Source organism: Streptococcus sp. 116-D4, from assembly GCF_009731465.1.
Lineage (GTDB): Bacteria > Bacillota > Bacilli > Lactobacillales > Streptococcaceae > Streptococcus > Streptococcus pseudopneumoniae_E.
On record NZ_AP021887.1, the window covers coordinates 468,357 to 525,786 of the forward strand.

The following is a 57,430-nucleotide window of genomic DNA, read 5'->3' on the forward strand; positions in this document are numbered from 1 at the left end:
GTTCCTCTGTAATTGTATCCAGAGGTGTAGTAGGAGCGACACCAGCGTTGTTTACCACAACGTTCAAATCTCCGAAATGATCAACAACTTTTTGGAAAGCTGCAGCAACTTCTGCTTGTTTAGACACATCAGCTACAACAGCAAAAGCTTTATCTGCTGACAATTCAGCAACTGCTTTCTCAGCTGTTTCAGCATTGTAGTCCAAAATTCCAACCTTAAAACCATCTTGAACCAAGCGTTTTGCGATTGCAAAACCGATCCCTTGACCTGCACCTGTGACAATAGCAACTTTAGACATATGATTCCTCCTCGGTATCCACGATACCATTCAAACGTTCATCAAAGAACAGCAAAGTTGTAAAAAATAGTTCAAATTAGGGAATAAATAATTTGTTAGAACTATATTGACATTATATACCTTTGGAAAAAATGTTTCAAATAAACACTACCGTTTTTATAGAATTTTATCCTGAAAATTTCCAATCAATTTTCTTGAAACCCTTTCCCTCTTTTGATAGACTGGTACCTAGTTTTTGAAAAAAGGAGAAAAAAATGAAAAAATTTGTTGCTGAATTAATCGGTACTTTTATGCTTGTGTTCATCGGAACAGGTGCTGTTGTTTTTGGAAATGGTGTTGAAGGACTTGGAAACCTTGGGATTGCTCTTGCCTTTGGTTTAGCCATCGTGGTTGCTGCCTACTCAATCGGAACTGTTTCAGGTGCTCACTTGAACCCAGCTGTTTCGATCGCTATGTTTGTAAACAAACGTTTGTCATCTTCAGAACTTGTAAACTACATCCTTGGACAAGTAGTTGGAGCTTTCTTAGCATTAGCTTCTGTATTCTTTCTCTTGGCTAACTCAGGTATGGCAACTGCTAGTCTTGTTGAAAATGCCTTGGCAAACGGTGTCACTGTATCTGGTGGTTTCTTGTTTGAAACAATCGCAACATTCTTGTTTGTCTTGGTTATCATGACTGTAACTTCAGCAAGCAAGGGCAATGGCGCAATTGCTAGCTTGGTAATCGGTTTGTCATTGATGGCGATGATTCTAGCTGGCTTGAACATCACTGGACTTTCAGTAAATCCAGCTCGTAGCTTGGCTCCTGCTGTATTGGTAGGTGGCGCAGCTCTTCAACAAGTTTGGATTTTCATCCTTGCACCAATCGTTGGTGGAGTTCTTGCAGCTCTAGTTACCAAAAACTTCCTTGGAACAGAAGAATAATTGAAACTTAAAAAGCCTTGCTCCTCAGCTTGAGGAACAGGGCTTTTTCGTATGATTCTCTTCGAAAATTTCTTTAAACCACGTCAGTTTCCATCTGCAATCTCAAAACCATGTTTTGAGCTGCCTTCGTCAGTCTTATCCACAACTTTAAAGCAGTGCTTTGAGCAGCCTGCGGCTAGTTTCCTAGTTTGCTTTTTGATTTTCATTGAGTATGAGTTTAACGGTTGTCAATTTTCTCTGGATAGAGGTCATGTTGGAAGAGGCGTTGTTCTGCCAAGCCTTCATACTTAGTTCCTGGCTTACCGTAGTTGTAGTAAGGGTCGATTGAAATGCCACCGCGAGGTGTAAATTTTCCCCAGACTTCTAAATAGCGAGGGTCTAGCAAGTTGACCAAGTCTTTCCCGATGGTGTTGATACAGTTTTCGTGGAAATCTCCGTGGTTTCGGTAGCTAAAGAGGTAGAGTTTGAGGGATTTTGACTCGACACAGAGCTTGTCAGGAATGTAGGAAATATAAATGGTCGCAAAGTCTGGCTGAGCAGTGATTGGGCAAAGCGAGGTAAATTCAGGACAGTTAAATTTGATAAAATAGTCATTTTCCACATGACGATTGTCAAAGGATTCGAGGACTTCTGGTTGATAGTCAAAAATGTAGTTGGTTTCTTTGTTGCCTAGCAGGCTGAGGTTTTTCATTTCTTCTTGTTGTGACATGATTTTTTCTTTCTAATCTTAAACACCACGTTGGTTATCGTAGAGGAGGGTATGGAGTTGAGGAAGGACGCGGACATTGCCCCAGCTATCGTCAGTAGCGACACGTTCCCAGAGTTCTTTGAGCCGGTCTAGTTGGTCTTGGACAATATTACCTGTGGCCTTGGGCTCAGGGTTTCCAGCAGATAAGAAGAGGACATCGGGTTGGTAGCGTTCTTGAATGCCTTTGGCAAAGGCCAAATCAGCATCATCAAAGACAGGGATTTTAAAGGTGACTTGGTCTGGATCCAGTTGGGAAACGATGAAATCCAAGGTCTCAAAGTTGACTTCCATCTTGGATGAAGGAGGTTTGGGGCTTAGAGTGACTTGGTCGATATCTTTTAACCAATTTTGCCAGCGAGAACCTTGAGTCTCGACAGCAAGGGTGACACCGCGTTCCTTGAGCTTGGTGACCAATTCGGCCATGTTGGCTGCTAGGATAGCAGGATTACCCCCAGATAGGGTGACATAGTCGTAGCTCCCTAATTTATCCAAGGCAGCAATGACTTCGTCAGCAGTCATACGAGTTGGCTTTTCAGAGCCATCCCAAGTAAAGGCGGAGTCGCACCAGTCGCAGTGGTAGTCACAACCAGCAGTGCGGACAAACATGGTTTTCTGACCAATTGCACGACCTTCACCTTGAAAGGTTGGGCCAAAAATTTCTAGAACTGGTAGTTTGAGGACACGTTCCCTAGTCATCTAACCACTCCCGTCTAAACTCTGCAAAGGCAGTAGGAGTTTCATAGAGGCGAACATATTCCAAACGGAGACCGCGCTCGTCTGGCAACTCTTGGCTCATGGTTTGGAAAATCCAGTAAACCATATTTTCAGCAGTCGTATTCATGTAGGGCAGGGTTTCATTGAGATAGCGATGATCCAAGTGGGGCTCTAAGTAGTCCTTGTAGATAGTTTTGATGTCTCCGAAATCGTAGGTCATACCACGCTCATCTAAAAATCCACTAACAGCGATTTGCAGATGATAGGTGTGACCGTGTAGGGATTTGCATTTTCCTTCATAGTGAAAGAGGTGGTGGGCAGCATCGAAGGTAAACTCTTTTGATACCAAGGTTCTGTGAGGATTGTAAACGAGAGACTCCCCAGTTTCCTGTTTGATTTCTTTGGGTGCAAAAAACATTAGTCCTCTCCTTTCTGTGAGAGATAAACATCTAGACCATGCTGACGTAGGTGGCAGGCTGGGCAATCTCCACAGCCACTTCCGATAATTCCGTTGTAGCAGGTCAAGGTCTTTTCACGAACATAGTCAAAGGCACCGAGTTGGTCAGCTAATTCCCAAGTTTCAGCTTTGTCTAGCCACATGAGAGGTGTTTGGATAACAAAGTCGTAATCCATAGCAAGGTTGAGGGTGACATTGAGGGATTTGACAAAGACATCTCGACAATCGGGGTAGCCTGAGAAGTCTGTCTCGCAGACACCTGTTACGATATCTTTAATACCTCGTTGCTTAGCAAGAACTGCCGCAAAGGATAGAAAGAGGTGGTTGCGACCGTCAACAAAGGTATTGGGAACCTCTCCCTCTTTTTGCTCAATCTCTAGATCAGAGGTCAGGGCATTTTCAGTGATTTGCCCCAGCAGAGACATATCTAGGATATGATGACGAATCCCCTGTTCCTTAGCGATTTCTCTAGCGACTTGAATTTCGAGATGATGACGTTGGCCGTAGGCAAAGGTAACGGCTTCAACAGTTTCATAGTGTTCTTTAGCCCAAAAGAGGCAGGTTGTAGAATCTTGACCGCCACTAAAGACGACCAAGGCTGATTGACGTTTCATAGTACTCCTTCCAAAATGGGAAATGTTCAGAGCACGCAAAAAGCTCCCTTGAGGGAGCTAAAAAATACCAAGTAGAGGTTTTTTTTAGCGATGGCATGTCCCAAACATCGTAATATTCTACATACAGTCTAGCATATTTTTTGAAAAATGGCAAAGGACAAGAAAAAAGAGACCAAAGCAAGTACTTGGTCTCTCAGTTGATTAGCTCAATTCAGCAACGATGGCCTTGATTTGTTCTGCTGTGTGAACACCAGCAACTTGTTTCACAACTTGGCCGTCTTTTTTGAAGAGAAGAGTTGGGATAGACATGATTCCAAAAGCACGAGCTGTGTTTGGATTTTCATCCACGTCCATTTTAACGATTTTCAAAACATCTTCTGAAAGCTCTTCAGACAATTTGTCCAAGATTGGACCTTGCATACGACATGGACCACACCAAGTTGCCCAGAAGTCTACCAAGACCAAACCGTCTTTTGTTTCTTGTTCGAATGTTGCATCTGTAATTGCTTTTGCCATAGTATTTCTCCTTTTTTAGTTATATTGGCTTAAATCTTGTTTCTTGAGATAGAAGAAGATATCTCCATAAGTCCCATGGTAGTCCAAATCATGACCATTATAAGTTAATTTTTGGACAGGGTAGTAGTCTGCGACGCCGATGAGGCAAGCTTGTTGTGAACGATCAAAGTCTTCATAAGAATCGAAGGTTATAGTTCTTTCGTTCTTGCTAGCATCTAGATAGGTAATTTCAATCATTTTTAAAACTCCTTTGTTTAATGATGACTTTATTTTACTCCTTGTAAAGGAGATTGTCAAGAAAAATGATTGCGCACGCAACTTTTTTCTAAAGTCATCTTAAACCCAGAAATCCAAACCAGTTTCCAAGCTTTCTTCGACAGCTTTTTGTAGAGAGGCCAGTGTCTTTTGCCCATCGCTTGTCAGGCAGATAAAGCTAGAGCGTCGATCTTGATCACAACACCTACGACTAAGTAGACCGCAATTTTTAGCTTCCAAGCGAGCCACCATCCGAGAAACAGCGCTCGGGCTCAGATGAAGTTTATCTGGCAGGTCAATCTGGCGTAGAGATTTTTCTTGGGCCAAGTCTAGATAGTAGAGCAGGTAGAACTCTTTCAAGGTCAGACTTTGCTCGCTCTGTTGGGCAATAGTCTCTTCCAAGAGACTTTCAATTTCTTTCTGACGTCGATTGAAGTCAAACCATTTTTCCAAATAGGTCATAGTATCTCCTTTCTTTTTATAGTTGTAAATAAAAGAAGGTCCATTCATGGACAGTCTCTGTATTACAAGATGATTGCGCATGCAATTATTATACTACTTTTCAAGAATGCTGGCAAGAAGGATGCTGAAATCTTTTACCCTAAATCATTCCTGTTTCCACTAGTCTTTAACTGTCTGTATCCCATTTCGTCTCTAATTTTCATTAACTCTTTTGTATTTCCTTGAAATTTTCTGAAAAAAGAGTAAACTGGTATGCAAGAAGTCTATTTCGTGGAGTTTAGGATGAAATTATATGTTCAATTAATGATTCTCTTTGTGATTTCTCTAATCGGAGAGGGAATTTCCAGTTTCTTTCATTTGCCCATCCCCGGCAGTATTATCGGTTTGATTATTCTCTTTCTCGCCCTACAATTCAAGTGGCTGAGAACCAGGCATGTCAACATGGTGGGGAATTTCTTGCTGGCCAATATGACCATTCTCTTTTTGCCACCAGCAGTGGGAATTATGGAAAAGTTTGATGTGATTGCTCCCTATCTTTTGCCCATTGTTTTGATTGTCTTTTTTGCAGCAGTGATTAATATCATCTTGATTGCGCTTGTGGTTCAATTTATCAAAAAACGCTATGAAGGTGACTACGAAGAAAGAGGTATCAAATGAGCGAATTTGTTTCCAATCCCCTATTTGGGCTTGCCCTGTCTATTCTAGCCTATCTAGTCGGAATGCTGATTTACAGACGTTTTCCCCATCCATTGACAACGCCCTTGCTTTTGTCAGCCATCTTTATTATCATTTTTCTAAAGGTGACGGGGATATCTTACCAAGATTATTACCAAGGTGGGGTTTATCTGAACAACTTGATTGTCCCATCGACCGTTGCTCTAGGGATTCCGCTTTATAAGAGTTTTCACTTGATGAAGCACCATGCTCGGAGTATTCTCTTTGGTAGTCTCTTAGCAGTAATTGTCAATACCTCTTTCACGGCCCTTGTAGCAAAGATTTTTGGCATGGACTTTTTCCTAGCCATTTCTCTCTTTCCTAAGTCAGTGACAACCGCTATGGCAGTGGGAATCACAGAAAAATTGCAAGGTCTGACGACCGTGACCTTGGTCGTTGTAGTGGCGACTGGGATTTTAACCAGTGTCATCGGCCCAACCCTTTTGAAGTGGTTGAAAATTGATGACCCAGTAGCGGTTGGACTAGCCCTTGGAGGAACAGGCCACGCTGTCGGAACAGGCACAGCCTTCCGATACGGTTCTGTAGCAGGAGCCATGGGGGGCTTGGCTATCGGTGTTACCGGTATTCTCTATGTCTTTGTCAGCCCTATCGTAGCCAGTTTGATATTGAGTTAAATCAAAACCCAGCTGTTTAGCTGGGTATTTTTTATTGCAAATTAACCTTGTTTCTCAAAATATAGTAGGTTCCGAGGTAAAAGATAGCTATGAAAATGAGTTCTTCCACAATGGATATACCTGCTCCCATATAGAAATCACCATTAAATCCTGCAAGTGAATTGACATAGAAGTTAGTACTGGTATTGAAGAAAACTCCAATAAATCCAATGACGATTTGGATACCAATGTAGGCTACAATTGACAGTGCGGTACGGTATTCGTTGAAAAGCTGTCCGATGGAGATGGCCAAGTAAATGCAGAGGATTCCTGAGATTGTACTAAGCAGGAAGGATAAGACAGTAAGACCAAAGCCGGTAAAATGTTCTCCAACAAATGATAGAAGAGTAGAAAGTTGAACTTCATTAGAATTTGTTGACAATAACATAATGTAGATACATAGGAGTAAGACAGCAGTGCTAATCACAGACCAGATAAAGGCACCGATTAGTTTGGCTGTGATGATATGGTGTTCGGAAACTGGCAAGGTCAAAGTCAGATAACCTTGACGGTCATAGATACTACCCTTGAAGCGACGGATAATCAAAATCAAGGTTGAAATCCCAAGTGTAATCATCAAGCCACCAAAGACTGTAGCTAGAAAAAATAGCATAGCAGATTGACTTTCTTGGTAAGGTAGATTTTTAAAGGATTGTGTCTGTATTCCGATAAGGGCAGAAAGTGCCAACACAGCACCATAGAGGGCTAAATACCATTTGTTAACATTTTTAAATTCATAACGAACTAAATTCCAAAACATAAATAATCTCCTTTGCTTAGGCCTTAAATTCCTGACGGAAGAGTTGGTCGATGGATTCACCTGACTCATAGCGAATATCATCTACATTTCCTTGACGGACGACTTTTCCATCCTTGAGGAAGACAATCTCATCCAAGATTGGTTCAATGTCTGAAATCAAGTGGGTTGAAATCAAGACAGTCGAAGTTGGCGAGTAGTTGTTGATGATGGTGTTCAAGATATAGTCACGAGCTGCGGGGTCTACCCCCCCGATTGGTTCATCAAGCACATATAGACGAGCATCGCGACTCATAACCAAAATCAGTTGTACCTTTTCTTTGTTCCCTTTTGAGAGTTTTTTGAAACGGCTATTTTCATCAATACCAAGGTCATGAAGAAGACTTTGAGCACGTTCCAGATTAAAATCTTGGTAGAAGGTCTTGAAATAAGTGAGAGCTTCCTTGATCTTCATCTGTTCGTTTAGATAGGTCGTATCAGGTAGATAAGAAACAATTGCTTTAGTTGCTGGGCTTGGTTCCATACCATTGATAAGGATACGGCCTGTCTCTGGTTGCAAGAGGCCATTGATTAGTTTAATCAAGGTTGTTTTTCCTGAACCGTTTGGTCCAAGGAGACCAACAATTTTTCCAGCTGGGATGTCAAGAGAAACATTTTCCAAGGCTGGTGTTGCTCCATAAGATTTGGATACATTTTCAAATGCTAGTAATGACATAGGCTTAAACTCCTTTAATATAATCGCCGACTACGCCTGGTAGTTCTTCTTTTTCATAGCCAAAATGGGTCATGGAGGAAACGAAGTGTTCCAGTTCTTCTTCTGATAATTGTTTGCGCGATTGGGCGATCAGTTCCCTATCCTCAGTTACAAACCGTCCAGTTGTTCGCTTGCTGTAGACAAATCCTTCTCGTTCAAGGTCTGACAAGGCTCTTTGGATGGTGTTGGGATTGACGCCGGCCTCGCTAGCTAGCTCTCTCACGGTTGGAAGTTGTTGATTGGGTTCCAGTGTGTGGGAAACAATCTGAAGCTTGATTTTCTCCATAATCTGCAAATAAATGGGTTTATTGTTATCAAATGTCCAAGACATCACGATCTCCTTTCTATTTACCTTTGTGTTGATCAAATAATACAACAAAACAAAAAACTTGTCAAGCAAAAAGAAGAATTGTTTTGGGAATCGTTTAAAAAATGGTATAATGAAAAGAAAACGATAAGGAGGGAAAGGATGCGTTGTCCAAAATGTGGGGCTACCAAGTCAAGTGTTATCGATAGTCGCCAAGCAGAAGAAGGGAACACCATTCGTAGAAGACGTGAGTGCGATGAATGCCAGCACCGTTTTACAACCTACGAACGGGTAGAAGAACGAACCTTAGTGGTTGTTAAAAAAGATGGCACACGGGAACAGTTCTCCAGAGATAAAATCTTTAATGGAATTATCCGCTCAGCTCAGAAACGTCCTGTGTCAAGTGATGAAATCAACATGGTAGTCAATCGTATCGAACAGAAACTCCGTGGTCGAAATGAAAATGAAATTCAAAGTGAGGATATTGGTTCACTCGTCATGGAGGAATTGGCTGAATTGGATGAGATTACCTATGTACGTTTTGCCAGTGTCTATCGTAGTTTTAAGGATGTCAGTGAGTTAGAGAGCTTGCTCCAACAAATCACCCAGTCCTCTAAAAAGAAAAAGGAAAGATAAATGAAGCCGATTGACCGTTTTTCTTATCTAAAGAATAATCGGGTGTCGCAAGATACCTCATCTCTGGTACAGTGCTACCTCCCGATTATCGGTCAGGAGGCACTGAGCCTTTATCTTTATACGATTAGTTTTTGGGATAATGGTAGAAAGGAATATCTTTTTTCAAGCATTCTTAACCATCTCAACTTTGGGATGGATAGACTGATAAAATCCCTGAAAATCCTATCTGCTTTTAATCTCTTAACCCTCTATCAAAATGGGGATACCTATCAGCTAGCCCTCCATGCTCCTCTTTCAAGTCAGGATTTCTTGGAACATCCTGTTTATCGTAGACTCTTGGAGAAAAAAATTGGTGATGCAGCTGTGGAGGATTTGGGAGTTGAAAGTGCTGATGGTCAAGAAATACCTGTCTCACTTAATCAAGTCTTTCCAGACTTGGCAGAACTGGGAAGTCAAGAAGACCATAGTCTCAAGAAGAAAGTGGCCAACGATTTTGACTTGGACCATTTTCGTCAGCTTATGGCTCGAGATGGGCTTCGCTTTGCGGATGAGCAATCCGATGTCTTAAACATCTTTGCCATTGCCGAGGAGAAGAAATGGACTTGGTTTGAAACCTATCAATTGGCCAAGTCAACAGCTGTTTCCCAGGTTATTTCAACCAGACGCATGCGGGAAAAAATTGCTCAAAAACCTGTTTCCTCTGACTTTAGTCCTAAGGAAGCAACCATTATCAAGGAAGCCAAAAGTAAAACGGCCTTGCAGTTCTTGGCAGAAATCAAGCAAACACGTAAGGGGACCATTACCCAAACAGAAAGAGAACTTTTGCAACAGATGGCTGGCTTGGGCTTGCTGGATGAAGTCATCAATGTTATCTTGCTCCTGACCTTTAATAAGGTGGATTCGGCCAATATCAATGAAAAATACGCCATGAAGGTAGCCAATGACTACGCCTATCAAAAGATTCATTCGGCAGAAGAGGCAGTTCTTCGGATCCGTGAGCGAGGGCAGAAAGCAAAAACACAAAAACAGAATCAGATTGCCCCAGCAAAAACCAATGTTCCTAAATGGAGTAATCCTGAATATAAAAATACGTCATCCGCTGAGGAATTAGAAGAAATGGAACGCCAAACCCTAGAATTATTAGCAAAATTAGATAACGGAGGTGATTAGATGGAAAGTGTCGGAGATGTACTCAAACGTCAACCAAGTCGTTTTCACTATCAAGATTTGGTCCAGAAAATCATGAAGGATCCTGATGTTGCGGCCTTTATCCAGCAAGAATCCCTCAAACAGGACGAGTTGAGCCGTAGTATTTCCAAGTTTAACCAATACATCACTGAGAGAGATAAATTCCTCCGAGGAGATACAGATTATATTGCCAAAGGCTACAAGCCTATACTAGTCATGAACCATGGCTATGCGGATGTTTCTTATGAAGAAACTCCTGAACTAATCGCAGCTGAAAAAGAAGCAGCTATCAAGAAACGTCTCAACTTAATTAATTTTCCATCTAGTCTGAAAAATGTTAGTTTTTTAGATGTTTATCGTGATGATGTTCAGCGTTTAACTGTTCTAAAAAGAATGATAGAATTTGTTAACGATTACCCCAATAATTTGAAAGGTCTTTACTTGTATGGAGACTTTGGTGTGGGTAAAAGTTTCATGGTAGCTGCCCTAGCCCATGATTTGTCAGAAAAACGTGGTGTTTCATCAACGCTCCTCCACTATCCGAGCTTTGTCATCGATGTCAAAAATGCCATTGGTGATGGCAATGTTAAGACCTTGGTGGATGAAATTAAGCTTGCTGAAGTCCTGATTTTGGATGATATTGGTGCCGAGCAATCAACAGCTTGGGTGCGTGATGAAATCCTGCAAGTCATTCTTCAATATCGAATGCAGGAAAATTTACCGACCTTTTTCACCTCCAACTTCAACTTTGAAGATTTGGAGAAGCATTTCGCTAAAGGGAAACATGGAAATGACGAAACCTGGGAAGCCAGACGCGTCATGGAACGCATCCGTTATTTGGCTGAGGAGACTCGTTTAGAAGGAGTAAACCGTCGATGACAGAAACTATTAAACTGATGAAGGCTCACACTTCAGTGCGCAGATTTAAAGAGCAAGAGATTCCTCAAGAGGACTTGAATGAGATCTTGACAGCTGCCCAGATGGCGTCGTCTTGGAAGATTTTTCAATCTTACTCTGTGATTGTGGTACGAAGTCAAGAAAAGAAGGAAGCCTTATTTGAGCTAGTGCCTCAGGAAGCTATTCGCCAGTCTGCAGCCTTTCTGCTCTTTGTTGGTGACCTAAACCGTGCAGAAAAAGGGGCCCGTCTCCATACGGATATTTTTCAACCTCAAGGGGTGGAAGGACTTCTCATTACTTCAGTAGATGCTGCGCTTGCTGGGCAAAATACCTTGCTTGCGGCAGAAAGCCTAGGTTATGGCGGAGTGATTATCGGTTTGGTGCGTTACAAGTCTGTTGAGTTAGCAGAATTATTTAAGCTTCCTGACTATACCTATCCAGTCTTTGGGATGGCACTCGGTGTGCCAAATCAACAGCATGATGTGAAACCAAGACTGCCACTAGAGAATGTTGTCTTTGAGGAAGAATATCAAGAACAGTCAACTGAGGCTATTGAAGCCTATGACCGTGTACAGACTGAATATGCAGGTGCGCGTGCGACTACCACTTGGAGTCAACGTTTGGCAGAGCAATTCGGCAATCCAGAACCAAGCTCGACTCGAGAAAATCTTGAGCAGAAGAAGTTATTGTAGAAAGTGAGAAAACATGGCCTTACCAACTGTTGCCATTGTGGGACGTCCCAATGTTGGGAAATCAACCCTATTTAACCGTATCGCGGGAGAACGCATCTCAATCGTAGAAGATATTGAAGGTGTAACGCGAGATCGTATCTATGCCACAGGTGAGTGGCTCAATCGTTCTTTTAGTATGATTGATACTGGGGGAATCGATGATGTCGATGCACCTTTCATGGAACAAATCAAACACCAGGCAGAAATTGCCATGGAAGAAGCAGATGTTATCGTCTTTGTCGTGTCTGGAAAAGAAGGAATTACAGATGCAGATGAATACGTTGCCCGTAAGCTTTATAAGACCCACAAACCAGTTATCCTCGCAGTTAACAAGGTGGACAACCCTGAGATGCGAAATGATATCTATGATTTCTATGCTCTTGGTTTGGGTGAACCATTGCCTATCTCATCTGTCCATGGTATCGGTACAGGGGATGTACTAGATGCTATCGTAGAAAATCTTCCAAATGAATATGAAGAAGAAAACCCAGATGTGATTAAGTTTAGTTTGATTGGCCGTCCAAACGTTGGAAAATCCAGTTTGATCAATGCTATTTTGGGAGAAGACCGTGTCATTGCAAGTCCCGTTGCTGGAACAACGCGTGACGCCATTGATACCCATTTTACAGATACAGATGGTCAAGAGTTTACCATGATTGATACGGCTGGTATGCGTAAGTCTGGTAAGGTTTATGAAAATACTGAGAAATACTCTGTCATGCGTGCTATGCGTGCTATTGACCGCTCAGATGTGGTCTTAATGGTCATCAATGCGGAAGAAGGCATCCGTGAATACGATAAGCGTATCGCAGGATTTGCCCATGAAGCTGGTAAAGGGATGATTATCGTGGTCAACAAGTGGGATACGCTTGAAAAAGACAACCACACTATGAAAAACTGGGAGGAAGATATCCGTGAGCAGTTCCAATACCTGCCTTACGCACCGATTATCTTTGTATCAGCTTTGACCAAGCAACGCCTCCACAAACTTCCTGAGATGATCAAGCAAATCAGTGAAAGTCAGAATACACGTATTCCATCAGCTGTCTTGAACGATGTCATCATGGATGCCATTGCCATCAACCCAACACCGACAGACAAAGGAAAACGTCTTAAGATTTTCTATGCGACCCAAGTGGCAACCAAACCACCAACCTTTGTCATCTTTGTAAACGAAGAAGAACTCATGCACTTTTCTTACCTGCGTTTCTTGGAAAACCAAATCCGCAAGGCCTTTGTCTTTGAAGGAACACCGATCCATCTCATCGCAAGAAAACGCAAATAAAAAAGTAGAATCTGGAATGACATTTCCAGATTTTTTTGATAGAATAAAGTTGAAGAAAAGGCTATCAAAAGGAGGTATCGATAATGGAACATTTGTTTAAATCCTTGCTTATATTTCCCGTTTTTTACTTTTTCAGCTGGATTGAAAAGGCCAATAGAGATAGTAAATTTTTCCCAATTTTTTTCTATTTTTACTGGATTTATATCACCCTCTATGCTCTTTTTAGCCTTGCTTTGACAGTTTTTTCAGTTCTGTTTTTCAATATCGTCTTGAGAAATGTGGCAGATATCAAGGTTTGGGGCAGTTGGTTATTATTACTACTTATTGCTTTTGCCAGTGACTGGTTAGATTATATCTTTTTCAAAAAAATGTTTCGCTTGAGACGGGAACTCGGGAAGTCAAAAGGTGGAAGGCATTGATTTATATGGTTTTTATTGATAGGAGGTAGCTTATGGCACATCTAAAATCATTTATTACACGCTATTCTAAGGTCTATATTGGTTTAGTTCTGTTGATCTGGATTGCTTTCTTCTTTCTTCCTTGGGGCAGTCCGATTCTGGGGGGAAAGATTGACCTCTTCAGCATACAGAAAGTCTTGCTAGTTTTTGGTATTCTGTCTATTTTGATGGCCTTGCTGTCCAAGAAAGTCAGTCTCTTTGTTTTTGGATTGATCTGCTGTCTTTCTCTTTGGATTAATCTATTTATCCTATTTGCAATTTTGCCGATTTTTGGCAATTAAAGCATCATAAAAGTCAGAGAGGTTAGCTTGGAAACTAGCCTCTTTTTCCTTTTCAAAATGGGGATTCTTCCTTGAAAATAATCAGTAATTGTGCTAAAATTAAAAGAACATTCTAAAATATTCGGAATTTAAAGTAAGGAAAAACATGGCTAATATTTTAAAAACAATTATCGAAAATGATAAAGGAGAAATCCGTCGTCTGGAAAAGATGGCTGACAAGGTTTTCAAATACGAAGACCAAATGGCTGCTTTGACTGACGACCAACTAAAAGCAAAAACAGTTGAATTTAAAGAACGTTATCAAAATGGAGAATCACTAGATTCATTGCTATATGAAGCATTTGCGGTTGTCCGTGAGGGTGCCAAACGTGTTCTAGGTCTCTTCCCATATAAGGTTCAGGTCATGGGGGGAATCGTTCTTCACCATGGTGACGTGCCAGAGATGCGTACAGGGGAAGGGAAAACCTTGACTGCGACCATGCCGGTATACCTCAATGCCCTTTCAGGTAAAGGGGTTCACGTAGTTACGGTCAATGAATACCTGTCAGAACGTGACGCGACTGAGATGGGTGAATTGTACTCTTGGCTTGGCTTGTCAGTAGGGATCAACTTGGCTGCCAAATCTCCAATGGAGAAAAAAGAAGCCTATGAGTGTGATATTACTTACTCAACCAACTCAGAAATCGGATTTGACTACCTTCGTGACAACATGGTCGTTCGTGCTGAAAACATGGTACAACGTCCGCTTAACTATGCCTTGGTCGATGAGGTTGACTCTATCTTGATTGACGAGGCTCGTACACCTTTGATTGTATCAGGTGCTAATGCAGTTGAAACCAGTCAGCTCTACCACATGGCAGACCATTATGTAAAGTCTTTAGACAAAGACGATTACATCATCGATGTGCAGTCTAAGACCATTGGTTTGTCTGATTCAGGGATTGATAAGGCGGAAAGCTACTTCAAGCTTAATAATCTCTATGACATCGAAAATGTGGCTTTGACTCACTTTATCGATAATGCCCTTCGTGCCAACTACATCATGCTTCTCGATATTGACTATGTGGTGAGCGAAGAGCAAGAAATCTTGATTGTCGACCAATTTACAGGTCGTACCATGGAAGGTCGTCGTTATTCTGATGGCTTGCACCAAGCTATTGAAGCTAAAGAAGGTGTGCCAATTCAGGATGAAACCAAGACATCTGCCTCAATCACTTACCAAAACCTTTTCCGTATGTACAAGAAATTGTCTGGTATGACGGGTACAGGTAAGACTGAAGAAGAAGAATTCCGTGAAATTTACAACATTCGTGTTATTCCAATCCCAACAAACCGTCCTGTTCAGCGTATTGACCATCCAGACTTACTTTTTGCTAGCATTGAAGCTAAGTTTAAGGCAGTTGTCGAAGATGTTAAGGCTCGTTACCAAAAAGGTCAGCCAGTCTTGGTTGGTACAGTAGCGGTTGAAACCAGTGACTATATTTCTAAGAAATTGGTAGCCGCAGGAGTTCCTCACGAGGTCTTGAATGCCAAGAACCACTACAAAGAAGCCCAAATCATCATGAACGCTGGTCAACGTGGTGCCGTTACTATCGCAACCAACATGGCCGGTCGTGGTACCGACATCAAGCTTGGTGAAGGGGTTCGTGAACTTGGTGGACTTTGTGTCATTGGTACAGAACGCCATGAAAGCCGTCGTATCGATAACCAGCTTCGTGGTCGTTCAGGTCGTCAAGGGGATCCAGGTGAGTCACAATTCTACCTATCTCTTGAAGATGATTTGATGAAACGTTTTGGTTCTGAACGCTTGAAGGGAATCTTTGAACGTCTCAACATGTCTGAAGAGGCGATTGAGTCTCGCATGTTGACACGTCAGGTTGAGGCGGCACAAAAACGTGTCGAAGGAAATAACTATGATACCCGTAAACAAGTCCTTCAATATGATGATGTCATGCGTGAACAACGTGAGATTATCTATGCTCAACGTTACGATGTCATCACTGCAGACCGTGACTTGGCACCTGAAATTCAGGCTATGATCAAACGCACGATTGAACGTGTCGTTGATGGTCATGCGCGTGCTAAACAAGATGAAAAACTTGAAGCAATTTTGAACTTTGCTAAGTACAACTTGCTTCCAGAAGATTCTATTGCGATTGAAGATTTATCTGGCTTGTCTGATAAGGCCATAAAGGAAGAACTCTTCCAACGTGCCTTGCAAGTTTACGATAGTCAGGTTTCAAAACTACGCGATGAAGAAGCAGTTAAAGAATTCCAAAAAGTCTTGATTCTACGAGTGGTAGATAACAAGTGGACAGATCATATCGATGCTCTCGATCAATTGCGTAACGCGGTTGGACTACGTGGCTATGCTCAGAACAACCCTGTTGTTGAGTATCAGGCAGAAGGCTTCCGTATGTTTAATGACATGATTGGTTCGATTGAGTTTGATGTGACACGCTTGATGATGAAAGCACAAATTCATGAACAAGAAAGACCACAAGCAGAACACCATATCAGTACAACAGCGACTCGCAATATCGCTGCCAACCAAGCAAATATATCTGAAAAACTGGATTTGAGCCAGGTTGGACGGAATGAACTTTGCCCATGTGGTTCTGGTAAGAAGTTTAAAAACTGTCACGGTAAAAGACAATAAAATGAGATAGTTTAGAGGCGGATACCTTGTGAAAAGTAAATTTTTACTTGGTATCCGTTTGCTTTATAAGGAGATGAGTTATGGTATTTACAGCAAAAAGTCCTAAAATTAATATTGAAGAAGTTCGTGCCTTATCAAAATTAGAAGGCCAAGCTTTGGAGAGAAAATCACAGCGCGATCAAGAGCTAGAAGCCATTATACGTGGAGAAGACCAGAGAATTCTCTTGGTAATCGGGCCATGCTCATCTGACAATGAAGAAGCTGTCCTTGAATACGCTAAGCGTTTAGCGACTCTGCAAGAAGAAGTTGCAGAGCGTATCTTTATGGTTATGCGTGTTTATACTGCCAAACCTCGTACCAACGGAGATGGGTATAAAGGCTTGATTCACCAGCCTAACGCGACAGAAGCGCCTAGCCTCATCAACGGCATCAAAGCCGTGCGCCATCTGCATTATCGTGTCATCACGGAAACAGGTATGACGACAGCTGATGAAATGCTTTATCCTGAAAATCTGCCGCTTGTAGATGATTTGATTTCTTACATGGCGGTTGGTGCCCGTTCAGTTGAAGACCAGCAACACCGCTTTGTAGCAAGTGGAGCAGATTTCGCGACTGGTTTTAAAAATCCAACCTCTGGAAATCTCAATGTCATGTTTAATGGGATTTATGCTGCTCAAAACAAGCAAAGTTTCCTTTTCCTAGGAAAAGAAGTGGAAACAACTGGTAACCCGCTTTCACATGCCATTCTTCGTGGAGCGATTAATGAGTATGGTAAGAATATTCCTAACTACTACTATGATAATTTAATGGATACCATTGCCCAGTATGAGAAAATGGGCTTGGAAAATCCCTTTATCATTGTCGATACCAATCATGACAATTCTGGTAAGCAATACATGGACCAGATTCGAATTGTCCGCCAGACCTTGATTAACCGTGATTGGAATGAAAAAATCAAGCAGTACGTCCGTGGCTTTATGATTGAGTCTTATCTAGAAGACGGCCGCCAAAACGAACCAGAAGTATTTGGCAAGTCGATCACAGACCCTTGCCTAGGCTGGGAAAATACGGAAGCCCTTGTCAGAGAAATCTACCAAACGCTAGGAGAATAAGATGGCATTTATTGAAAAAGGTCAAGAGATCGATATTGAAGCAATCAAGGCAGAAACTCAATTGTCTGCGGAAGCCTTGCGATTAAAGGAGCGCCGTGATAGAGAATTGGCAGATATTATTTCAGGGGAAGATGATCGTATCCTTTTGGTGATTGGTCCTTGCTCGTCTGACAATGAAGAGGCTGTCTTGGAATATGCCCGCCGTTTATCAGCCTTGCAAAAGAAGGTGGCGGACAAGATTTTTATGGTTATGCGTGTTTATACTGCTAAACCTCGTACCAACGGAGACGGCTATAAAGGTTTGGTTCACCAACCAGATACTTCTAAGGCTCCAAGCTTGATTAACGGCTTGCAGGCTGTGCGCCAGTTGCACTACCGCGTGATTACAGAGACTGGTTTGACGACGGCAGATGAGATGCTTTATCCGTCCAATTTGGTCTTGGTAGATGATTTGGTTAGCTACCATGCTGTAGGAGCTCGTTCTGTGGAAGACCAAGAGCACCGCTTTGTAGCTTCAGGGATTGATGCACCGGTTGGAATGAAAAATCCAACCTCTGGAAATTTGGGTGTTATGTTTAACGGTATCTATGCCGCTCAGAACAAACAAACTTTCCTCTTTCATGGTCAAGAAGTTGAGACTTCAGGAAATCCCTTGGCCCACGTCATCCTTCGTGGCGCAGTTAATGAATATGGGAAAAATGAGCCTAACTTTTACTATGAAACTTTGCTAAATGCCATTGAACGCTATGAAACTATGGGGCTTGAAAATCCTTTTATCCTCATTGACACTAACCATGACAACTCAGGCAAGCAATATATGGAGCAGATTCGAATTGTTCGTCAGACCTTGCAAAATCGTGATTGGAATGAGAAGATTAAAAAGATCGTTCGAGGCTTTATGATTGAGTCTTACCTAGCAGATGGTCGTCAAAACCAACCAGAAGTCTTTGGTTGCTCTATTACCGATCCTTGCCTAGGTTGGGAAAACACAGAGGCCTTGGTAGAAGAGATTTATGCTACCTTGACAAAATAAGTGAAAAGGATGGAGTTGGGGAATCTCAACTCCTTTTGATGAGAATGATAGTTGGACACGGAATTGACATCGAAGAATTGGCTTCGATAGAAAGCGCAGTTACACGACATGAAGGCTTTGCTAAGCGCGTGCTGACTGCTAAGGAAATGAAACGGTTTAACAGTCTTAAAGGGCGCAGACAAATCGAATATTTGGCTGGTCGCTGGTCGGCTAAGGAAGCCTTTTCTAAGGCCGTAGGAACTGGTATTGGCAAGCTCGGTTTTCAGGATTTAGAAGTCTTAAACAATGAACGCGGGGCGCCTTATTTTAATCAGGCACCATTTTCAGGAAAGATTTGGCTGTCTATCAGCCATACCGATCAGTTTGTGACAGCCAGTGTCATTTTGGAGGAAAATCATGAAAGCTAGTCCACATAGACCAACCAAGGCTCTCATTCATCTGGGAGCTATTCGACAAAATATTCAGCAAATGGGGGCTCATATCCCTCAAGGAACGCTCAAGTGGGCAGTGGTCAAGGCCAATGCCTATGGCCATGGAGCAGTCGCTGTTGCGACAGCGATTCAAGATGATGTTGATGGCTTTTGCGTTTCCAATATTGATGAAGCTATTGAACTTCGTCAGGCTGGAGTTAGCAAGAAAATCCTTATTTTGGGAGTTTCTGAAATCGAAACTGTTGCTCTAGCTAAAGAATACGATATCACCTTGACAGTAGCTGGACTGGAGTGGATTCAAGCACTTTTAGATAAGGAAGCTGACCTAACTGGATTGACAGTCCATCTCAAGATCGACTCAGGAATGGGACGGATTGGTTTTAGAGAGGCAGGTGAGGCTGAGCAGGCTCAAGCTTTGCTCCAACAACACGGTGCTCGTGTTGAAGGGATTTTTACCCACTTTGCTACTGCAGACGAGGAATCAGATACCTACTTTAATGAACAGTTAGAATGGTTTAAAACTATTTTGGCCAGTATGAAAGGTCTTCCAGAGCTGGTTCATGCCAGCAATTCTGCAACGACCCTTTGGCATGCAGAGACTATTTTCAATGCGGTTCGTATGGGAGATGCTATGTATGGTCTCAATCCAAGCGGAGAGGTTTTGGACCTGCCTTATGACCTGACACCAGCCTTGACCTTGGAATCTGCTCTGGTTCATGTCAAGACAGTTCCAGCTGGAGCTTGCATGGGCTATGGAGCAACTTATCAAGCGGATAGCGAGCAAGTCATCGCGACGGTACCAATTGGCTATGCGGATGGATGGACACGAGACATGCAGAATTTTTCTGTCTTGGTAGATGGCCAAGCTTGCCCAATCGTTGGGCGGGTTTCTATGGACCAAATCACTATTCGTCTGCCTAAGCCTTATCCTTTAGGGACCAAAGTCACCCTCATTGGTTACAATGGGGACAAGGAAATTACAGCTACTCAGGTAGCGACCTACCGTGGAACCATTAACTATGAGGTGGTTTGTCTCATCAGCGACCGTATTCCGAGAGAATATGATTAGAAAAGAAAGGAGTAGAGCATGAATCTACATCAACCCTTGCATGTCTTGCCTGGTGTAGGGCCAAAGTCAGTAGAGAAATATGCCAAACTAGGAATTGAAAACTTGCAAGACCTCTTGCTCTACTTTCCTTTCCGTTATGAAGATTTTAAAACCAAGCAGGTTTTGGAGTTGGAAGATGGTGAAAAGGCGGTCCTTTCTGGTCAAGTCGTGACTCCTGCCAGTGTCCAGTATTATGGTTTCAAGCGCAATCGCCTACGTTTTAGCCTCAAGCAGGGAGAAGTCGTTTTTGCGGTGAATTTCTTTAACCAGCCCTATCTAGCTGATAAAATAGAGTTGGGAGCAACCCTTGCTGTCTTTGGAAAATGGGACCGGGCCAAGGCTAGTCTGACTGGGATGAAGGTCCTAGCTCAGGTGGAAGATGACCTCCAACCAGTTTATCGTTTGGCTCAGGGAATCAGTCAGGCCAGTCTGGTCAAGGTTATCAAGACAGCCTTTGATCAGGGACTGGACCTCTTGATAGAAGAAAATCTGCCCCAGTCTTTACTAAACAAATACAAACTCATGTCCCGTTGTCAGGCAGTCCGAGCTATGCATTTTCCAAAGGATTTGGCAGAATACAAGCAGGCCCTTCGCCGTATCAAGTTTGAGGAACTCTTTTATTTCCAAATGCAATTGCAGACGCTCAAGTCTGAAAATAGAGTTCAGGGCAGCGGTCTGGTTCTGGATTGGTCTCAGGAAAAAATGACAGCTGTTAAGAAATGTTTACCTTTTGCCCTGACCCCAGCTCAGGAAAAGAGTTTGCAGGAAATTTTGACCGACATGAAGTCGGATCACCACATGAATCGTCTCCTGCAAGGAGATGTGGGGAGCGGAAAAACGGTAGTCGCTGGCTTGGCTATGTTTGTGGCAGTGACGGCTGGCTACCAAGCCGCCCTCATGGTACCGACAGAAATCCTTGCAGAGCAACACTTTGAGAGTCTACAGAGTCTCTTCCCGGACTTGAAACTGGCTCTTTTGACAGGTTCCTTAAAAGCTGCAGAAAAGAGAGAAGTCTTGGAGACTATTGCCAAGGGTGAGGCTGATTTGATTATCGGAACTCACGCTCTGATTCAGGATGGGGTGGAGTATGCTCGCCTTGGCTTGATTATTATCGATGAGCAACATCGTTTTGGTGTGGGACAAAGGCGTATTTTACGAGAAAAAGGCGACAATCCAGATGTCCTCATGATGACAGCGACTCCCATTCCACGGACGCTGGCCATCACGGCCTTTGGGGATATGGATGTTTCCATTATCGACCAGATGCCAGCAGGGCGGAAACCTATTGTGACACGCTGGATCAAGCATGAGCAATTGCCTCAGGTCTTGACTTGGTTAGAGGGGGAAATCCAAAAAGGTTCTCAAGCCTATGTCATCTCTCCCTTGATTGAAGAATCAGAAGCTTTGGATTTAAAAAATGCCATTGCCTTATCAGAAGAGCTGACGTCTCATTTTGCAGGAAAAGCAGAGGTGGCCCTTCTACATGGTAAGATGAAGAGTGATGAAAAAGACCAGATTATGCAGGCTTTCAAAGAAAGAAAAACGGATATTCTGGTTTCGACGACAGTTATCGAGGTTGGAGTCAATGTTCCCAATGCGACTGTCATGATTATCATGGATGCGGATCGCTTCGGGCTTAGCCAACTTCACCAGCTCAGAGGTCGTGTCGGTCGGGGGGACAAGCAGTCCTATGCTGTTCTCGTTGCCAATCCTAAGACGGATTCTGGGAAAGACCGCATGCGCATCATGACAGAAACCACCAATGGATTTGTTCTTGCGGAGGAAGATTTGAAAATGCGTGGTTCTGGTGAAATTTTTGGAACCAGACAATCAGGACTACCAGAATTTCAAGTGGCTGATATTATCGAAGATTTTCCGATTTTAGAAGAAGCCAGAAAGGTTGCTAGCTACATTAGTTCGATAGAAGGCTGGCAAGAAGATCCAGAATGGCACATGATTGCCCTTCATTTGGAGAAGAAAGAACACCTAGATTAAGCTTTCTCTAAGGAAATCTTATACTCAATGAAAATCAAAGAGCAAACTAGGAAGCTAGCCGCAAGCTGTACTTGAGTACGGTAAGGCGACGCTGACGTGGTTTGAATTTGATTTTCGAAGAGTATTAAGCTAGCTTTCAGGTTTGCCCTTTATACTAGAGTCATCAAAAAGAAACGAGGACTCTCACATGACAGTAGCTATTAAAGTAAATTACCAAACCACTTTCCAAAAGAAAGAAGCAAAAAACTAAGATTGAGCAGAAGAAGAAAGAGCGAAATGCTCTTTTTTCGTTTCTACAAGCACAATTTATTGAATCTAAAATAGCACACTGCGGATTCTAAAAAATTTCTAGAAATTATAGTAGACTGAATCTGGAATAGTCCACCGAATTTTCTAAAACATTTTTAGAAATTAGTTTGAATTCCGCAATCAATTTGTTCAGTTTTTATTTCATTTAACTATAATTTGACTTTCCTAATTCCTTTGTTCATATCTTATTTCAATACACTATATCTTACTATTTCAGAGCCCACATCTAGCATAACTAAAAAAAAACAGATTCTTCCATCTATTACGGAAAAATCTGTCATTGATTTAATGATTTACAAAAACTCCAACCAGGGCTTGCGAACCTCGTCTTTGATAGTTTCTCTATATTTTTTAATTACAAAAATGCCATCTTGACTAAATGATTTCTTGACCATTAGTGCTGGCCTTACAACAATGCCTCAAACTCAGCGACGGTCATTCCTAATTGTTCACTTGCAACCTCAGCTGTCAGAAGGTCTTGACGAACTAGATTTAATAGCATAGACAAACTCCCTTCGACTATCCCACGCTCCAGTCCCTGTTCAATACCACGTTCCAACCCCTGTTCAATCCCTTCTTCCCTAGCAGTTTCCAAGGCATAATCATGAGCCAATAATGCCTGTTCTTCACGCATACGTAGTTGACTAAACATTTTCCTGTCCTCCTCGGACCAGCTCTTGTAGTCTAGCAGTTGGTCTGCCTGACTGATGGCTCGCTCGGGTTCCTGAGTAAAGGGTTTATTCCCAAAAAACTCCAACCAGGGCTTGCGAATCTTGTCTTTGCTGGTTTCTCTGTATTTTTTTAGTTCTAAGAACGCCATCTTGACTAGATGGTTTTCCTGACCGTTGTTTGTAATTGTCAAAATCTCACCCGTCGTATTCTCTCGCATACTAAAACTGTGAAAGGCTAAATCATCCTGAAAGTAGTTGCTGTCCACAATTGCAATGGCGTAAACAGGAGCGATATGCTTGTAACTCTGGTGAGTGTCACCTTCACGTTGACGAATTTTTTCTAGATTTTGATTGACCTGACTACACAGATAAGCCCATAGGCGATTGATGAAAAAATTCTGATGATGCACCTGAATCTCAATAATTACTTGCGTTCCATTGTCCAACTCCGCCAAAACGTCTATACTGGTATAAAAATCCTGGGCCGAGTACGGTGTAGTAGGCAAGACGTGAATGTTACTTCCCTCTAAAATGGTCACATTTTTGGCTGGTAAGTCCAGCATATCGCGAATAAATTGACAAGTGACTTCTGGATTGCTAAAGATTTTCTTAGCAACCAAGTCATTGGTTGGGCTGATGCCCGGATGTCTGAGAATCATCCATTCCCTCCTTCTATTATACCATATTTTAAAATCTAATTTTGCTAGATTCGATGGTTCTATCTATTTATTCGGAAAAAAGCGTAACTTTTCAAAGTAATTTCCATCTCTCTCCCAAAACTGGAAATTAGTTTTAGAAGTTACCCAATGAAAATCAAAGAGCAAACTAGGAAACTAGCCGCAGGTTGCTCAAAGCACTGCTTTGAGGTTGTAGATAAGACTGACGAAGTCAGTTACATATATAATCCAAGGCAACGTTGACGTGGTTTGAAGAGATTTTCTAAGAGTATAAAATAGATGACTCTCTGAAACTACTTTCAGAAACAGCTGTTCTATAAAATACTTTTGAAACTGAAATCTATTCTACCACAAAGCATTGAAAACGCTTAACAAATGATATATAATGACCTCATAAGAACAAAGAAAAGGAGGAAAGAGGATGCCACAGATTACTAAAGAAGGCTTGATTGCCAAAATCAAAGATGGAATCATCGTTTCTTGTCAGGCCCTTCCTCACGAACCGCTCTATACAGAAGCGGGAGGAGTCATTCCCTTGCTGGCTAAAGCGGCTGAGCAAGGTGGAGCAGTTGGTATCCGAGCAAACAGTGTTCGTGATATCAAGGAAATCAAGGAGGTTACCAACCTTCCAATCATTGGGATAATTAAACGAGATTATCCACCACAAGAACCCTTCATCACGGCTACCATGAAAGAAGTTGATGAACTAGCAGAACTGGACATCGAGGTGATTGCTCTTGATTGTACCAAGCGTGAACGCTACGATGGTTTGGAGATTCAAGACTTTATTCGTCAGGTTAAGGAGAAATATCCTAACCAGCTCTTGATGGCTGATACAAGTACTTTTGAAGAAGGACTAGCAGCTGTTGAAGCAGGAATTGACTTTGTCGGAACAACCTTATCAGGCTACACATCTTACAGTCCAAAAGTAGATGGCCCCGATTTTGAATTAATCAAAAAACTCTGTGATGCCGGTGTAGATGTCATTGCAGAAGGGAAAATTCATACACCAGAACAAGCCAAACAAATCCTTGGATATGGAGTGCGCGGTATCGTTGTTGGTGGCGCTATTACTAGACCAAAAGAGATTACAGAACGCTTTGTTGCTGGTCTCAAATAACAAATAAAGAAAGGGGGATTGAGTATGATTATCACTAAAATCAGTCGTTTAGGAACTTATGTGGGAGTCAATCCACATTTTGCAACATTAATAGATTTTCTAGAAAAAACAGGACTAGAAAATTTAACAGAAGGTCCGATTGATATCGATGGTGATCGATTGTTTGGAAATTGCTTTACTTATCTAGCAGACGGTCAAGCAGGAGCCTTCTTTGAAACTCACCAAAAGTATTTAGATATTCATTTAGTTTTGGAAAATGAAGAAGCCATGGCTGTTACGTCGCCGGAAAATGTAAGCGTTACCCAAAAATATGATGAGGAGAAAGATATTGAATTATACACAGGGGAAGTGGAACAGTTAGTTCATTTGAGAGCTGGCGAATGCCTCATCACTTTTCCAGAAGATTTACATCAACCGAAGGTTCGTATAAATGATGAACCTGTGAAAAAAGTTGTCTTTAAAGTTGCGATTTCTTAATGTAGAAAGGGAAGAACAATGAAAAAAATGAGAAAGTTTTTATGTCTAGCTGGAGTAGCGCTAGCAGCCGTTGCCTTGGTAGCTTGTTCAGGAAAGAAAGAAACTACAGCTGACACTGAACCACCGACAGAATTATCTGGTGAGATTACAATGTGGCACTCCTTTACTCAAGGGCCACGTTTAGAAAGTATTCAAAAATCAGCAGATGCTTTCATGCAAAAACATCCAAAAACGAAAATCAAGATTGAAACATTTTCTTGGAATGACTTCTATACTAAATGGACTACCGGTTTAGCAAATGGAAATGTGCCAGATATCAGTACAGCCCTTCCTAACCAAGTAATGGAAATGGTAAACTCAGATGCTTTGGTTCCGCTAAACGATTCTATCAAGCGTATTGGACAGGATAAATTTAACGAAACTGCCTTAAATGAAGCAAAAATCGGAAATGATTACTACTCTGTTCCTCTTTATTCACATGCACAAGTCATGTGGGTTAGAACAGATTTGTTAAAAGAACATAATATTGAGGTTCCTAAAACTTGGGATCAACTCTATGAAGCTTCTAAAAAATTGAAAGAAGCTGGAGTTTATGGCTTGTCTGTTCCGCTTGGAACAAATGACTTAATGGCAACACGTTTCTTGAACTTCTATGTTCGTAGTGGTGGTGGAAGTCTCTTGACAAAAGATCTTAAAGCAGATTTGACAAGCCAACTTGCTCAAGATGGTATTAAATACTGGGTTAAAATGTATAAAGAAATCTCACCTCAAGATTCTTTGAACTTTAATGTCCTTCAACAAGCTACCTTGTTCTATCAAGGAAAAACAGCATTTGACTTTAACTCTGGCTTCCATATTGGAGGGATTAATGCCAACAGTCCTCAATTGATTGATTCGATTGATGCTTATCCTATTCCAAAAATCAAAGAATCTGATAAAGACCAAGGAATTGAAACCTCAAATATTCCAATGGTTGTTTGGAAAAATTCAAAACATCCAGAAGTTGCTAAAGCATTCTTGGAATCACTTTATAATGAAGAAGACTACGTTAAATTCCTTGATTCAACTCCAGTAGGTATGTTGCCAACTATTAAGGGAATTAGCGATTCTGCAGCCTATAAAGAAAATGAAACTCGTAAGAAATTTAAACATGCTGAAGAAGTGATTACTGAAGCTGTTAAAAAAGGTACTGCTATTGGTTATGAAAATGGACCAAGTGTACAAGCTGGTATGTTGACTAACCAACACATTATTGAACAAATGTTCCAAGATATCATTTCAAATGGAACAGATCCTATGAAAGCAGCAAAAGAAGCAGAAAAACAATTAAACGATTTATTTGAGGCTGTTCAGTAGATATAAAAGACTAGAAAATAGGTGGGCTAGTGAGCTGAAAAGCCCTAGCCCAATCTTGTAAAAGAAGGGAGAAGGAGAATGGTTAAAGAACGTAATTTAACTCGCTGGATATTTGTTTTGCCAGCTATGATTATCGTAGGATTACTCTTTGTTTATCCGTTTTTCTCGAGTATTTTTTATAGCTTTACCAATAAGCATTTGATTATGCCCAATTATAAATTTGTTGGTTTAGCTAACTATAAAGCTGTGCTATCAGATCCCAACTTCTTTAATGCGTTCTTTAATTCAATTAAGTGGACCGTTTTCTCATTAGTTGGTCAAGTTTTAGTAGGGTTTGTATTGGCTTTAGCTCTTCACAGAGTACGTCACTTCAAGAAATTATATAGGACCTTATTGATTGTTCCTTGGGCATTTCCTACAATTGTTATTGCCTTTTCTTGGCAGTGGATTCTAAACGGGGTTTATGGCTACTTACCTAACCTAATCGTAAAATTAGGTTTAATGGATCATACACCTGCATTTTTGACAGATAGTACATGGGCATTCCTATGTTTGGTGTTTATCAACATTTGGTTTGGAGCACCGATGATCATGGTTAATGTACTTTCAGCTTTGCAAACAGTACCAGAAGAACAATTTGAAGCTGCTAAGATAGATGGTGCTTCAAGTTGGCAGGTGTTCAAGTTTATCGTCTTTCCACATATTAAAGTGGTTGTAGGGCTTCTAGTTGTTTTGAGAACTGTATGGATCTTTAATAACTTTGACATTATCTACCTAATTACTGGTGGTGGACCAGCCAATGCTACAACAACGCTTCCAATTTTTGCTTACAACCTAGGTTGGGGAACTAAATTGTTGGGTCGTGCTTCAGCAGTCACAGTATTGCTCTTTATCTTCTTGGTGGCGATTTGCTTTATCTACTTTGCTATCATCAGTAAGTGGGAAAAGGAGGGTAGAAAATAATGAAGAAGAAATCTGGTATTTATTTAGATATTCTCTCACATGTACTCTTGATTGGTGCGACCATTGTTGCAATTTTCCCACTGGTATGGATTATCATATCTTCTGTCAAGGGTAAAGGAGAATTAACTCAGTATCCAACACGATTTTGGCCTGAACAATTTACATTAGATTATTTCACTCATGTTATCAACGATTTGCACTTTATTGATAACATTCGAAACAGTTTAATCATTGCCTTAGCTACAACCGTTATTGCGATTATTATTTCTGCTATGGCAGCCTACGGTATTGTTCGATTCTTCCCTAAATTGGGAGCAATCATGTCGAGACTACTCGTCATTACCTACATTTTCCCACCAATTTTGTTAGCAATTCCATATTCAATTGCCATTGCTAAAGTTGGGTTAACAAATAGTTTATTTGGCTTGATGATGGTTTATCTATCTTTTAGTGTTCCATATGCAGTTTGGCTCTTAGTTGGATTTTTCCAAACAGTCCCAATTGGAATTGAAGAAGCAGCTCGAATTGATGGTGCAAATAAATTTGTTACATTTTATAAAGTTGTGCTACCGATTGTAGCACCAGGTATTGTAGCAACAGCTATTTATACATTTATTAATGCTTGGAATGAATTCTTGTATGCTTTGATCTTGATTAATAATACAGGAAAGATGACAGTAGCAGTAGCTCTTAGATCTCTTAACGGTTCAGAAATTTTAGACTGGGGAGATATGATGGCAGCATCTGTTATTGTAGTTCTTCCATCAATCATTTTCTTCTCTATCATCCAAAATAAGATTGCAAGTGGATTGTCAGAAGGATCTGTGAAGTAGACGAAAGAAGGAAAAAAATGAATAAGAGAGGTCTTTATTCAAAACTAGGAATTTCTGTTGTAGGCATTAGTCTTTTAATGGGAGTCCCCACTTTGATTCATGCGAATGAATTAAACTATGGTCAACTGTCCATATCTCCTATTTTTCAAGGAGGTTCATATCAACTGAACAATAAGAGTATAGATATCAGCCCTTTGTTATTAGATAAATTATCTGGAGAGAGTCAGACAGTAGTAATGAAATTTAGAGCAGATGAACCAAACTCGCTTCAAGCTTTGTTTGGCCTATCTAATAGTAAAGCAGGCTTTAAAAATAATTACTTTTCAATTTTCATGAGAGATTCTGGTGAGATAGGTGTAGAAATAAGAGACGCCCAAAAGGGAATAAATTATTTATTTTCTAGACCAGCTTCATTATGGGGAAAGCATAAAGGACAGGCAGTTGAAAATACACTAGTATTTGTATCTGATTCTAAAGATAAAACATACACAATGTATGTTAATGGGATAGAAGTGTTCTCTGAAACAGTTGATACATTTTTGCCAATTTCAAATATAAATGGTATAGATAAGGCAACACTAGGAGCTGTTAATCGTGAAGGCAAGGATCATTACCTCGCAAAAGGAAGTATTGATGAAATCAGTCTATTTAATAAAGCAATTAGTGATCAGGAAGTTTCAACTATTCCCTTGTCAAATCCATTTCAGTTAATTTTCCAATCAGGAGATTCTACTCAAGCTAACTATTTTAGAATACCGACATTGTATACATTAAGCAGTGGAAGAGTTCTATCAAGTATTGATGCACGTTATGGTGGAACTCATGATTCTAAAAGTAAGATTAATATCGCCACTTCTTATAGTGATGATAATGGGGAAACGTGGAGTGAGCCAACTTTTGCTATGAAGTTTAATGACTATGAGGAGCAGTTGGTTTACTGGCCACGAGATAATAAATTAAAGAATAGCCAAATTAGTGGAAGTGCTTCATTTATAGATTCATCCATTGTTGAAGATAAAAAATCTGGGAAAACGATATTATTAGCTGATGTTATGCCTGCTGGTATTGGAAATAATAATGCAAACAAATCTGATTCAGGTTTTAAAGAAATAAACGGTCATTATTATTTAAAACTAAAGAAGAATGGAGATAATGATTTCCGTTATACAGTTAGAGAAAATGGAGTTGTTTACGATGAAACGACTAATAAACCTACAAATTATACTGTAAATGATAAGTATGAAGTTTTGGAGGGAGGTAAGTCTTTAACAGTCGAACAATATTCGGTTGATTTTGATAGTGGTTCTTTAAGAGAAACACACAATGGAAAACAGGTTCCTATGAATGTGTTCTACAAAGACTCTTTATTTAAAGTGACTCCTACTAATTATATAGCAATGACAACGAGTCAGAATAGAGGAGAAAGTTGGGAACAATTTAAGTTATTGCCTCCGTTCTTAGGAGAAAAACATAATGGAACTTACTTATGCCCCGGACAAGGTTTAGCATTAAAATCAAGTAATAGATTAATTTTTGCAACATATACTAGTGGCGAACTAACTTATCTCATTTCTGATGATAGTGGTCAAACATGGAAGAAATCCTCAGCTTCAATTCCGTTTAAGAATGCGACAGCAGAAGCGCAAATGGTTGAAATGAGAGATGGTGTGATTAGAACATTCTTTAGAACTACTACAGGTAAGATTGCCTATATGACTAGTAGAGATTCTGGAGAAACATGGTCAGAAGTTTCGTATATCGATGGAATTCAACAAACTTCATATGGTACACAAGTATCTGCAATTAAATACTCTCAATTAGTTGATGGAAAAGAAGCAGTCATTTTGAGTACACCAAATTCTAGAAATGGCCGTAAGGGAGGTCAATTAGTTGTCGGTTTAGTCAATAAAGAAGATGATAGTATCGATTGGAAATACCACTATGACATTGATTTGCCTTCGTATGGTTATGCTTATTCTGCGATTACAGAATTGCCAAATCATCACATAGGTGTATTGTTTGAAAAATATGATTCATGGTCAAGAAATGAATTGCATTTAAGCAATGTAGTTCAGTATATAGATTTGGAAATTAATGATTTAACAAAATAAAGGAGAAAAAACATGGTTAAATACGGTGTTGTTGGAACAGGATATTTTGGAGCTGAGTTGGCTCGTTATATGCAAAAGAATGATGGAGCAGAGATTACTCTTCTCTATGATCCAGATAATGCAGAGGCTATTGCAGAAGAATTGGGAGCAAAAGTAGCAAGTTCCCTAGATGAGTTGGTTTCTAGCGATGAAGTAGATTGTGTTATCGTCGCAACTCCAAATAATCTTCATAAGGAACCGGTTATTAAGGCTGCACAACATGGCAAAAATGTTTTCTGTGAAAAACCAATTGCGCTTTCTTATCAAGATTGTCGCGAGATGGTAGATGCATGTAAAGAAAATAATGTAACCTTTATGGCAGGACATATTATGAACTTCTTTAATGGTGTCCATCATGCAAAAGAACTAATTAATCAAGGAGTCATCGGAGACGTTCTATATTGTCACACAGCTCGTAATGGTTGGGAAGAACAACAACCATCCGTATCATGGAAAAAAATTCGTGAAAAATCAGGTGGTCACTTGTATCACCATATTCATGAATTGGATTGCGTGCAATTCCTTATGGGTGGTATGCCAGAAACTGTAACCATGACAGGTGGAAATGTAGCCCATGAAGGTGAAAATTTCGGTGATGAAGATGATATGATTTTTGTCAATATGGAATTTTCTAATAAACGTTTTGCCTTGTTAGAATGGGGTTCAGCTTATCGTTGGGGTGAACATTATGTCTTAATCCAAGGAACGAAAGGTGCTATCCGTTTAGACTTATTCAACTGTAAAGGAACTCTTAAGCTAGATGGACAAGAAAGTTATTTCTTGATTCATGAATCGCAAGAAGAAGATGATGATCGTACTCGTATCTATCATAGTACAGAAATGGATGGGGCAATTGCTTATGGTAAACCAGGTAAACGTACTCCATTATGGTTATCATCTGTCATTGATAAAGAAATGCGCTATTTGCATGAGATTATGCAAGGAGCTCCAGTATCAGAAGAATTTGCAAAACTATTGACAGGTGAAGCTGCTCTAGAAGCAATTGCTACTGCAGATGCTTGTACCCAATCTATGTTTGAAGATCGCAAAGTAAAATTGTCAGAAATTGTAAAATAAACAGAATGTAAAGGGGATGAAAAATTTATTTTCTCCCCTCATTTCGGAAATAAGTTAGGAGAAAATCTATGTCAGATTTAAAAAAATACGAAGGTGTCATTCCAGCCTTCTACGCATGTTATGATGATCAAGGAGAAGTCAGTCCAGAGCGTACGCGTGCCTTGGTTCAATACTTCATTGATAAAGGTGTTCAAGGTCTTTATGTCAATGGTTCTTCTGGTGAATGTATCTACCAAAGCGTTGAAGACCGCAAGTTAATCTTGGAAGAAGTCATGGTAGTTGCCAAAGGTAAATTGACCATTATCGCTCATGTTGCTTGCAATAATACTAAAGATAGTATGGAACTTGCTCGCCACGCAGAAAGCTTGGGTGTAGATGCCATTGCAACGATTCCACCGATTTACTTCCGCTTACCAGAATACTCAGTTGCTAAATACTGGAACGATATCAGTTCTGCAGCTCCAAATACAGACTACGTGATTTACAACATTCCTCAATTGGCAGGGGTTGCTTTGACGCCAAGCCTTTACATAGAAATGTTGAAAAATCCTCGTGTTATCGGTGTGAAGAACTCTTCTATGCCAGTTCAAGATATCCAAACTTTTGTGAGCCTTGGTGGCGAAGACCATATCGTCTTCAACGGTCCAGATGAACAGTTCTTAGGTGGTCGTCTCATGGGAGCTAAAGCTGGTATCGGTGGTACTTATGGTGCTATGCCAGAACTATTCTTGAAACTCAATGAGTTGATTGCTGACAAAGACTTAGAAACAGCGCGTGAATTGCAATATGCTATCAATGCAATCATTGGAAAACTCACTGCTGCACATGGAAATATGTACGGTGTGATTAAGGAAGTCTTGAAGATTAATGAAGGCTTGAATATTGGTTCTGTTCGTTCACCATTAACACCAGTAACCGAAGAAGATCGACCAGTTGTAGAAGCAGCTGCAGCCTTGATTCGTGAAACCAAGGAGCGCTTCCTCTAATCCATAAGGAGGTATTTATGACACACTACGTTGCAATTGATATCGGTGGAACAAATATCAAATATGGTTTGATTGACCAAGAAGGCCAACTTGTTGAATCGCATGAAATGCCAACAGAGGCGCATAAGGGTGGACCTCATATCTTACAAAAGACCAAAGATATCGTAGCTAGTTATTTAGAAAAAGGCCCAGTAGCAGGTGTTGCTATTTCTTCAGCAGGAATGGTGGATCCTGATAAGGGTGAGATTTTCTATGCTGGACCTCAGATTCCAAATTATGCAGGGACCCAGTTCAAGAAGGAAATTGGGACTAGCTTCTCTATTCCTTGTGAAATTGAAAATGATGTCAACTGTGCAGGTCTGGCTGAGGCAGTATCTGGTTCAGGCAAGGGAGCGAGTGTGATACTTTGCTTGACCATTGGAACCGGTATCGGTGGCTGCTTGATTATGGATGGGAAAGTCTTCCATGGATTTAGCAATTCAGCCTGTGAAGTTGGTTATATGCATATGCAGGATGGAGCTTTCCAAGATTTGGCCTCTACGACAGCCCTGGTTGAGTATGTAGCAGCAGCTCATGGAGATCCAGTTGACCAGTGGAATGGCCGACGCATCTTTAAGGAAGCTACCGAAGGAAACAAAATTTGCATGGAAGGCATTGACCGCATGGTAGACTATCTAGGAAAAGGTCTGGCAAATATTTGCTATGTGGCCAATCCAGAAGTAGTCATTCTCGGTGGTGGTATTATGGGACAAGAAGCTATTCTCAAGCCTAAAATTCGAAAAGCTTTGAAAGATGCTTTGGTACCAAGCCTGGCAGATAAGACGAGATTAGAATTTGCGCATCACCAAAATACAGCAGGGATGCTTGGTGCTTATTATCATTTTAAAACAAAACAATCCTAGTTTGGCTCAGCCAAACTAGGATTTTCTAATCAAATTCCCTTGACTTTCTTTATAATTGTGAGATAATAAAGAAAATATATAAAGGAATTATATAAAATGGCTATAGCGAATTCAAATAAAATTGTGACCTTCCAAGCTAATAGAGAATTGGTAAATGATGCCATGGAGGTGTTAAAAGAACAAAACCTCTCTCTTTCATCGGCACTCAGATTATTTTTAAAGAATGTTGCCGTAACAAATGAAGTAGATTTACTTAATGAAGAGGAATTAGAGAAGGAGTACTTGTTTAGACAATTACAAGCAGAAGTTCAAGAAAGCTATGCCAAGATTGAGGCTGGAAGTTACTTGACAGATGAGGATGTCGTGACACGCTATGGATTATAAAAAATATAGGATTTTGTATTCTCCTAGAGTGATTGATAGTCTGGATAAAATATATCAGTATATAGCAGAGGAAATCGGTTCTGTAGAGGCTGCGAGACGAAAAGTAGCGAGTATCAGAAAAGATATGAATCGGCTAGAAATTTTCCCCCAAGCTGGATTTGATGCCGATGAAAAATTTGGTAAGAAATTAGACCCTCGCTACCAAACGCGAGGATTGACCTTGAGTAAGGATTACATCGTATTATATACAATTGTTGAGGATACCGTCAGACTTGCTTATTTACTCCCTTCAAAAAGTGATTACATGAAATTATTCAAGACTAAGTCAAGATACGACTGATTCATAATCTAGAAGAGGTATGTTTAGTGATGAATAAAAATCCTAGTTTGGCTCAGCCAAACTAGGATTTTCTTACACGTTTTTGTCTACGATAGCCATTGAGTTTTTTATTTTCCCAGTAGCTATTAAAGATTTTCTCCTTGCTTTCACGATTGATTTCCAAAAAATAGGCATAAATCAAATCGATAAAGAAGAGCATAGGAAGTTGAGCGGATATACGTTGGATGTAGGAGGATTGGCTGTGACTGGCTACTAGGACAGTCTCTGTATAGGCCTGACTATCTTTATTGGGAACACTTGTAAAGAGTACAGTCTTTGCTCCCATCTCCTTAGCGTCTAATAGACTATCTAAAATAGAAGGAGTTGAGCCAGAAAGTGAGAAACCGAGTACGAGACAATTCTCATCCATAATACTGGTTGTCCAAGCAAAGCCGTCTTGGTCAGTCAAGGCCTCGCAGACCACACCTAGACGCATGAAGCGTAATTTCATTTCACGAGCTACGAGGCCAGAACTCCCTGTTCCGAAGAAGTAGACACGTTCAGCATCTTCGATTAACTGGGCAATTCTTTCTAGTTGGACTTCGTCAATCAAGTCCTGTGTTTGTTCCCGCATACTGCTATAACTTCTGATGACTCGTTTTGTCAGTGGACTGTGTTTGTGAGAATGGGTGTCTTGTTTCTCTGCTTGGTGTTGGTATTGGAAAATAAATTCTCGATAGCCCGTAAAACCACACTTTTTAGCAAAGCGGGTCAAAGCAGCTTGGGAGATATGTAATTTTTGAGTGACTTGCTGGGATGATAAATCATCTACAATGGTTTCTGTTTGCAAAAAATAGCGAGCGATTTCTTGCTCTAAATCTGTCATTTCTTCGAAGTGGGAATCAATGAGGGTTGCTATATCTGGTTTATCCATAGGGAAGGCTCCTTTAAATGAGTCGTATTGGAAAAAGGATAGATTATTGAACTTTTACATTCATTATAACATATAATATAGGGATGGATAAATAAAAACGTATTTTCCTGTAAAAAGAAAAAAAGCTTTTTCCTTTTCCATAATTTTCTTCTCAAATTGTGGTACAATGAAGAGTAAGATTTTAAATAGAAATGAGACTGATTTGTATGAGAAAATTTGATAGCCATTCAATTCCAATTCGGCTTAATTTATTGTTTTCGATTGTCATTTTGCTCTTTATGGCTATTATTGGTCGCCTGCTTTATATGCAGGTTTTGAACAAGGATTTTTATGAGACAAAATTAGCATCTGCTAGTAAAACAAAGGTGACCACGAGTTCAGCTCGAGGCGAAATTTATGATGCCAGCGGTAAGCCTTTGGTTGAAAATACTGTGAAACAAGTTGTTTCCTTTACTCGAAACAACAAAATGACGGCTGCAGATTTGAAAGAAACAGCCAAGAGGTTGCTAACCTATGTGGGAGTTTCTTCACCAACATTGACGGATAGACAGTTGGTGGACTATTATCTAGCAGATGAAACTGTCTATAAGAAAGCTGTGGAAAGCTTACCACGTGAGAAACGCCTTGATTCTGATGGGAATCAATTATCTGAATCCGAGGTTTACAATAATACTGTTGAAAGTATCGATCCAGGTCAATTGACCTACTCGGATGACGAAAAGAAAGAAATTTACCTCTTTAGCCAACTGAATGCAGTTGGAAATTTTGCGACTGGGACCATAGCGACAGAGTCCTTGACAGATACTCAGATTGCTTTGATAGCTTCTGCTTCTAAAAATTTACCTGGCATCAGTATTTCAACCTCGTGGGATCGAAAAGTCCTAGATACTTCACTTTCGTCTATAGTAGGTAGTGTATCCAGTGAAAAAGCTGGTCTTCCAGCTGAAGAAGCAGATACTTATATCAAAAAGGGTTATTCTCTAAATGACCGTGTTGGAACCTCTTATCTAGAAAAACAATATGAAGAAACCTTGCAAGGAAAACGCTCGGTGAAAGAAATCCATCTAGACAAGTATGGCAATATGGAAAGTGTCGAAAATATCGAAGATGGTACCAAAGGGAATAATATTAAACTGACTATTGATTTATCCTTCCAAGATAGCGTGGACAATCTGCTTAAGAGTTATTTCAATTCTGAACTGGGAAATGGAGGAGCCAAGTATTCAGAGGGTGTGTATGCAGTCGCCCTTAACCCAAAAACAGGTGCGGTTTTGTCTATGTCAGGAATCAAACATGACCTGAAAACGGGTGAATTAACGTCAGATTCCTTGGGCACTGTGACCAATGTCTTTGTACCAGGTTCGGTCGTTAAGGCTGCAACTATCAGCTCTGGTTGGGAAAATGGTGTTTTATCAGGGAACCAGACCTTGACAGACCAACCGATTGTCTTCCAAGGTTCAGCTCCAATTAATTCTTGGTATACTCAAGCCTATGGTTCATTCCCGATTACAGCTGTGGAAGCCTTGGAGTATTCTTCTAATGCCTATATGGTTCAAACGGCTTTGGGCATTATGGGTCAGACCTATCAACCCAATATGTTTGTTTTAACTAACAATTTAGAATCCGCTATGGGGAAACTTCGTTCGACATTTGCTGAATATGGTCTTGGAGCCTCAACAGGCATTGACCTTCCAGATGAGTCAACTGGTTTCATACCAAAAGAGTATAATTTTGCTAATTACATTACCAATGCATTTGGTCAGTTTGATAACTACACCCCAATGCAATTGGCCCAGTACGTTGGAACTATTGCCAACAACGGTGTTCGGATTGCACCTCACATTGTCGAGGGGATTTATGGAAACAACGAACAAGGTGGCTTAGGGAACTTAATTCAATCTATTGATACCAAGGAAATGAATAAAATTAATATTTCTGAGTCTGATGTTTCCATCCTCCAACAAGGATTTTATCAAGTGTCACATGGTGGTAGTGCTTTGACAACCGGTCGTGCCTTTTCAAATGGCGCAGCGGTATCCATTAGTGGGAAAACAGGTACTGCCGAAAGTTATGTTGCGGGAGGTCAAGAAGCTAACAATACTAATGCTGTGGCCTATGCACCATCAGATAATCCTCAAATCGCTGTAGCTGTTGTCTTCCCTCATAACACCAACCTTACAAATGGTGTCGGACCTTCCATTGCGCGCGATATTATCAACCTCTATAACCAACATCATCCAATGAATTAGAAAGGAACATATGCTTTATCCAACACCTATTGCCAAGCTAATTGACAGTTATTCTAAGTTACCGGGTATCGGGATTAAGACGGCTACACGTCTGGCCTTTTATACGATTGGGATGTCTGATGACGATGTCAATGAATTTGCTAAAAATCTCCTTTCTGCTAAGAGAGAGCTGACCTACTGTTCCATCTGCGGTCGCCTGACTGATGACGATCCGTGCTCTATCTGTACCGATCCGACTCGTGACCAGACGACAATTTTGGTGTTAGAGGATAGTCGCGATGTGGCAGCCATGGAGAATATCCAAGAATACCATGGACTCTATCATGTTTTACATGGACTCATTTCTCCCATGAATGGTATCAGTCCAGATGATATCAATCTCAAGAGCCTGATGACTCGTCTTATGGATAGTGAAGTTTCAGAAGTAATTGTAGCGACTAATGCTACAGCAGATGGTGAAGCGACATCCATGTATCTTTCTCGTTTGCTCAAGCCAGCTGGGATCAAGGTTACGCGTCTAGCACGAGGTCTCGCTGTCGGAGCGGACATTGAGTATGCGGATGAAGTCACACTCCTAAGAGCTATTGAAAATCGGACAGAGTTGTAAGTGTAGACAAATGAACACACTCAATTCATTCATACAAAAATAAGGGAGACCGACAGTTGTTTTATAGGTCTCTTTTTAGATTTATTCAAGACCAGTATCAGGTTCAAGTTTCAAAAAAGAAGCAAATATGATATACTAAAGAACGAGTATTCTATTAGAATTGGAACAAATAATATGAAACAAACGATTATTCTTTTATATGGTGGACGGAGTGCAGAACGTGAAATATCTGTATTATCAGCTGAGAGTGTCATGCGTGCGGTCAACTACGACCGTTTCACAGTCAAGACTTTCTTCATCAGCCAGTCAGGTGACTTTATTAAAACGCAAGAATTTAGTCAGACTCCAGGTCAAGAGGATCGTCTTATGACTAATGCGACAATTGATTGGGATAAGAAAGTTGCACCAAGCGCCATCTATGAAGAAGGAGCCGTTGTGTTCCCAGTTCTTCATGGACCTATGGGAGAAGATGGCTCTGTCCAAGGCTTCTTAGAAGTTTTGAAAATGCCTTATGTTGGTTGCAATATCTTGTCATCAAGTCTTGCCATGGATAAAATCACGACCAAGCGCGTCTTAGAATCTGTCGGGATTGCTCAAGTTCCTTATGTGGCCATCGTTGAAGGTGATGATATGACTTCTAAAATCGCTGAAGTGGAAGAAAAATTGACTTATCCAGTCTTCACGAAGCCGTCAAACATGGGTTCTAGTGTCGGTATTTCTAAGTCTGAAAACCAAGAGGAACTCCGTCAAGCCTTGGAACTTGCCTTCCGATATGACAGCCGTGTTTTGGTAGAACAAGGGGTGAATGCACGTGAAATCGAGGTTGGTCTCTTGGGCAACTACGATGTCAAAAGCACGCTTCCAGGAGAAGTTGTCAAAGATGTAGCCTTTTATGACTACGATGCCAAGTATATTGACAATAAGATTACCATGGATATCCCAGCCAAAATCAGTGATGATGTGGTAGCTGTCATGCGTCAAAATGCAGAAACAGCCTTCCGTGCCATTGGTGGGCTCGGTCTATCTCGTTGCGATTTCTTCTATACAGATAAGGGAGAGATTTTCCTAAACGAGCTTAATACCATGCCAGGTTTCACCCAGTGGTCAATGTATCCACTACTTTGGGATAATATGGGGATTAGCTATCCAGAACTAATTGAGCGTTTGGTTGACCTTGCCAAGAAAAGTTTTGACAAGCGCGAAGCGCATTTGCTATAAAAATGAAAGAGAGGGTAGGAGTCAGAACCGTCGCTGTAGGTGAGTCGAGTTCTCGAGCTTCGACCCTTTTTAAAGGAGTAGAAATGAAATTAACCATCCATGAAGTGGCTCAAGTTGTAGGAGCTAAAAATGATATCAGCATCTTTGAGGACACCCACTTAGAAAAAGCTGAGTTTGACAGTCGTTTGATTGGGCCAGGTGATTTGTTTGTGCCTCTCAAGGGTGCGCGTGACGGTCATGACTTTATCGAAACAGCCTTTGAAAATGGTGCTGTTGTAACCCTGTCTGAGAAAGAGGTTGCAAATCATCCTTATATTCTGGTAGATGACGTATTGACTGCCTTTCAATCCCTAGCAGCCTACTATCTTGAAAAAACGACTGTTGATGTCTTTGCTGTTACAGGTTCAAATGGTAAGACGACGACCAAGGATATGCTGGCGCACTTACTATCAACAACTTACAAGACCTACAAAACACAAGGTAACTACAATAACGAGATTGGCCTTCCCTACACAGTTCTCCATATGCCAGATGATACTGAAAAGTTGGTCTTGGAGATGGGGCAGGATCACCTGGGAGATATACATCTTTTGTCTGAATTGGCTCATCCAAAAACAGCTATCGTGACCTTGGTTGGAGAGGCTCATTTGGCTTTTTTCAAAGATCGTTCGGAAATTGCCAAAGGAAAAATGCAAATTGCAGACGGGATGGCTTCAGGTTCCTTGCTTTTGGTGCCAGCTGACCAGATAGTAGAAGCCTACTTGCCTACTGATAAAAAGGTGGTTCGTTTTGGTCAAGGAGCAGAGCTGGAAATTACCGACTTGGTTGAGCGTAAGGATAGTCTGACCTTTAAGACTAATTTCTTGGAACAAGTCCTCGATTTGCCAGTGACTGGTAAGTACAATGCTACTAATGCCATGATTGCATCCTATGTTGCCCTACAAGAAGGAGTTTCAGAGGAGCAAATTCGTCAGGCCTTCCAAAATCTTGAATTGACGCGTAACCGTACCGAGTGGAAGAAAGCAGGCAATGGAGCAGATATCCTATCAGATGTTTACAATGCCAATCCAACTGCTGTGAAGCTGATTTTAGAGACTTTCTCTGCCATACCAGCCAATGAAGGTGGCAAGAAAATTGCAGTTCTAGCAGACATGAAGGAACTTGGTGACCAGTCTATTCAACTCCATAACCAGATGATTTTGAGTCTTTCTCCAGATGTGCTGGATACCGTTATTTTCTACGGTGAAGATATCGCTGACTTGGCTCAATTAGCCAGTCAAATGTTCCCAATCGGCCACGTTTACTACTTCAAGAAAACAGAAGACCAAGACCAATTTGAAGACTTAGTTAAGCAGGTTAAAGAAAGCCTTGGAGCTAATGACCAAATCCTGCTCAAAGGCTCTAACTCTATGAATCTAGCCAAGTTGGTAGAAAGTTTAGAAAATGAAAACAAGTGATTTTGTTAAACATTTACGTATTTCTAAATCCATTTTTCTTAAGTAGCATGGTACAATAATAAGCAGGAACATTTTGAATCATGAGGAAGACTAGATGAATTTATGGGATATTTTCTTTACGACTCAGGCAACCGAGCCACCCAAATTTGACCTTTTTTGGTATGTCAGTATATTTACACTCTTGGCTTTGATCTTTTATACAGCCTATCGTTATCGTGAAAAGAAGGCTTATCAACGATTTTTCCAAATCTTACAGGCGGTTCAGTTGATCTTTCTTTATGGTTGGTATTGGATTACTCGTATGCCTCTGTCAGAAAGTTTACCATTTTACCATTGTCGTATGGCTATGTTTGTGGTGCTCTTGCTGCCTGGTCAGTCTAAATATAGGCAGTATTTTGCATTGTTGGGAACATTCGGGACATTAGCGGCCTTTGTTTACCCAGTGTCAGATGCCTATCCTTTCCCACATATTACGATTTTATCCTTTATCTTTGGCCACTTAGCTCTCTTGGGGAACTCATTGGTTTATCTCTTGAGACAGTATGATGCACGATTGCTGGATGTGAAGGGAATTTTTCTCATAACTTTTGCCCTAGACGCCTTAATTTTTGTGGTTAATTTAGTAACAGGTGGAGATTATGGATTCTTGACAAAACCACCATTGGTTGGAGACCATGGCTTAGTAGCTAATTATTTAATTGTTTCCCTGGTCTTGTCAGTAGCGATGACGTTGACAAAGAAAATCTTGGAACTATTTTTAGAACAAGAAGAAGAAAAAATGATTGCAAAGAAAGCATAGAAATGAGCTTTCTTTTTTTCATAAATCTGATTTTTTATAAATTTTTTGGAAAAATCTAGTCTACTGAATCTAAAATAGTACTATGTGGCTGTTGAAATATTTCTAGAAATTAATTTGACTTTTCTAATTGATTTGTACAGTTCTTATTTCAATCTACCACAAAAAAGATGTTGAGCGAATGTGAAAAAAATGGTAAGTAAATTTAGGAAAAACTAAGCACGATTGGATTTTTTGTGTTATAATATTCTGTGAATAGCTATACCCTATTTTAGCTATATTGAATAGAAGTTTGAAACTTGGAAGAGAGAGGATGCGATGTAATGACTAGAGATGGTTTTTTTACAGGCTTAGATATCGGAACTAATTCGATTAAAGTATTGGTTGCCGAGCTTAGAAATGGTGAACTTAATGTAATTGGTGTAAGTAATGCCAAGAGTAAAGGTGTAAAGGATGGGATTATCGTTGATATTGAAGCAGCAGCAACTGCTATCAAGTCAGCTATTTCCCAAGCAGAAGAGAAAGCTGGCATTTCAATCAAATCAGTGAATGTTGGTTTGCCTGGAAATCTTTTGCAAGTAGAACCAACTCAAGGAATGATTCCAGTTACATCTGATACAAAAGAAATTACAGATCAAGATGTCGAAAATGTTGTCAAATCAGCCTTGACAAAGAGTATAACACCAGATCGTGAAGTCATTACTTTTATTCCAGAAGAATTTATCGTAGATGGTTTCCAAGGGATTCGTGACCCACGTGGTATGATGGGGGTTCGACTTGAAATGCGTGGTTTACTTTACACAGGTCCACGTACTATTCTTCACAATTTACGCAAGACAGTTGAACGCTCAGGAGTTCAAGTTGAAAATATTATTATTTCACCATTAGCTTTGGTTCGTTCAGTCTTGAATGAAGGAGAGCGTGAATTTGGTGCTACTGTGATTGATATGGGAGCAGGTCAAACAACTGTTGCTACAATCCGTAACCAAGAACTCCAGTTTACAAATATTCTTCAAGAAGGTGGAGATTATGTCACAAAAGATATCTCTAAAGTCTTGAAGACTTCACAAAAACTAGCTGAAGGATTGAAATTGAACTATGGTGAAGCCTACCCTTCACTTGCAAGCAATGAAACTTTCCAAGTTGAAGTGATTGGTGAAGTAGAGCCTGTAGAAGTTACAGAAAGTTACCTAGCAGAGATTATTTCAGCTCGCATTAAACACATTTTTGAACAAATCAAACAAGAGTTGGAAAGAAGACATTTGTTGGATCTTCCAGGTGGGATTGTTCTGATTGGTGGAAATGCTATTTTACCAGGTGTTGTAGAACTTGCGCAGGAAGTATTTGGCGTTGGTGTCAAACTTTACGTTCCAAATCAAGTTGGAATCCGTAACCCTGCCTTTGCTCATGTGATTAGTTTGTCTGAATTTGCAGGACAATTGACGGAAGTGCATTTGTTAGCACAACGAGCAGTTAGAGGTGAGGATACTTTGCGTCATCAACCAATTAATTTTGGTGGGATGATTCAACGCGTTACGCAGGTAGCACAACCTACCCCTATTCAACCAGTTCAAAATACTGAGGTAGAGCAATCAGCTTCTACGAACGTAGTTGCTCCGAAAGAAGATAAAGTATCTTCTCAAAATAAACCAAAAATCGCAGATCGCTTCCGTGGTTTAATTGGAAGTATGTTTGATGAATAAAAGAGGAAAAATAAACTATGACATTTTCATTTGATACAGCAGCTGCTCAAGGTGCAGTTATTAAAGTAATCGGTGTTGGTGGAGGTGGCGGTAACGCCATTAACCGCATGGTTGACGAAGGTGTTGCAGGCGTAGAATTTATCGCAGCAAACACAGATGTACAAGCTTTGAGTAGTACAAAAGCTGAGACTGTAATTCAGTTAGGCCCTAAATTGACTCGTGGTTTGGGTGCTGGCGGTCGACCTGAAATTGGTCAAAAGGCTGCTGAAGAAAGCGAAGAAGCCTTGACTCAAGCTATAACTGGAGCAGATATGGTCTTCATTACTGCAGGTATGGGAGGTGGCTCAGGTACTGGTGCTGCTCCTGTTATTGCCCGTATTGCTAAAGATTTAGGTGCTCTTACAGTTGGTGTTGTGACACGTCCTTTCGGTTTTGAAGGAAGCAAACGCGGTCAATACGCTGTGGAAGGAATCAATCAACTTCGCGAACATGTAGATACTTTATTGATTATTTCAAACAACAACTTGCTTGAAATTGTTGATAAGAAAACGCCACTTCTTGAAGCTCTTAGTGAGGCAGATAACGTACTTCGCCAAGGTGTTCAAGGGATTACGGACTTGATTACAAATCCTGGTTTGATTAACCTTGACTTTGCCGATGTGAAAACAGTTATGGCAAATAAAGGGAACGCCCTAATGGGTATCGGTATTGGTAGTGGTGAAGAACGTGTGGTAGAAGCAGCGCGTAAGGCAATCTACTCACCACTTCTTGAAACAACTATTGATGGCGCTGAGGATGTTATTGTCAACGTTACTGGTGGTCTTGATTTGACTTTGATTGAAGCAGAAGAAGCTTCAGAAATTGTTAACCAAGCAGCTGGTCAAGGAGTGAACATCTGGCTCGGAACATCAATCGATGAAAACATGAAAGATGAAATCCGTGTTACAGTTGTTGCAACTGGTGTTCGTCAAGATAGTGTTGAAAAAGTTGTTGGTCATGCACCAAGACAAGCTGTTCGTCATGAACAAGCAAGTCCTAGTCATGCACACAATCATAATCGTCACTTTGATATGGCTGAAACTGTAGAAATTCCAAGTCCAGCACCTCGTCGTACAGAAACTTCTCAATCTTCGGCATTTGGTGATTGGGACTTGCGTCGTGAGACAATTGTTCGGCCAACTGATTCAGTGGTATCACCAGTTGAACGTTTCGAAACGCCATCTTTACACGATGAGGATGAATTAGACACTCCTCCATTTTTCAAAAATCGTTAAGTAAATGAATTTGAAAGAAAATACAGAACGTGTTTTTCAACAAATAAAAGAAGCAAGTCAGCAGGCAGGAAGAGAAGAAAATTCTGTTTCGGTTCTTGCTGTTACAAAATATGTAGACGTACCGACAGCGGAGGCCTTGCTTCCGCTAGGTGTGCATCATATTGGTGAAAATCGTGTGGATAAATTTCTTGAGAAATATGAAGCTTTAAAAGACAGAAATATTACCTGGCATTTGATCGGAACCTTGCAAAGACGCAAAGTTAAAGACGTCATTCAGTATGTTGATTATTTCCACGCTTTGGATTCATTAAAGCTAGCAGAGGAAATTCAAAAAAGAAGTGACCGAGTTGTTAAGTGTTTCTTACAAGTAAATATCTCAAGGGAAGAGAGCAAACATGGTTTTTCAAGGGAAGAACTATTGGAGCTCTTGCCAGAATTGGCTGCCTTAGATAAAATTGAGTATGTCGGCTTGATGACCATGGCTCCTTATGAAGCTAGTAGTGATGAGTTGAAAGAGATTTTTAAAGCAACACAGAATTTGCAACTAGAAATTAGAGAAAAACAAATTCCCAATATGCCAATGATGGACTTGAGTATGGGTATGAGTCGTGACTACAAGGAAGCGATTGAATTTGGCTCGACCTTTGTCAGAATTGGTACAGCATTTTTTAAATAGGAAAGAAATATGTCTTTAAAAGATAGATTTGATAAATTTATAGATTATTTTACAGAAGACGGAGAAGATGTTGGTACTACTTATCAGCCTAAAGCTGAAGAGCCAATTGTGACTTCAGGCCCGTATGTTCAAGAGTTACCTCAACAAGCTGGTAGTACGCCATCTAAAGATAAAAATATCACTCGTCTACATGCCCGTCAACAAGAGTTAGCTATGCAAACTCAACGTTCTACTGATAAGGTGACGATTGATGTTCGTTATCCTCGTAAATACGAAGATGCTACAGAAATTGTTGATTTATTAGTTGGTAATGAAAGTATTTTGATTGATTTTCAATATATGACAGAAGTTCAAGCACGTCGTTGTTTGGATTATCTGGATGGGGCTCGCTACGTTTTAGCAGGTAACATGAAAAAGGTAGCATCTACTATGTTCCTGCTGACACCAGTTGATGTCGTCGTGAATATTGAAGATATCAAAATTCCAGATGAATCACAAAATGGTGAATTTGGATTTGACATGAAACGTACGAGAATAAGATAATGCTCTTTCTCATTCGTTTTATTCAAAATGCAGTGGATATCTATTCACTGATTTTAATCATTTTTGCTTTGATGTCTTGGTTTCCCAATGCTTATGAATCACGTCTTGGTCGATTGATTATTAGCTTAGTAAAACCGATAATAGCTCCCCTGCAACGTTTACCTCTCCAGATTGCAGGTCTTGACTTGTCTGTCTGGATTGCGGTATTACTAGTTCACTTCCTAGGGGAACAGTTGATTCGATTTTTAGTGATTTTTCTATGAACAAGATGATTTATCAACACTTTTCTAAGAATGATTCGTCATTTATTGATAAGGGAGTAGAATGGATAAATAAGGTAGAAGATTCTTATTCTCCTTTTTTAACACCCTTTGTAAATCCCCATCAAGAAAAGATTTTAAAGGTTCTAGCATCAACCAACGGCATCTCCTACATGAGCAGTCGGCAGTTTCTTGAAACTGAATATGTTCGGGTTCTCCTGTATCCTGACTATTTTGAGCCAGAATTTTCTGATTTTGAACTATCCTTGCAAGAAATTGTCTATCCTAGTAAGTTTGAGCGCTTAACACATGCAAAAATATTAGGAACAGTTTTAAATCAGCTGGGAATCGATAGGAAGCTATTTGGTGATATCTTAGTCAATGAAGAGAGGGCGCAGATTATCATTAATCGACAGTTTATGCTCCTTTTTCAAGATGGTATTACGAAAATTGCTCGTTTACCGGTTCGTCTAGAAGAACGGAATTTTACTGAGAGAATTGCTACAGTAGAAGATTATCAAGAATTAGATATTCATATTGCTAGTTCTAGATTAGATGTTTTTCTAGCAGGTGTCTTCAAGCTGTCTAGAAATCAGGCAAATCAGTTAATTGAAAAACAGGCAGTCCAAGTGAATTACTATTTAGTTGAAAAAGCAGATTTTCCAGTTCAAGTTGGTGATTTGATTAGTGTAAGGAAATTTGGTCGATTGAAACTCGTTAGAGATAATGGGCAAACAAAAAAAGATAAAAAGAAATTAACGGTCCAATTGTTATTAAGTAAGTAAGGAAAAATATGCCAATTACACCACAAGATATTGTTGATAAAGTTTTTTCAACAAAATTCCGAGGCTACGATAAGGAAGAAGTTGACGAATTTTTAGATAAGATTTATATTGACTACGAGGAGTTAGTCCGTTGCAAGGATGAGACAGAACGCTATATCAAAAAATTAGAAGAACGTCTTTCCTATTATACGACTGATATTCCTAAGAGAACAGTAACAAACGAGCAAGAACCAGAAGCAATGAATGATTCTATTTTTTATTAAGTAAGTGAGGAAAAATATGCCAATTACATCATTAGAAATTAAAGATAAAACCTTTAGCACACGCTTCAGAGGGTTTGATCAAGAAGAAGTAGATGAATTTTTAGATATTGTAGTTCGTGATTATGAAGATTTAGTTCGCTCTAATCATGACAAGGATTTACATATTAAGAGTTTGGAAGAACGTTTGTCTTACTTTGATGAGATGAAAGATTCATTGAGTCAATCTGTATTGATTGCTCAAGATACGGCTGAGCGAGTAAAACAAGCTGCAACAGAACGTTCAAACAATATCATCCACCAAGCAGAGCAAGATGCCCAACGTTTGCTGGAAGAAGCTAAGTACAAGGCAAATGAAATTCTTCGTCAAGCAACTGACAACGCTAAGAAGGTTGCTGTCGAAACTGAAGAATTGAAGAACAAGAGCCGTGTTTTCCACCAACGTCTTAAATCTACAATTGAGAGCCAGTTAGCAATTGTTGAATCTTCAGATTGGGAAGATATTCTTCGCCCAACAGCGACTTATCTTCAGACAAGTGATGAGGCTTTCAAAGAAGTGGTCAGTGAAGTCTTAGGTGACTCTGTCTTGCAACAACATCAAGAGGAAGAACCAATTGATATTACTCGCCAGTTTTCCCCCGAGGAAATGGCTGAGTTGCAAGCGCGTATCGAAGCGGCTAATAAGGAACTTGCAGAAGTCGAAGCAAGAGCTGAGCAGGAACAAGTGGTTTCACCAGCTCCGGTTGTTGAAGAAAGTCCAGCTCATCCAGTTGGTCCAATGTATGAAGAGCCAGAAGTAGCTCCAAGCCATTACTCAGGACCAACACCAGCTACTGAAGCTGTAAACTCTGAACCAGGTTTTGCGGCACCGCAAGAATCTGTTACAATTTTATAAGAAATAATCTGAGAACAATATTTTATCCTTATATTTCCAGCGAGTAGGAGATGGTGTGAGTCCTGCATTCCCTATTGATAAGATTATCCTCTCAAAAACTCAAGTCTGAAGTTAGTAGGATTTGACGTTCCCCACGTTACGGGATAAGAGGGAGAAAGATTAAATCTTTTTCCGAACAAAGGTGGTACCACGATTTTCGTCCTTTTTGGAAGTCGTGGTTTTTAATTTGTCATTATTTATAAAGGAGATACCATGAAACTCAAAGATACCCTTAACCTTGGGAAAACAGCTTTCCCAATGCGTGCAGGCCTTCCAACCAAAGAGCCAGTCTGGCAAAAAGAATGGGAAGAAGCAAAATTGTACCAACGTCGTCAAGAGTTGAATGAAGGAAAACCTCATTTCACTCTTCATGATGGCCCTCCATACGCTAACGGAAATATCCACGTTGGTCATGCTATGAACAAGATTTCAAAAGATATCATTGTTCGTTCTAAGTCTATGTCAGGATTCTACGCACCATACATTCCAGGGTGGGATACACACGGACTACCAATCGAGCAAGTTTTGGCAAAACAAGGTGTTAAGCGCAAAGAAATGGACTTGGTTGAATACTTAAAACTTTGCCGTGACTACGCTCTTTCTCAAGTAGATAAACAACGTGAAGACTTTAAACGTTTGGGTGTTTCTGGTGACTGGGAAAATCCATATGTAACTTTGACCCCTGATTATGAAGCAGCTCAAATCCGTGTCTTCGGCGAGATGGCTAATAAGGGTTACATCTACCGTGGTGCCAAGCCAGTTTACTGGTCATGGTCATCTGAGTCTGCCCTTGCTGAAGCAGAGATTGAATACCATGACTTGGTTTCAACATCACTTTACTATGCCAATAAGGTCAAGGATGGCAAAGGTGTGTTAGACACTGATACTTACATCGTTGTTTGGACAACAACTCCGTTTACCATTACAGCTTCTCGTGGTTTGACTGTTGGAGCAGATATTGATTACGTTTTGGTTCAACCTGCTGGTGAAACCCGTAAGTTTGTACTTGCTGCAGAATTATTGACTAGCTTGTCTGAGAAATTTGGTTGGGCTGATGTTCAGGTCTTGGCAACTTACCGTGGTCAAGAACTCAACAATATCGTGACAGAACACCCATGGGATACTGCAGTAGATGAACTCGTTATCCTGGGTGACCACGTTACGACTGACTCTGGTACTGGTATTGTCCATACAGCCCCTGGTTTTGGTGAGGACGACTATAATGTTGGTGTGGCTAATGGTCTTGAAGTTGCTGTGACAGTTAACGAACGCGGAATCATGATGGCTAATGCTGGCGCTGAGTTCGAAGGTCAATTCTATGACAAGGTGCTTCCAACTGTTATCGAGAAACTTGGTAACCTCCTTCTCGCTCAAGAAGAAATCTCTCACTCATACCCATTTGACTGGCGTACAAAAAAACCAATCATCTGGCGTGCTGTGCCACAGTGGTTTGCTTCTGTATCAAAATTCCGTCAAGAAATCCTGGATGAAATTGAAAAAGTGAAATTCCATTCAGAATGGGGTAAAGTGCGTCTTTACAATATGATCCGTGACCGTGGTGACTGGGTTATCTCTCGTCAACGTGCTTGGGGTGTTCCACTTCCGATCTTCTATGCTGAAGACGGTACACCAATCATGACAGCTGAAACGATTGAGCATGTAGCTCAACTCTTTGAAGAGCATGGTTCTATCATCTGGTGGGAACGTGATGCTAAAGACCTCTTGCCAGAAGGATTTACCCATCCAGGTTCACCAAATGGCGAGTTCAAGAAAGAAACAGATATTATGGATGTTTGGTTTGACTCAGGTTCATCATGGAATGGTGTTTTGGTAAATCGTCCAAATCTGACTTATCCAGCTGATCTTTATCTTGAAGGTTCTGACCAATACCGTGGTTGGTTCAACTCGTCACTCATCACATCTGTTGCTAATCATGGTGTAGCACCATACAAACAAATCTTGTCACAAGGTTTTGCCCTTGACGGTAAAGGTGAGAAGATGTCTAAATCTCTTGGAAATACCATTGCTCCAAGTGATGTTGAAAAACAATTTGGTGCGGAAATCTTGCGTCTCTGGGTAACAAGTGTTGACTCAAGCAACGATGTACGTATCTCTATGGACATCTTGAGCCAAGTTTCTGAGACTTACCGTAAGATCCGTAACACTCTTCGTTTCTTGATTGCTAACACATCTGACTTTAACCCAGCTGAGGATGCAGTGGCTTACGAAGAATTACGTTCAGTTGACAAGTACATGACCATTCGCTTTAACCAACTTGTTAAGACCATTCGTGACGCTTATGCGGACTTTGAATTCTTGACGATTTATAAGGCTCTGGTAAACTTTATCAACGTTGATCTGTCAGCCTTCTACCTTGATTTTGCCAAAGATGTTGTTTACATTGAAGGTGCAAAATCTCTTGAACGCCGTCAAATGCAAACTGTCTTCTACGATATCCTTGTAAAAATCACCAAACTCTTGACACCGATTCTTCCTCACACATCGGAAGAGATTTGGTCATACCTTGAATTTGAAGCTGAAGACTTTGTCCAATTGTCAGAATTGCCAGAAGCTGAAACTTTTGCTAATCAAGAAGAAATCTTGGACACATGGGTAGCCTTCATGGACTTCCGTGGACAAGCTCAAAAAGCCTTGGAAGAAGCTCGTAATGCAAAAGTAATCGGTAAATCGCTTGAAGCACACTTGACAGTTTATCCAAATGAAGTTGTGAAAACTCTACTCGATGCAGTAAACAGCAATGTAGCTCAACTCTTGATCGTCTCAGAATTGACCATCGCAGAGGGACCAGCTCCAGAAACTGCTGTTAGCTTCGAAGATGTAGCCTTCACAGTAGAACGCGCTGCAGGTGAAGTATGTGACCGTTGCCGTCGTATCGATCCAAGTACAGCAGAACGTAGCTACCACGCAACCATCTGTGACCACTGTGCAAGTATCGTTGAAGAAAACTTTGCGGACGCAATCGCAGAAGGATTTGAAGCGAAATAAGGTTGAAAAGTCTAGGGAAGACTCAATTTGAGAAGAAAAGACAACTAATCTTATAGTCTATAAAACGTATTGTATCAAGTTTTTGAACGCCTGATATGATGCGTTTTTATTATGTAATACTCAATGAAAATCAATGAGCAAACTAGAAAACCAGCTGCAGGTTGCTCAAATACCCAGAGTCCTGAATTAACTGCATCTACAACAGTTGCAGGAGTTTTACTTCCAACTGTTTTAAAAATTGCTATTTTAGTTTTAGGAATTGTTCCAATTGTATACTATAAGGGAGAAAGTCGTGTTGGTTCGGCTCCTTCTGTTTTATTAATCGTATGTTCTGTGGTAGGATTGATTCCATTTTTAGGCTGGATTGGTGGAATCGTACTTGTCATCGGAGGAGCTTTGTACTTGTCAAGCTTGAAACAATTCAAAATTGAAGGATAAGTTATTCTAGGAGAAGAGTCGAAGAGCTCTTCTCCTTTTAATCGATTTTGACTAGCTTTTTTGTGAAAAATTGTGTAAAATAGAATAGATAAACGAGGGGAAACCTCGGAAAATTTAAAGGAGAATCCATCTAATGGTAAAATTGGTTTTTGCTCGCCACGGTGAGTCTGAATGGAACAAAGCTAACCTTTTCACTGGTTGGGCTGATGTTGATTTGTCTGAAAAAGGTACACAACAAGCGATTGACGCTGGTAAATTGATCAAAGAAGCTGGTATCGAATTTGACCAAGCTTACACTTCAGTATTGAAACGCGCGATCAAAACAACTAACTTGGCTCTTGAAGCTTCTGACCAATTGTGGGTTCCAGTTGAAAAATCATGGCGCTTGAACGAACGTCACTACGGTGGTTTGACTGGTAAAAACAAAGCTGAAGCAGCTGAACAATTTGGTGATGAGCAAGTTCACATCTGGCGTCGTTCATACGATGTATTGCCTCCAGCAATGGATCGCAATGATGAGCATTCAGCTCACACTGACCGTCGTTACGCTTCACTTGACGATTCAGTTATTCCAGATGCTGAAAACTTGAAAGTAACTTTGGAACGTGCTCTTCCATTCTGGGAAGATAAAATCGCTCCAGCTCTTAAAGATGGTAAAAACGTATTCGTAGGAGCTCACGGTAACTCAATCCGTGCCCTTGTAAAACACATCAAAGGTTTGTCTGATGACGAAATCATGGACGTGGAAATCCCTAACTTCCCACCATTGGTATTCGAATTCGACGAAAAATTGAACGTAGTTTCTGAATACTACCTTGGAAAATAATTTATAGACAGAAATCCTAGGAATTCCTAGGATTTTTTGTATTTGCTGCTGGTTCCCAACTAGTTAAAAAAGCGTTATAATGGTAGTAGGAAGTAATTTATTTGAGAGAGGGTGGGTCTGATGGCTTATATTGAGATGAAACACTGTTACAAACGTTATCAGGTTGGGGACACGGAGATTGTGGCCAATCGTGATGTGAATTTTGAGATTGAAAAGGGTGAATTGGTGATTATTTTAGGTGCATCTGGTGCAGGCAAGTCAACGGTTCTTAACCTTCTTGGGGGAATGGATACCAATGATGAGGGGGAAATCTGGATTGATGGTGCCAATATTGCAGATTACAGTTCCCACCAGCGCACCAATTACCGCCGCAATAATGTCGGCTTTGTTTTTCAGTTTTATAATCTAGTTTCCAATCTAACCGCTAAGGAAAATGTGGAATTAGCTTCAGAAATCGTGACAGATGCCTTGGATCCTGAGCAAGTCTTGACAGATGTAGGTCTGGCTCATCGTCGCAATAACTTTCCAGCCCAGCTTTCTGGAGGGGAGCAACAGCGAGTCTCCATTGCACGCGCGGTAGCCAAAAATCCTAAAATTCTCCTTTGTGATGAACCGACAGGCGCCTTGGATTATCAGACGGGGAAGCAAGTCTTGAAAATCCTCCAAGATATGTCTCGTCAAAAGGGAGCGACGGTGATTATCGTCACTCACAATGGAGCTTTGGCGCCCATTGCTGATCGCGTGATTCATATGCACGATGCCAGTGTCAAGGATGTGGTGATCAACCAACATCCTCAGGATATTGATACCTTGGAGTACTAGTATGATGAAGCGAAAAACCTATTGGAAGGACTTAATTCAGTCTTTCACAGGCTCCAAGGGGCGTTTTTTATCCATCTTAACCTTGATGATGTTAGGGTCTCTAGTCCTTGTAGGCCTCAAAGTAACCAGTCCCAATATGGAGGCGACTGCCAATGCTTATTTAACAACTGCTCAAACCTTGGATTTGGCAGTCATGTCTAACTATGGTTTGGATCAAGCAGATCAAGAAGAACTAGAGCAGATAGAGGGCACAGAAGTTGAGTTTGGCTATTTGACAGATGTGACTATGGATAATGGTCAGGATGCCATTCGCCTGTATTCCAAACCAGAGCGAATTTCAACCTTTCAACTAAGAGAGGGACGACTTCCTCAGTCAGATCAAGAAATCGCTTTGACCATTCATTTGCAGGGTCAATACAGCGTGGGACAGGAGGTTAGTTTTAAAGAAAAAGAAGAGGGTCATTCTTCTTTAAAAGACCATACTTATACCATTACTGGTTTTGTGGATTCAGCTGAAATCCTCTCCCAGCGAGATATGGGCTACGCAGCAAGTGGAAGTGGGACTCTGACAGCCTACGGTGTGATTTTACCGAGTCAGTTTGATCAGAAAGTCTACAATATAGCACGTTTGAAATATCAAGATTTAGCAGGCTTAAATGCTTTCTCATTATCTTATGAAGAGAAATCCAAACAGCATCAGGAAGACCTTGAACAATCTTTATCAGATAATGGCAAGGCACGTCTGCAACTCTTGAAAAAAGAAGGACAAGAATCTCTAGACAAAGGTCAAGAGACCCTTGACAAGGCTGAAACTAATCTGCAGGAAGGCAAGCGTCGTTTAGCAACTGCTCGAGCTCGTTTACAGGTTCAAGAAAGTCAACTAGCCTTGCTTTCTCAAGTCCAGAGAGAGCAGGCCAGTGCTCAACTTACTCAAGCCAAGCAGGAATTGAGTAAGGAAGAGGGCAAACTAAAGCAGGCTGAACAAAATCTAGCCCAAGAAAAGGAAAAATTAGAAAAACATCAGCAAGTCTTGGACACTTTGGCCGAACCAAAGTATCAAGTCTATAATCGTCAGACCATGCCAGGTGGCCAGGGATATCTCATGTATAGTAATGCTTCAGCCAGTATCCGGGCAGTGGGCAATATCTTTCCTGTAGTGCTTTATGCCGTAGCAGCTATGGTGACCTTTACAACTATGACTCGTTTTGTGGATGAAGAGCGAACTCATGCAGGGATTTTTAAGGCCTTGGGCTATCGCAGTAAGGATATTATCGCCAAATTTCTCCTCTACGGTCTAGTGGCTGGAACTGTCGGAACAGCTCTAGGTAGTATACTTGGTCATTATTTGCTAGCCGGTGTGATATCAAGTGTCATTACAAAGGGTATGGTAGTGGGAGAAACCCAGATTCAGTTCTATTGGACCTATAGTTTGCTGGCTCTTGGCTTGAGTTGGGTGGCGAGTGTGTTGCCAGCCTATTTGGTGGCTCGAAGGGAACTTCATAATGAAGCAGCCCAGCTTTTACTACCTAAACCACCTGTCAAAGGAGCTAAAATCTTACTGGAGCGCATCAGTTTTATCTGGCGTCGTCTCAGTTTTACTCATAAGGTAACAGCCCGCAATATCTTTCGTTATAAGCAAAGGATGTTGATGACGATCTTTGGTGTGGCAGGTTCTGTAGCCCTGCTCTTTGCAGGTTTGGGAATCCAATCCTCTGTAGCAGGAGTTCCGTCTAGACAGTTTCAACAAATCCAACAGTATCAGATGATAGTCTCTGAAAATCCTAGTGCGACCAATCAAGACAAGGCAGATCTAGAAGAAGTATTACAAGGTCAAGATATCCAAGCCTACCAGAAAATCTATTCTAAAACGTTAGACAAGGACTTCAAAGGTAAGGCTGGTCTTCAGACCATCACCCTTATGATGACAGAGAAGGAAGATTTGACACCCTTTATCCATCTGCAAGATCATCAGCAGGAGCTGACATTAAAAGATGGCATCGTTATCACAGCTAAACTTGCCCAGTTGGCAGGTGTCAAGGCTGGGCAGACTCTAGAAATTGGAGGTAAGGAGCTAACGGTCGCCGTTATTACTGAGAACTACGTTGGTCACTTTATTTATATGAGTCAGGCTAGCTATGAGCAACTTTACGGACAGCTACCCCAAGCCAACACTTATCTGGTCTCGCTAAGGGATACCAGTGCTTCTAGTATCGAAAGACAGGCCGGCTTACTTATGAATCAATCTGCGGTGTCCAGCGTTGTCCAAAATGCTTCAGCCATTCGACTCTTTGACTCGGTCGCAAGTTCACTCAATCAGACCATGACCATCTTGGTCATCGTATCGGTTCTATTGGCTATTGTTATCCTCTACAATCTGACCAATATAAACGTGGCTGAGAGAATCCGTGAACTCTCCACTATCAAGGTTCTCGGTTTTCATAATAATGAAGTCACCCTCTACATTTACCGTGAGACGATTGTGCTGTCCTTTGTGGGAATCGTATTTGGTCTGGTATCTGGTTTCTATTTACACCAATTTTTGATTCAAATGATTTCGCCTGCGACTATTCTCTTTTATCCGCAGGTAGGCTGGGAAGTCTACGTAATCCCAGTGGTAGCAGTAAGCATCATTTTGACCTTGCTTGGTTTCTTTGTCAATCATCATCTGAGAAAGGTTGATATGCTTGAAGCCTTGAAATCTATAGAGTAATACACAATGAAAATCAAAGAGCAATAGCCGCTGGTTGCTCAAAACACCGTTTTGAGGTTGCAGATAGAACTGACGAAGTCAGTTACATATATCTACGACAAGGCGACGCTGACGTGGTTTGAAGAGATTTTCAAAGAGTCAGGCAGTTCTTTTTAGCTGATTGATCTTATATTTACTCGTAAACAAAAATCCTCCGTTTCAAAGAGTAGGGAACTCTTTGTGACAGAGGATTTTTTCTATAGGGCTTTAGCAGCTGCAATTGCGGCTTCAAAGTTTGGTTCTGAGTTGATATTGTCCACGTATTCAACGTAGCGAATCGTATTGTCAGTATCGAGGACAAAGACTGCGCGTGCCAAAAAGTGCCACTCATTGATTAAGAGAGCATAATCACGTCCAAAGGAATGGTCGAAATAGTCTGAGAGCATGATGGCATTTTCAATACCTTCAGCACCGCACCAACGTTTTTGGGCAAAAGGGAGATCCAAGGAAACAGTCAAGACAACTGTATTATCCAGTCCAGCCAGTTCTTCATTAAAACGACGCGTTTGAGTTGAGCAGATGCCTGTATCGATAGAAGGCACGACACTTAAGACTTTTTTCTTCCCATCAAAATCAGCCAGAGATTTTTTAGAAAGGTCTGTTGTAGTGAGTGAAAAGTCAAGTGCCTTGTCGCCGACTTGTAGTTGTTTACCTGAAAAGCTAACAGGATTTCCGAGAAAAGTTACCATAAAATACTCCAATCTTTTTTCTTCCATTTTAGCTGAATCAGTCGGAATTTTCCAATGATTTGACTGGAAATATGGACATAGAAAAACGCCAGCTCACGTGAGAATGACGTTTTTAGAAATTTATTTAGATAATCCTTCAGCAATCTTGTCAAGGTTGTATTTCATCATGTTGTAGTAGCTATCGCCTTCTTTACCTTGTTCTGCGATAGAGTCAGTAAAGATTTGAGCGTAGATTGGGATATTTGTGTCTTGTGAAACAGTCTTCATTGGACGGTCATCGACACTTGATTCTACAAAGAGTGATGGAACTTTTGTTTGGCGAAGTTTTTCAACCAAGGTCTTGATTTGGTCAGGAGTTCCTTCTTCTTCAGTATTGATTTCCCAGATGTAGGCACTTGGGACACCATAGGCTTTAGAGAAGTATTTGAATGCTCCTTCGCTGGTTACAATGAGTTTCTTTTCAGCAGGGATGTTATTAAATTTATCCTTACTTTCTTTATCAAGTTTGTCTAACTTATCAGTATATTCTTTGAGATTTTTTTCATAAAATTCTTTGTTGTTAGGGTCTTTGGCGCTTAATTGTTTGGCAATATTTTTAGCAAAGATAATCCCATTTTCAAGGTTAAGCCAAGCGTGTGGATCTTCTTTTCCTTTTTCATTTTTTCCTTCAAGATAGATAACTTCAACGCCTTCACTAACTGCAAAGTAGTCTTTATTTTCAGTTTTCTTGGCATTTTCTACCAATTTTGTAAACCAGGCATTGCCACCTGTTTCAAGGTTGATACCGTTGTAGAAAATGAGGTCAGCCTCAGAAGTTTTCTTAACATCTTCAGGGAGTGGTTCGTATTCGTGTGGGTCTTGACCAATCGGAACGATACTGTGAAGATCAGTCTTGTCACCAGCAATATTTTTAGTAATATCGGCGATGATTGAGTTTGTAGCAACAACTTTTAGTTTTTGACCAGAAGCTGCA

The 57,430-nt window shown here is 40.7% G+C and carries 59 protein-coding genes and 1 pseudogene (2 of these 60 only partly in view); 45 read left to right on the plus strand and 15 right to left on the minus strand.

Going from position 1 to position 57,430, the window contains the following annotated elements; translation table 11 throughout:
* Positions 1-298: the 5' portion of a (S)-acetoin forming diacetyl reductase gene (locus UKS_RS02490; RefSeq protein WP_156011700.1), read on the minus strand. It extends 467 nt beyond the left edge of the window; the window shows 298 of its 765 coding nt (coding positions 1-298); the start codon lies at positions 296-298; the stop codon falls past the left edge of the window.
* A 254-nt stretch (positions 299-552) separates the two neighbouring features.
* On the opposite strand from UKS_RS02490, the gene UKS_RS02495 reads away from it, so the two are divergent.
* Complete coding sequence (locus tag UKS_RS02495; protein ID WP_156011701.1) at positions 553-1,221, plus strand: MIP/aquaporin family protein; 669 nt, start codon at positions 553-555, stop codon at positions 1,219-1,221.
* A gap of 217 nt (positions 1,222-1,438) precedes the next feature.
* On the opposite strand, the gene queF is transcribed toward UKS_RS02495, so the two are convergent.
* The 7 genes from queF to UKS_RS02525 all read right to left on the minus strand — a co-directional run bounded on the left by queF (position 1,439) and on the right by UKS_RS02525 (position 4,987).
* The gene (gene queF / locus UKS_RS09690) at positions 1,439-1,930 is read right to left on the minus strand and encodes a preQ(1) synthase (protein WP_000082579.1); all 492 of its coding nucleotides are present in this window, start codon (positions 1,928-1,930) and stop codon (positions 1,439-1,441) included.
* An 18-nt stretch (positions 1,931-1,948) separates the two neighbouring features.
* Positions 1,949-2,665: a 7-carboxy-7-deazaguanine synthase QueE gene (queE, locus tag UKS_RS09695; protein ID WP_173020440.1), complete on the minus strand. Its 717-nt coding sequence runs from the start codon at positions 2,663-2,665 to the stop codon at positions 1,949-1,951.
* A complete protein-coding gene (gene queD / locus UKS_RS02505) occupies positions 2,658-3,101 on the minus strand; it encodes a 6-carboxytetrahydropterin synthase QueD (protein WP_156011702.1) in 444 nt (147 codons plus the stop codon). Before queD ends, queE begins: the two co-directional genes overlap by 8 nt.
* Positions 3,101-3,754 (minus strand): 7-cyano-7-deazaguanine synthase QueC, encoded by a 654-nt coding sequence (queC, locus tag UKS_RS02510; RefSeq protein ID WP_023933747.1) that lies wholly within the window; start codon positions 3,752-3,754, stop codon positions 3,101-3,103. Before queC ends, queD begins: the two co-directional genes overlap by 1 nt.
* 201 nt (positions 3,755-3,955) lie before the next feature.
* The gene (trxA, locus tag UKS_RS02515; RefSeq protein ID WP_001029581.1) at positions 3,956-4,270 is read right to left on the minus strand and encodes a thioredoxin; all 315 of its coding nucleotides are present in this window, start codon (positions 4,268-4,270) and stop codon (positions 3,956-3,958) included.
* A 15-nt stretch (positions 4,271-4,285) separates the two neighbouring features.
* Positions 4,286-4,507 (minus strand): DUF4649 family protein, encoded by a 222-nt coding sequence (locus UKS_RS02520; protein ID WP_049497602.1) that lies wholly within the window; start codon positions 4,505-4,507, stop codon positions 4,286-4,288.
* A 99-nt stretch (positions 4,508-4,606) separates the two neighbouring features.
* Positions 4,607-4,987: a MarR family winged helix-turn-helix transcriptional regulator gene (locus tag UKS_RS02525; protein WP_049535003.1), complete on the minus strand. Its 381-nt coding sequence runs from the start codon at positions 4,985-4,987 to the stop codon at positions 4,607-4,609.
* A gap of 282 nt (positions 4,988-5,269) precedes the next feature.
* Between UKS_RS02525 and UKS_RS02530 the strand changes: the two genes are divergently transcribed.
* Both UKS_RS02530 and UKS_RS02535 read left to right on the plus strand, forming a co-directional pair.
* Entirely contained in the window at positions 5,270-5,644 is a 375-nt protein-coding gene (locus tag UKS_RS02530; protein WP_049497606.1) for a CidA/LrgA family protein, read from the plus strand.
* A complete protein-coding gene (locus UKS_RS02535) occupies positions 5,641-6,336 on the plus strand; it encodes an LrgB family protein (RefSeq protein ID WP_049497607.1) in 696 nt (231 codons plus the stop codon). The genes UKS_RS02530 and UKS_RS02535 overlap by 4 nt, the downstream gene beginning before the upstream one ends.
* A 201-nt stretch (positions 6,337-6,537) precedes the next feature.
* Here the strand turns inward: UKS_RS02535 and UKS_RS02540 are convergent.
* The 3 genes and pseudogenes from UKS_RS02540 to UKS_RS02550 form a co-directional block, all read right to left on the minus strand.
* Positions 6,538-7,135, minus strand: a pseudogene (locus UKS_RS02540) (hypothetical protein); the annotation flags it as partial.
* Between the two features lie 16 nt (positions 7,136-7,151).
* Entirely contained in the window at positions 7,152-7,847 is a 696-nt protein-coding gene (locus UKS_RS02545; protein ID WP_156011704.1) for an ABC transporter ATP-binding protein, read from the minus strand.
* 4 nt (positions 7,848-7,851) lie between these two features.
* A complete protein-coding gene (locus UKS_RS02550; protein ID WP_117305985.1) occupies positions 7,852-8,217 on the minus strand; it encodes a GntR family transcriptional regulator in 366 nt (121 codons plus the stop codon).
* A gap of 138 nt (positions 8,218-8,355) precedes the next feature.
* Here UKS_RS02550 and nrdR point away from each other — a divergent pair, with 138 nt between their 5' ends.
* The 13 genes from nrdR to recG all read left to right on the plus strand — a co-directional run bounded on the left by nrdR (position 8,356) and on the right by recG (position 22,007).
* Positions 8,356-8,829, plus strand: coding sequence for a transcriptional regulator NrdR (gene nrdR / locus UKS_RS02555; protein ID WP_001203672.1), 474 nt, complete (start codon positions 8,356-8,358; stop codon positions 8,827-8,829).
* Positions 8,830-9,999: a DnaD domain protein gene (locus UKS_RS02560; RefSeq protein WP_156011705.1), complete on the plus strand. Its 1,170-nt coding sequence runs from the start codon at positions 8,830-8,832 to the stop codon at positions 9,997-9,999. It begins immediately after the preceding gene.
* The gene (gene dnaI, locus UKS_RS02565; RefSeq protein ID WP_156011706.1) at positions 10,000-10,896 is read left to right on the plus strand and encodes a primosomal protein DnaI; all 897 of its coding nucleotides are present in this window, start codon (positions 10,000-10,002) and stop codon (positions 10,894-10,896) included. It abuts the gene before it with no gap.
* Complete coding sequence (locus UKS_RS02570) at positions 10,893-11,606, plus strand: NADPH-dependent oxidoreductase (protein ID WP_156011707.1); 714 nt, start codon at positions 10,893-10,895, stop codon at positions 11,604-11,606. The genes dnaI and UKS_RS02570 overlap by 4 nt, the downstream gene beginning before the upstream one ends.
* Positions 11,607-11,619: 13 nt before the next feature.
* A complete protein-coding gene (der, locus tag UKS_RS02575) occupies positions 11,620-12,930 on the plus strand; it encodes a ribosome biogenesis GTPase Der (RefSeq protein ID WP_156011708.1) in 1,311 nt (436 codons plus the stop codon).
* An 83-nt stretch (positions 12,931-13,013) separates the two neighbouring features.
* Positions 13,014-13,349 (plus strand): hypothetical protein, encoded by a 336-nt coding sequence (locus UKS_RS02580; RefSeq protein WP_173020442.1) that lies wholly within the window; start codon positions 13,014-13,016, stop codon positions 13,347-13,349.
* A 32-nt stretch (positions 13,350-13,381) separates the two neighbouring features.
* Positions 13,382-13,669, plus strand: a complete 288-nt coding sequence (locus tag UKS_RS02585) for a hypothetical protein (protein ID WP_050079664.1) — start codon at positions 13,382-13,384, stop codon at positions 13,667-13,669.
* Between the two features lie 145 nt (positions 13,670-13,814).
* Complete coding sequence (gene secA, locus UKS_RS02590; protein WP_156011710.1) at positions 13,815-16,328, plus strand: preprotein translocase subunit SecA; 2,514 nt, start codon at positions 13,815-13,817, stop codon at positions 16,326-16,328.
* 80 nt (positions 16,329-16,408) lie between these two features.
* Entirely contained in the window at positions 16,409-17,440 is a 1,032-nt protein-coding gene (locus tag UKS_RS02595; protein WP_156011711.1) for a 3-deoxy-7-phosphoheptulonate synthase, read from the plus strand.
* Between the two features lies 1 nt (position 17,441).
* Positions 17,442-18,473, plus strand: coding sequence for a 3-deoxy-7-phosphoheptulonate synthase (locus tag UKS_RS02600; protein ID WP_140833763.1), 1,032 nt, complete (start codon positions 17,442-17,444; stop codon positions 18,471-18,473).
* A gap of 44 nt (positions 18,474-18,517) precedes the next feature.
* The gene (gene acpS / locus UKS_RS02605) at positions 18,518-18,880 is read left to right on the plus strand and encodes a holo-ACP synthase (protein WP_232049758.1); all 363 of its coding nucleotides are present in this window, start codon (positions 18,518-18,520) and stop codon (positions 18,878-18,880) included.
* Positions 18,870-19,973, plus strand: coding sequence for an alanine racemase (alr, locus tag UKS_RS02610; RefSeq protein WP_156011713.1), 1,104 nt, complete (start codon positions 18,870-18,872; stop codon positions 19,971-19,973). The genes acpS and alr overlap by 11 nt, the downstream gene beginning before the upstream one ends.
* 18 nt (positions 19,974-19,991) lie before the next feature.
* On the plus strand, positions 19,992-22,007 hold the full coding sequence (gene recG, locus UKS_RS02615) for an ATP-dependent DNA helicase RecG (protein WP_156011714.1): 2,016 nt from the start codon (positions 19,992-19,994) through the stop codon (positions 22,005-22,007).
* 715 nt (positions 22,008-22,722) lie between these two features.
* Here recG and UKS_RS02620 read toward each other — a convergent pair.
* Positions 22,723-23,646 carry an Rpn family recombination-promoting nuclease/putative transposase gene (locus tag UKS_RS02620; RefSeq protein ID WP_156011715.1) on the minus strand — a complete coding sequence of 308 codons (924 nt, stop codon included), beginning with the start codon at positions 23,644-23,646 and terminating at the stop codon, positions 22,723-22,725.
* A 439-nt stretch (positions 23,647-24,085) separates the two neighbouring features.
* On the opposite strand from UKS_RS02620, the gene UKS_RS02625 reads away from it, so the two are divergent.
* From UKS_RS02625 to UKS_RS02675, 11 genes are all read left to right on the plus strand, one after another.
* Positions 24,086-24,784, plus strand: a complete 699-nt coding sequence (locus UKS_RS02625; protein ID WP_156011716.1) for an N-acetylmannosamine-6-phosphate 2-epimerase — start codon at positions 24,086-24,088, stop codon at positions 24,782-24,784.
* A 24-nt stretch (positions 24,785-24,808) separates the two neighbouring features.
* Positions 24,809-25,261, plus strand: coding sequence for a YhcH/YjgK/YiaL family protein (locus UKS_RS02630; protein ID WP_049521901.1), 453 nt, complete (start codon positions 24,809-24,811; stop codon positions 25,259-25,261).
* Positions 25,262-25,279: 18 nt separating this feature from the next.
* Complete coding sequence (locus UKS_RS02635) at positions 25,280-26,617, plus strand: ABC transporter substrate-binding protein (protein WP_156011717.1); 1,338 nt, start codon at positions 25,280-25,282, stop codon at positions 26,615-26,617.
* Between the two features lie 78 nt (positions 26,618-26,695).
* A complete protein-coding gene (locus UKS_RS02640; protein ID WP_023946138.1) occupies positions 26,696-27,580 on the plus strand; it encodes a carbohydrate ABC transporter permease in 885 nt (294 codons plus the stop codon).
* Complete coding sequence (locus tag UKS_RS02645) at positions 27,580-28,413, plus strand: carbohydrate ABC transporter permease (protein WP_000730332.1); 834 nt, start codon at positions 27,580-27,582, stop codon at positions 28,411-28,413. The genes UKS_RS02640 and UKS_RS02645 overlap by 1 nt, the downstream gene beginning before the upstream one ends.
* A 17-nt stretch (positions 28,414-28,430) precedes the next feature.
* The gene (gene nanB, locus UKS_RS02650; protein ID WP_156011718.1) at positions 28,431-30,524 is read left to right on the plus strand and encodes a neuraminidase NanB; all 2,094 of its coding nucleotides are present in this window, start codon (positions 28,431-28,433) and stop codon (positions 30,522-30,524) included.
* A 12-nt stretch (positions 30,525-30,536) separates the two neighbouring features.
* Complete coding sequence (locus UKS_RS02655) at positions 30,537-31,640, plus strand: Gfo/Idh/MocA family protein (protein WP_000241736.1); 1,104 nt, start codon at positions 30,537-30,539, stop codon at positions 31,638-31,640.
* A gap of 68 nt (positions 31,641-31,708) precedes the next feature.
* A complete protein-coding gene (locus UKS_RS02660) occupies positions 31,709-32,626 on the plus strand; it encodes a dihydrodipicolinate synthase family protein (protein ID WP_156011719.1) in 918 nt (305 codons plus the stop codon).
* 17 nt (positions 32,627-32,643) lie between these two features.
* Positions 32,644-33,528, plus strand: coding sequence for an ROK family protein (locus UKS_RS02665; protein WP_156011720.1), 885 nt, complete (start codon positions 32,644-32,646; stop codon positions 33,526-33,528).
* 96 nt (positions 33,529-33,624) lie between these two features.
* On the plus strand, positions 33,625-33,912 hold the full coding sequence (gene relB, locus UKS_RS02670) for a type II toxin-antitoxin system RelB/ParD family antitoxin (RefSeq protein ID WP_156011721.1): 288 nt from the start codon (positions 33,625-33,627) through the stop codon (positions 33,910-33,912).
* The gene (locus tag UKS_RS02675; protein ID WP_156011722.1) at positions 33,902-34,252 is read left to right on the plus strand and encodes a type II toxin-antitoxin system RelE/ParE family toxin; all 351 of its coding nucleotides are present in this window, start codon (positions 33,902-33,904) and stop codon (positions 34,250-34,252) included. Before relB ends, UKS_RS02675 begins: the two co-directional genes overlap by 11 nt.
* 61 nt (positions 34,253-34,313) lie before the next feature.
* Here UKS_RS02675 and UKS_RS02680 read toward each other — a convergent pair whose 3' ends face one another.
* Entirely contained in the window at positions 34,314-35,165 is an 852-nt protein-coding gene (locus UKS_RS02680) for a MurR/RpiR family transcriptional regulator (protein WP_049494658.1), read from the minus strand.
* 191 nt (positions 35,166-35,356) lie between these two features.
* Between UKS_RS02680 and pbp2b the strand changes: the two genes are divergently transcribed.
* The 18 genes from pbp2b to UKS_RS02775 all read left to right on the plus strand — a co-directional run bounded on the left by pbp2b (position 35,357) and on the right by UKS_RS02775 (position 55,729).
* Entirely contained in the window at positions 35,357-37,414 is a 2,058-nt protein-coding gene (gene pbp2b / locus UKS_RS02685; RefSeq protein ID WP_156011723.1) for a penicillin-binding protein PBP2B, read from the plus strand.
* A 10-nt stretch (positions 37,415-37,424) separates the two neighbouring features.
* Entirely contained in the window at positions 37,425-38,021 is a 597-nt protein-coding gene (gene recR / locus UKS_RS02690; RefSeq protein ID WP_000966754.1) for a recombination mediator RecR, read from the plus strand.
* A gap of 174 nt (positions 38,022-38,195) precedes the next feature.
* Positions 38,196-39,239 carry a D-alanine--D-alanine ligase gene (locus UKS_RS02695; protein WP_156011724.1) on the plus strand — a complete coding sequence of 348 codons (1,044 nt, stop codon included), beginning with the start codon at positions 38,196-38,198 and terminating at the stop codon, positions 39,237-39,239.
* Positions 39,240-39,322: 83 nt separating this feature from the next.
* Positions 39,323-40,696: a UDP-N-acetylmuramoyl-tripeptide--D-alanyl-D-alanine ligase gene (locus UKS_RS02700; protein ID WP_156011725.1), complete on the plus strand. Its 1,374-nt coding sequence runs from the start codon at positions 39,323-39,325 to the stop codon at positions 40,694-40,696.
* Positions 40,697-40,790: 94 nt separating this feature from the next.
* Positions 40,791-41,495, plus strand: coding sequence for a YwaF family protein (locus UKS_RS02705; RefSeq protein WP_156011726.1), 705 nt, complete (start codon positions 40,791-40,793; stop codon positions 41,493-41,495).
* 320 nt (positions 41,496-41,815) lie between these two features.
* Positions 41,816-43,195 carry a cell division protein FtsA gene (gene ftsA, locus UKS_RS02710; protein ID WP_156011727.1) on the plus strand — a complete coding sequence of 460 codons (1,380 nt, stop codon included), beginning with the start codon at positions 41,816-41,818 and terminating at the stop codon, positions 43,193-43,195.
* Positions 43,196-43,212: 17 nt separating this feature from the next.
* On the plus strand, positions 43,213-44,469 hold the full coding sequence (gene ftsZ, locus UKS_RS02715; protein ID WP_049494646.1) for a cell division protein FtsZ: 1,257 nt from the start codon (positions 43,213-43,215) through the stop codon (positions 44,467-44,469).
* A 4-nt stretch (positions 44,470-44,473) separates the two neighbouring features.
* A complete protein-coding gene (locus UKS_RS02720) occupies positions 44,474-45,145 on the plus strand; it encodes a YggS family pyridoxal phosphate-dependent enzyme (protein WP_049494644.1) in 672 nt (223 codons plus the stop codon).
* A 9-nt stretch (positions 45,146-45,154) separates the two neighbouring features.
* A complete protein-coding gene (locus UKS_RS02725) occupies positions 45,155-45,688 on the plus strand; it encodes a cell division protein SepF (protein WP_156011728.1) in 534 nt (177 codons plus the stop codon).
* On the plus strand, positions 45,688-45,951 hold the full coding sequence (locus UKS_RS02730) for a YggT family protein (protein WP_049494641.1): 264 nt from the start codon (positions 45,688-45,690) through the stop codon (positions 45,949-45,951). The genes UKS_RS02725 and UKS_RS02730 overlap by 1 nt, the downstream gene beginning before the upstream one ends.
* A complete protein-coding gene (locus UKS_RS02735; RefSeq protein WP_049494639.1) occupies positions 45,948-46,733 on the plus strand; it encodes a YlmH family RNA-binding protein in 786 nt (261 codons plus the stop codon). Before UKS_RS02730 ends, UKS_RS02735 begins: the two co-directional genes overlap by 4 nt.
* A gap of 8 nt (positions 46,734-46,741) precedes the next feature.
* Complete coding sequence (locus tag UKS_RS02740) at positions 46,742-46,996, plus strand: DivIVA domain-containing protein (protein ID WP_049494637.1); 255 nt, start codon at positions 46,742-46,744, stop codon at positions 46,994-46,996.
* Between the two features lie 16 nt (positions 46,997-47,012).
* A complete protein-coding gene (locus UKS_RS02745; protein ID WP_117306041.1) occupies positions 47,013-47,888 on the plus strand; it encodes a DivIVA domain-containing protein in 876 nt (291 codons plus the stop codon).
* Positions 47,889-48,140: 252 nt separating this feature from the next.
* Entirely contained in the window at positions 48,141-50,933 is a 2,793-nt protein-coding gene (ileS, locus tag UKS_RS02755; protein WP_156011729.1) for an isoleucine--tRNA ligase, read from the plus strand.
* A gap of 123 nt (positions 50,934-51,056) precedes the next feature.
* Entirely contained in the window at positions 51,057-51,371 is a 315-nt protein-coding gene (locus UKS_RS02760) for a hypothetical protein (protein WP_232049748.1), read from the plus strand.
* 133 nt (positions 51,372-51,504) lie between these two features.
* Positions 51,505-52,197 (plus strand): phosphoglycerate mutase, encoded by a 693-nt coding sequence (locus UKS_RS02765; protein WP_156011730.1) that lies wholly within the window; start codon positions 51,505-51,507, stop codon positions 52,195-52,197.
* 120 nt (positions 52,198-52,317) lie between these two features.
* Complete coding sequence (locus UKS_RS02770; protein ID WP_156011731.1) at positions 52,318-53,019, plus strand: ABC transporter ATP-binding protein; 702 nt, start codon at positions 52,318-52,320, stop codon at positions 53,017-53,019.
* 1 nt (position 53,020) lies between these two features.
* Positions 53,021-55,729, plus strand: coding sequence for an FtsX-like permease family protein (locus tag UKS_RS02775; protein ID WP_156011732.1), 2,709 nt, complete (start codon positions 53,021-53,023; stop codon positions 55,727-55,729).
* 236 nt (positions 55,730-55,965) lie between these two features.
* Here the strand turns inward: UKS_RS02775 and tpx are convergent, their stop codons facing one another.
* Together tpx and psaA are read right to left on the minus strand one after the other, a co-directional pair.
* Entirely contained in the window at positions 55,966-56,457 is a 492-nt protein-coding gene (gene tpx, locus UKS_RS02780; RefSeq protein WP_156011733.1) for a thiol peroxidase, read from the minus strand.
* Positions 56,458-56,577: 120 nt separating this feature from the next.
* On the minus strand, positions 56,578-57,430 hold the 3' portion of the coding sequence (psaA, locus tag UKS_RS02785) for a metal ABC transporter substrate-binding lipoprotein/adhesin PsaA (RefSeq protein ID WP_156011734.1). The gene runs 77 nt beyond the window's last position; 853 of the gene's 930 nt are visible here — the last part of the coding sequence; its start codon lies beyond the right edge, outside the window; its stop codon occupies positions 56,578-56,580.

Excerpts from the sequence above, each read along its gene's own strand:
- UKS_RS02495 (WP_156011701.1), top strand. The coding sequence starts at position 553 with ATGAAAAAATTTGTTGCTGAATTAATCGGTACTTTTATGCTTGTGTTC.
- queF (WP_000082579.1), bottom strand. The coding sequence starts at position 1,930 with ATGTCACAACAAGAAGAAATGAAAAACCTCAGCCTGCTAGGCAACAAA.
- queE (WP_173020440.1), bottom strand. The coding sequence starts at position 2,665 with ATGACTAGGGAACGTGTCCTCAAACTACCAGTTCTAGAAATTTTTGGC.
- queD (WP_156011702.1), bottom strand. The coding sequence starts at position 3,101 with ATGTTTTTTGCACCCAAAGAAATCAAACAGGAAACTGGGGAGTCTCTC.
- queC (WP_023933747.1), bottom strand. The coding sequence starts at position 3,754 with ATGAAACGTCAATCAGCCTTGGTCGTCTTTAGTGGCGGTCAAGATTCT.
- trxA (WP_001029581.1), bottom strand. The coding sequence starts at position 4,270 with ATGGCAAAAGCAATTACAGATGCAACATTCGAACAAGAAACAAAAGAC.
- UKS_RS02520 (WP_049497602.1), bottom strand. The coding sequence starts at position 4,507 with ATGATTGAAATTACCTATCTAGATGCTAGCAAGAACGAAAGAACTATA.
- UKS_RS02525 (WP_049535003.1), bottom strand. The coding sequence starts at position 4,987 with ATGACCTATTTGGAAAAATGGTTTGACTTCAATCGACGTCAGAAAGAA.
- UKS_RS02530 (WP_049497606.1), top strand. The coding sequence starts at position 5,270 with ATGAAATTATATGTTCAATTAATGATTCTCTTTGTGATTTCTCTAATC.
- UKS_RS02535 (WP_049497607.1), top strand. The coding sequence starts at position 5,641 with ATGAGCGAATTTGTTTCCAATCCCCTATTTGGGCTTGCCCTGTCTATT.
- UKS_RS02545 (WP_156011704.1), bottom strand. The coding sequence starts at position 7,847 with ATGTCATTACTAGCATTTGAAAATGTATCCAAATCTTATGGAGCAACA.
- UKS_RS02550 (WP_117305985.1), bottom strand. The coding sequence starts at position 8,217 with ATGTCTTGGACATTTGATAACAATAAACCCATTTATTTGCAGATTATG.
- nrdR (WP_001203672.1), top strand. The coding sequence starts at position 8,356 with ATGCGTTGTCCAAAATGTGGGGCTACCAAGTCAAGTGTTATCGATAGT.
- UKS_RS02560 (WP_156011705.1), top strand. The coding sequence starts at position 8,830 with ATGAAGCCGATTGACCGTTTTTCTTATCTAAAGAATAATCGGGTGTCG.
- dnaI (WP_156011706.1), top strand. The coding sequence starts at position 10,000 with ATGGAAAGTGTCGGAGATGTACTCAAACGTCAACCAAGTCGTTTTCAC.
- UKS_RS02570 (WP_156011707.1), top strand. The coding sequence starts at position 10,893 with ATGACAGAAACTATTAAACTGATGAAGGCTCACACTTCAGTGCGCAGA.
- der (WP_156011708.1), top strand. The coding sequence starts at position 11,620 with ATGGCCTTACCAACTGTTGCCATTGTGGGACGTCCCAATGTTGGGAAA.
- UKS_RS02580 (WP_173020442.1), top strand. The coding sequence starts at position 13,014 with ATGGAACATTTGTTTAAATCCTTGCTTATATTTCCCGTTTTTTACTTT.
- UKS_RS02585 (WP_050079664.1), top strand. The coding sequence starts at position 13,382 with ATGGCACATCTAAAATCATTTATTACACGCTATTCTAAGGTCTATATT.
- secA (WP_156011710.1), top strand. The coding sequence starts at position 13,815 with ATGGCTAATATTTTAAAAACAATTATCGAAAATGATAAAGGAGAAATC.
- UKS_RS02595 (WP_156011711.1), top strand. The coding sequence starts at position 16,409 with ATGGTATTTACAGCAAAAAGTCCTAAAATTAATATTGAAGAAGTTCGT.
- UKS_RS02600 (WP_140833763.1), top strand. The coding sequence starts at position 17,442 with ATGGCATTTATTGAAAAAGGTCAAGAGATCGATATTGAAGCAATCAAG.
- acpS (WP_232049758.1), top strand. The coding sequence starts at position 18,518 with ATGATAGTTGGACACGGAATTGACATCGAAGAATTGGCTTCGATAGAA.
- alr (WP_156011713.1), top strand. The coding sequence starts at position 18,870 with ATGAAAGCTAGTCCACATAGACCAACCAAGGCTCTCATTCATCTGGGA.
- recG (WP_156011714.1), top strand. The coding sequence starts at position 19,992 with ATGAATCTACATCAACCCTTGCATGTCTTGCCTGGTGTAGGGCCAAAG.
- UKS_RS02620 (WP_156011715.1), bottom strand. The coding sequence starts at position 23,646 with ATGATTCTCAGACATCCGGGCATCAGCCCAACCAATGACTTGGTTGCT.
- UKS_RS02625 (WP_156011716.1), top strand. The coding sequence starts at position 24,086 with ATGCCACAGATTACTAAAGAAGGCTTGATTGCCAAAATCAAAGATGGA.
- UKS_RS02630 (WP_049521901.1), top strand. The coding sequence starts at position 24,809 with ATGATTATCACTAAAATCAGTCGTTTAGGAACTTATGTGGGAGTCAAT.
- UKS_RS02635 (WP_156011717.1), top strand. The coding sequence starts at position 25,280 with ATGAAAAAAATGAGAAAGTTTTTATGTCTAGCTGGAGTAGCGCTAGCA.
- UKS_RS02640 (WP_023946138.1), top strand. The coding sequence starts at position 26,696 with ATGGTTAAAGAACGTAATTTAACTCGCTGGATATTTGTTTTGCCAGCT.
- UKS_RS02645 (WP_000730332.1), top strand. The coding sequence starts at position 27,580 with ATGAAGAAGAAATCTGGTATTTATTTAGATATTCTCTCACATGTACTC.
- nanB (WP_156011718.1), top strand. The coding sequence starts at position 28,431 with ATGAATAAGAGAGGTCTTTATTCAAAACTAGGAATTTCTGTTGTAGGC.
- UKS_RS02655 (WP_000241736.1), top strand. The coding sequence starts at position 30,537 with ATGGTTAAATACGGTGTTGTTGGAACAGGATATTTTGGAGCTGAGTTG.
- UKS_RS02660 (WP_156011719.1), top strand. The coding sequence starts at position 31,709 with ATGTCAGATTTAAAAAAATACGAAGGTGTCATTCCAGCCTTCTACGCA.
- UKS_RS02665 (WP_156011720.1), top strand. The coding sequence starts at position 32,644 with ATGACACACTACGTTGCAATTGATATCGGTGGAACAAATATCAAATAT.
- relB (WP_156011721.1), top strand. The coding sequence starts at position 33,625 with ATGGCTATAGCGAATTCAAATAAAATTGTGACCTTCCAAGCTAATAGA.
- UKS_RS02675 (WP_156011722.1), top strand. The coding sequence starts at position 33,902 with ATGGATTATAAAAAATATAGGATTTTGTATTCTCCTAGAGTGATTGAT.
- UKS_RS02680 (WP_049494658.1), bottom strand. The coding sequence starts at position 35,165 with ATGGATAAACCAGATATAGCAACCCTCATTGATTCCCACTTCGAAGAA.
- pbp2b (WP_156011723.1), top strand. The coding sequence starts at position 35,357 with ATGAGACTGATTTGTATGAGAAAATTTGATAGCCATTCAATTCCAATT.
- recR (WP_000966754.1), top strand. The coding sequence starts at position 37,425 with ATGCTTTATCCAACACCTATTGCCAAGCTAATTGACAGTTATTCTAAG.
- UKS_RS02695 (WP_156011724.1), top strand. The coding sequence starts at position 38,196 with ATGAAACAAACGATTATTCTTTTATATGGTGGACGGAGTGCAGAACGT.
- UKS_RS02700 (WP_156011725.1), top strand. The coding sequence starts at position 39,323 with ATGAAATTAACCATCCATGAAGTGGCTCAAGTTGTAGGAGCTAAAAAT.
- UKS_RS02705 (WP_156011726.1), top strand. The coding sequence starts at position 40,791 with ATGAATTTATGGGATATTTTCTTTACGACTCAGGCAACCGAGCCACCC.
- ftsA (WP_156011727.1), top strand. The coding sequence starts at position 41,816 with ATGACTAGAGATGGTTTTTTTACAGGCTTAGATATCGGAACTAATTCG.
- ftsZ (WP_049494646.1), top strand. The coding sequence starts at position 43,213 with ATGACATTTTCATTTGATACAGCAGCTGCTCAAGGTGCAGTTATTAAA.
- UKS_RS02720 (WP_049494644.1), top strand. The coding sequence starts at position 44,474 with ATGAATTTGAAAGAAAATACAGAACGTGTTTTTCAACAAATAAAAGAA.
- UKS_RS02725 (WP_156011728.1), top strand. The coding sequence starts at position 45,155 with ATGTCTTTAAAAGATAGATTTGATAAATTTATAGATTATTTTACAGAA.
- UKS_RS02730 (WP_049494641.1), top strand. The coding sequence starts at position 45,688 with ATGCTCTTTCTCATTCGTTTTATTCAAAATGCAGTGGATATCTATTCA.
- UKS_RS02735 (WP_049494639.1), top strand. The coding sequence starts at position 45,948 with ATGAACAAGATGATTTATCAACACTTTTCTAAGAATGATTCGTCATTT.
- UKS_RS02740 (WP_049494637.1), top strand. The coding sequence starts at position 46,742 with ATGCCAATTACACCACAAGATATTGTTGATAAAGTTTTTTCAACAAAA.
- UKS_RS02745 (WP_117306041.1), top strand. The coding sequence starts at position 47,013 with ATGCCAATTACATCATTAGAAATTAAAGATAAAACCTTTAGCACACGC.
- ileS (WP_156011729.1), top strand. The coding sequence starts at position 48,141 with ATGAAACTCAAAGATACCCTTAACCTTGGGAAAACAGCTTTCCCAATG.
- UKS_RS02760 (WP_232049748.1), top strand. The coding sequence starts at position 51,057 with ATGAAAATCAATGAGCAAACTAGAAAACCAGCTGCAGGTTGCTCAAAT.
- UKS_RS02765 (WP_156011730.1), top strand. The coding sequence starts at position 51,505 with ATGGTAAAATTGGTTTTTGCTCGCCACGGTGAGTCTGAATGGAACAAA.
- UKS_RS02770 (WP_156011731.1), top strand. The coding sequence starts at position 52,318 with ATGGCTTATATTGAGATGAAACACTGTTACAAACGTTATCAGGTTGGG.
- UKS_RS02775 (WP_156011732.1), top strand. The coding sequence starts at position 53,021 with ATGATGAAGCGAAAAACCTATTGGAAGGACTTAATTCAGTCTTTCACA.
- tpx (WP_156011733.1), bottom strand. The coding sequence starts at position 56,457 with ATGGTAACTTTTCTCGGAAATCCTGTTAGCTTTTCAGGTAAACAACTA.